Annotated in this window: 51 protein-coding genes; 22 read left to right on the top strand and 29 right to left on the bottom strand. The window is 75.0% G+C overall.

Annotation, left to right across the window (positions count from 1 at the left end):
• Positions 1 to 547: 547 nt before the first annotated feature.
• The gene (locus tag VM95_RS25055) at positions 548 to 2,494 is read right to left on the bottom strand and encodes a glycoside hydrolase family 5 protein (RefSeq protein WP_045700442.1); all 1,947 of its coding nucleotides are present in this window, start codon (positions 2,492 to 2,494) and stop codon (positions 548 to 550) included.
• 190 nt (positions 2,495 to 2,684) lie between these two features.
• Positions 2,685 to 3,443 carry a maleylpyruvate isomerase family mycothiol-dependent enzyme gene (locus VM95_RS25050; RefSeq protein ID WP_045700440.1) on the bottom strand — a complete coding sequence of 253 codons (759 nt, stop codon included), beginning with the start codon at positions 3,441 to 3,443 and terminating at the stop codon, positions 2,685 to 2,687.
• Between the two features lie 269 nt (positions 3,444 to 3,712).
• On the opposite strand from VM95_RS25050, the gene VM95_RS25045 reads away from it, so the two are divergent.
• Positions 3,713 to 5,254, top strand: coding sequence for a glycosyltransferase (locus tag VM95_RS25045; protein WP_157882196.1), 1,542 nt, complete (start codon positions 3,713 to 3,715; stop codon positions 5,252 to 5,254).
• A gap of 77 nt (positions 5,255 to 5,331) precedes the next feature.
• Here the strand turns inward: VM95_RS25045 and VM95_RS39065 are convergent, their stop codons facing one another.
• Positions 5,332 to 6,153, bottom strand: coding sequence for a trypsin-like serine protease (locus VM95_RS39065; RefSeq protein WP_052707556.1), 822 nt, complete (start codon positions 6,151 to 6,153; stop codon positions 5,332 to 5,334).
• 562 nt (positions 6,154 to 6,715) lie between these two features.
• On the opposite strand from VM95_RS39065, the gene VM95_RS25035 reads away from it, so the two are divergent.
• Entirely contained in the window at positions 6,716 to 7,381 is a 666-nt protein-coding gene (locus tag VM95_RS25035) for an Ig-like domain-containing protein (RefSeq protein ID WP_045700438.1), read from the top strand.
• Positions 7,382 to 7,514: 133 nt separating this feature from the next.
• Here the strand turns inward: VM95_RS25035 and VM95_RS25030 are convergent, their stop codons facing one another.
• Entirely contained in the window at positions 7,515 to 8,009 is a 495-nt protein-coding gene (locus VM95_RS25030; RefSeq protein WP_078860489.1) for a nitroreductase family deazaflavin-dependent oxidoreductase, read from the bottom strand.
• A 161-nt stretch (positions 8,010 to 8,170) separates the two neighbouring features.
• Here VM95_RS25030 and VM95_RS25025 point away from each other — a divergent pair, with 161 nt between their 5' ends.
• Positions 8,171 to 8,854 (top strand): TetR/AcrR family transcriptional regulator, encoded by a 684-nt coding sequence (locus tag VM95_RS25025; RefSeq protein WP_045700437.1) that lies wholly within the window; start codon positions 8,171 to 8,173, stop codon positions 8,852 to 8,854.
• Between the two features lie 90 nt (positions 8,855 to 8,944).
• Here VM95_RS25025 and VM95_RS25020 read toward each other — a convergent pair whose 3' ends face one another.
• The 3 genes from VM95_RS25020 to VM95_RS25010 form a co-directional block, all read right to left on the bottom strand.
• Positions 8,945 to 9,721 (bottom strand): VOC family protein, encoded by a 777-nt coding sequence (locus tag VM95_RS25020; protein WP_045700435.1) that lies wholly within the window; start codon positions 9,719 to 9,721, stop codon positions 8,945 to 8,947.
• A gap of 102 nt (positions 9,722 to 9,823) precedes the next feature.
• Positions 9,824 to 10,318, bottom strand: a complete 495-nt coding sequence (locus VM95_RS42750) for a hypothetical protein (protein WP_045700433.1) — start codon at positions 10,316 to 10,318, stop codon at positions 9,824 to 9,826.
• Positions 10,319 to 10,709: 391 nt separating this feature from the next.
• Complete coding sequence (locus VM95_RS25010) at positions 10,710 to 11,174, bottom strand: DoxX family protein (RefSeq protein WP_045700431.1); 465 nt, start codon at positions 11,172 to 11,174, stop codon at positions 10,710 to 10,712.
• A 264-nt stretch (positions 11,175 to 11,438) separates the two neighbouring features.
• Here VM95_RS25010 and VM95_RS25005 point away from each other — a divergent pair, with 264 nt between their 5' ends.
• The 3 genes from VM95_RS25005 to VM95_RS24995 all read left to right on the top strand — a co-directional run bounded on the left by VM95_RS25005 (position 11,439) and on the right by VM95_RS24995 (position 13,233).
• Positions 11,439 to 12,116 (top strand): TetR/AcrR family transcriptional regulator, encoded by a 678-nt coding sequence (locus VM95_RS25005; RefSeq protein ID WP_045700429.1) that lies wholly within the window; start codon positions 11,439 to 11,441, stop codon positions 12,114 to 12,116.
• 113 nt (positions 12,117 to 12,229) lie between these two features.
• The gene (locus VM95_RS25000; RefSeq protein WP_045700427.1) at positions 12,230 to 12,430 is read left to right on the top strand and encodes a DUF1918 domain-containing protein; all 201 of its coding nucleotides are present in this window, start codon (positions 12,230 to 12,232) and stop codon (positions 12,428 to 12,430) included.
• Positions 12,431 to 12,474: 44 nt separating this feature from the next.
• Positions 12,475 to 13,233, top strand: a complete 759-nt coding sequence (locus tag VM95_RS24995) for a DedA family protein (RefSeq protein WP_063773559.1) — start codon at positions 12,475 to 12,477, stop codon at positions 13,231 to 13,233.
• Between the two features lie 18 nt (positions 13,234 to 13,251).
• On the opposite strand, the gene VM95_RS24990 is transcribed toward VM95_RS24995, so the two are convergent.
• Positions 13,252 to 15,249: a translocation/assembly module TamB domain-containing protein gene (locus tag VM95_RS24990; protein ID WP_045700425.1), complete on the bottom strand. Its 1,998-nt coding sequence runs from the start codon at positions 15,247 to 15,249 to the stop codon at positions 13,252 to 13,254.
• A gap of 267 nt (positions 15,250 to 15,516) precedes the next feature.
• On the bottom strand, positions 15,517 to 16,266 hold the full coding sequence (locus VM95_RS24985; RefSeq protein WP_045700423.1) for a PIG-L deacetylase family protein: 750 nt from the start codon (positions 16,264 to 16,266) through the stop codon (positions 15,517 to 15,519).
• A 134-nt stretch (positions 16,267 to 16,400) separates the two neighbouring features.
• Between VM95_RS24985 and VM95_RS24980 the strand changes: the two genes are divergently transcribed.
• The 3 genes from VM95_RS24980 (at position 16,401) to VM95_RS24970 (ending at position 18,293) form a co-directional block, all read left to right on the top strand.
• Positions 16,401 to 16,763, top strand: a complete 363-nt coding sequence (locus tag VM95_RS24980; RefSeq protein WP_045700420.1) for a hypothetical protein — start codon at positions 16,401 to 16,403, stop codon at positions 16,761 to 16,763.
• A gap of 82 nt (positions 16,764 to 16,845) precedes the next feature.
• A complete protein-coding gene (locus VM95_RS24975; RefSeq protein ID WP_045700417.1) occupies positions 16,846 to 17,868 on the top strand; it encodes an MDR family NADP-dependent oxidoreductase in 1,023 nt (340 codons plus the stop codon).
• Between the two features lie 29 nt (positions 17,869 to 17,897).
• Complete coding sequence (locus VM95_RS24970; RefSeq protein ID WP_045700415.1) at positions 17,898 to 18,293, top strand: MerR family transcriptional regulator; 396 nt, start codon at positions 17,898 to 17,900, stop codon at positions 18,291 to 18,293.
• Positions 18,294 to 18,297: 4 nt separating this feature from the next.
• Here VM95_RS24970 and VM95_RS24965 read toward each other — a convergent pair whose 3' ends face one another.
• From VM95_RS24965 to VM95_RS24945, 5 genes are read right to left on the bottom strand one after another with little or no spacing between them, the layout of a single operon-like run.
• Positions 18,298 to 19,521, bottom strand: a complete 1,224-nt coding sequence (locus VM95_RS24965; protein WP_045700413.1) for an MFS transporter — start codon at positions 19,519 to 19,521, stop codon at positions 18,298 to 18,300.
• Between the two features lie 5 nt (positions 19,522 to 19,526).
• Positions 19,527 to 20,081 carry a GNAT family N-acetyltransferase gene (locus VM95_RS24960; protein ID WP_045700411.1) on the bottom strand — a complete coding sequence of 185 codons (555 nt, stop codon included), beginning with the start codon at positions 20,079 to 20,081 and terminating at the stop codon, positions 19,527 to 19,529.
• Positions 20,078 to 21,361: a type III PLP-dependent enzyme gene (locus tag VM95_RS24955; protein WP_244178935.1), complete on the bottom strand. Its 1,284-nt coding sequence runs from the start codon at positions 21,359 to 21,361 to the stop codon at positions 20,078 to 20,080. The genes VM95_RS24960 and VM95_RS24955 overlap by 4 nt, the downstream gene beginning before the upstream one ends.
• The gene (locus tag VM95_RS24950; protein WP_063773558.1) at positions 21,358 to 22,800 is read right to left on the bottom strand and encodes a DUF6271 family protein; all 1,443 of its coding nucleotides are present in this window, start codon (positions 22,798 to 22,800) and stop codon (positions 21,358 to 21,360) included. The genes VM95_RS24955 and VM95_RS24950 overlap by 4 nt, the downstream gene beginning before the upstream one ends.
• Positions 22,782 to 23,861, bottom strand: a complete 1,080-nt coding sequence (locus VM95_RS24945) for a phytanoyl-CoA dioxygenase family protein (RefSeq protein ID WP_045700409.1) — start codon at positions 23,859 to 23,861, stop codon at positions 22,782 to 22,784. Before VM95_RS24945 ends, VM95_RS24950 begins: the two co-directional genes overlap by 19 nt.
• A gap of 434 nt (positions 23,862 to 24,295) precedes the next feature.
• Between VM95_RS24945 and VM95_RS24940 the strand changes: the two genes are divergently transcribed.
• Positions 24,296 to 26,239 carry an FUSC family protein gene (locus VM95_RS24940; protein WP_045700406.1) on the top strand — a complete coding sequence of 648 codons (1,944 nt, stop codon included), beginning with the start codon at positions 24,296 to 24,298 and terminating at the stop codon, positions 26,237 to 26,239.
• A gap of 34 nt (positions 26,240 to 26,273) precedes the next feature.
• Here the strand turns inward: VM95_RS24940 and VM95_RS24935 are convergent, their stop codons facing one another.
• Positions 26,274 to 27,713 carry an amidase gene (locus VM95_RS24935; protein WP_045700403.1) on the bottom strand — a complete coding sequence of 480 codons (1,440 nt, stop codon included), beginning with the start codon at positions 27,711 to 27,713 and terminating at the stop codon, positions 26,274 to 26,276.
• Positions 27,714 to 27,933: 220 nt separating this feature from the next.
• Here VM95_RS24935 and VM95_RS24930 point away from each other — a divergent pair, with 220 nt between their 5' ends.
• Positions 27,934 to 29,286, top strand: coding sequence for a cytochrome P450 (locus VM95_RS24930; protein WP_045700401.1), 1,353 nt, complete (start codon positions 27,934 to 27,936; stop codon positions 29,284 to 29,286).
• Between the two features lie 71 nt (positions 29,287 to 29,357).
• Entirely contained in the window at positions 29,358 to 30,074 is a 717-nt protein-coding gene (locus VM95_RS24925; protein ID WP_157882194.1) for a rhomboid-like protein, read from the top strand.
• A gap of 7 nt (positions 30,075 to 30,081) precedes the next feature.
• On the opposite strand, the gene VM95_RS24920 is transcribed toward VM95_RS24925, so the two are convergent.
• Both VM95_RS24920 and VM95_RS24915 read right to left on the bottom strand, forming a co-directional pair.
• Positions 30,082 to 30,663, bottom strand: a complete 582-nt coding sequence (locus VM95_RS24920) for a DUF421 domain-containing protein (RefSeq protein WP_045700399.1) — start codon at positions 30,661 to 30,663, stop codon at positions 30,082 to 30,084.
• 55 nt (positions 30,664 to 30,718) lie between these two features.
• A complete protein-coding gene (locus VM95_RS24915) occupies positions 30,719 to 31,522 on the bottom strand; it encodes a LysR family substrate-binding domain-containing protein (protein WP_208615528.1) in 804 nt (267 codons plus the stop codon).
• A 67-nt stretch (positions 31,523 to 31,589) separates the two neighbouring features.
• Between VM95_RS24915 and VM95_RS24910 the strand changes: the two genes are divergently transcribed.
• From VM95_RS24910 to VM95_RS24900, 3 genes are all read left to right on the top strand, one after another.
• Positions 31,590 to 32,012 (top strand): DUF5997 family protein, encoded by a 423-nt coding sequence (locus VM95_RS24910; RefSeq protein WP_045700397.1) that lies wholly within the window; start codon positions 31,590 to 31,592, stop codon positions 32,010 to 32,012.
• A gap of 181 nt (positions 32,013 to 32,193) precedes the next feature.
• Positions 32,194 to 33,132: an SDR family oxidoreductase gene (locus VM95_RS24905; RefSeq protein ID WP_425265354.1), complete on the top strand. Its 939-nt coding sequence runs from the start codon at positions 32,194 to 32,196 to the stop codon at positions 33,130 to 33,132.
• A 321-nt stretch (positions 33,133 to 33,453) separates the two neighbouring features.
• The gene (locus VM95_RS24900; RefSeq protein ID WP_052706926.1) at positions 33,454 to 34,155 is read left to right on the top strand and encodes a hypothetical protein; all 702 of its coding nucleotides are present in this window, start codon (positions 33,454 to 33,456) and stop codon (positions 34,153 to 34,155) included.
• A gap of 102 nt (positions 34,156 to 34,257) precedes the next feature.
• Here the strand turns inward: VM95_RS24900 and VM95_RS44640 are convergent, their stop codons facing one another.
• On the bottom strand, positions 34,258 to 34,731 hold the full coding sequence (locus VM95_RS44640) for an SAM-dependent methyltransferase (protein WP_045700453.1): 474 nt from the start codon (positions 34,729 to 34,731) through the stop codon (positions 34,258 to 34,260).
• A 91-nt stretch (positions 34,732 to 34,822) separates the two neighbouring features.
• On the opposite strand from VM95_RS44640, the gene VM95_RS44635 reads away from it, so the two are divergent.
• Complete coding sequence (locus VM95_RS44635) at positions 34,823 to 35,161, top strand: hypothetical protein (RefSeq protein WP_045700393.1); 339 nt, start codon at positions 34,823 to 34,825, stop codon at positions 35,159 to 35,161.
• On the opposite strand, the gene VM95_RS24885 is transcribed toward VM95_RS44635, so the two are convergent.
• The 8 genes from VM95_RS24885 to VM95_RS24850 all read right to left on the bottom strand — a co-directional run bounded on the left by VM95_RS24885 (position 35,148) and on the right by VM95_RS24850 (position 43,234).
• Positions 35,148 to 36,086, bottom strand: coding sequence for an ADP-ribosylglycohydrolase family protein (locus tag VM95_RS24885; protein WP_045700391.1), 939 nt, complete (start codon positions 36,084 to 36,086; stop codon positions 35,148 to 35,150). The two genes, VM95_RS44635 and VM95_RS24885, sit on opposite strands and share 14 nt — an antisense overlap.
• A complete protein-coding gene (gene nadE / locus VM95_RS24880) occupies positions 36,083 to 36,922 on the bottom strand; it encodes an ammonia-dependent NAD(+) synthetase (protein WP_045700388.1) in 840 nt (279 codons plus the stop codon). Before nadE ends, VM95_RS24885 begins: the two co-directional genes overlap by 4 nt.
• A gap of 114 nt (positions 36,923 to 37,036) precedes the next feature.
• Positions 37,037 to 38,881 (bottom strand): ATP-dependent zinc metalloprotease FtsH, encoded by a 1,845-nt coding sequence (gene ftsH / locus VM95_RS24875; RefSeq protein WP_052707553.1) that lies wholly within the window; start codon positions 38,879 to 38,881, stop codon positions 37,037 to 37,039.
• A 135-nt stretch (positions 38,882 to 39,016) separates the two neighbouring features.
• On the bottom strand, positions 39,017 to 39,577 hold the full coding sequence (locus VM95_RS24870; RefSeq protein WP_045700386.1) for an NUDIX hydrolase: 561 nt from the start codon (positions 39,575 to 39,577) through the stop codon (positions 39,017 to 39,019).
• Positions 39,574 to 40,515, bottom strand: coding sequence for a hypothetical protein (locus VM95_RS24865; RefSeq protein ID WP_045700384.1), 942 nt, complete (start codon positions 40,513 to 40,515; stop codon positions 39,574 to 39,576). Before VM95_RS24865 ends, VM95_RS24870 begins: the two co-directional genes overlap by 4 nt.
• Positions 40,512 to 40,805 (bottom strand): hypothetical protein, encoded by a 294-nt coding sequence (locus VM95_RS24860; RefSeq protein WP_157882192.1) that lies wholly within the window; start codon positions 40,803 to 40,805, stop codon positions 40,512 to 40,514. Before VM95_RS24860 ends, VM95_RS24865 begins: the two co-directional genes overlap by 4 nt.
• Positions 40,806 to 40,969: 164 nt before the next feature.
• Positions 40,970 to 41,584: a mycothiol-dependent nitroreductase Rv2466c family protein gene (locus VM95_RS24855; RefSeq protein WP_045700380.1), complete on the bottom strand. Its 615-nt coding sequence runs from the start codon at positions 41,582 to 41,584 to the stop codon at positions 40,970 to 40,972.
• Positions 41,585 to 41,653: 69 nt separating this feature from the next.
• The gene (locus VM95_RS24850) at positions 41,654 to 43,234 is read right to left on the bottom strand and encodes an alpha/beta hydrolase (protein WP_052707552.1); all 1,581 of its coding nucleotides are present in this window, start codon (positions 43,232 to 43,234) and stop codon (positions 41,654 to 41,656) included.
• Positions 43,235 to 43,570: 336 nt separating this feature from the next.
• Between VM95_RS24850 and VM95_RS24845 the strand changes: the two genes are divergently transcribed.
• Positions 43,571 to 43,969: a PadR family transcriptional regulator gene (locus VM95_RS24845; RefSeq protein ID WP_045700377.1), complete on the top strand. Its 399-nt coding sequence runs from the start codon at positions 43,571 to 43,573 to the stop codon at positions 43,967 to 43,969.
• Positions 43,966 to 44,595, top strand: coding sequence for an HAAS signaling domain-containing protein (locus tag VM95_RS39060; protein ID WP_052707551.1), 630 nt, complete (start codon positions 43,966 to 43,968; stop codon positions 44,593 to 44,595). Before VM95_RS24845 ends, VM95_RS39060 begins: the two co-directional genes overlap by 4 nt.
• 89 nt (positions 44,596 to 44,684) lie before the next feature.
• On the opposite strand, the gene VM95_RS24835 is transcribed toward VM95_RS39060, so the two are convergent.
• The gene (locus VM95_RS24835) at positions 44,685 to 45,389 is read right to left on the bottom strand and encodes a DUF6461 domain-containing protein (protein ID WP_244178933.1); all 705 of its coding nucleotides are present in this window, start codon (positions 45,387 to 45,389) and stop codon (positions 44,685 to 44,687) included.
• Between the two features lie 282 nt (positions 45,390 to 45,671).
• On the opposite strand from VM95_RS24835, the gene VM95_RS24830 reads away from it, so the two are divergent.
• The 4 genes from VM95_RS24830 (at position 45,672) to VM95_RS24815 (ending at position 48,766) form a co-directional block, all read left to right on the top strand.
• The gene (locus tag VM95_RS24830) at positions 45,672 to 46,358 is read left to right on the top strand and encodes a polysaccharide deacetylase family protein (protein ID WP_045700375.1); all 687 of its coding nucleotides are present in this window, start codon (positions 45,672 to 45,674) and stop codon (positions 46,356 to 46,358) included.
• Positions 46,359 to 46,512: 154 nt separating this feature from the next.
• On the top strand, positions 46,513 to 47,439 hold the full coding sequence (locus VM95_RS24825; RefSeq protein WP_045700372.1) for an immunity 49 family protein: 927 nt from the start codon (positions 46,513 to 46,515) through the stop codon (positions 47,437 to 47,439).
• Positions 47,440 to 47,604: 165 nt separating this feature from the next.
• The gene (locus tag VM95_RS24820) at positions 47,605 to 48,096 is read left to right on the top strand and encodes an HPP family protein (protein ID WP_045700370.1); all 492 of its coding nucleotides are present in this window, start codon (positions 47,605 to 47,607) and stop codon (positions 48,094 to 48,096) included.
• 109 nt (positions 48,097 to 48,205) lie between these two features.
• Positions 48,206 to 48,766 carry a DinB family protein gene (locus VM95_RS24815; RefSeq protein ID WP_045700368.1) on the top strand — a complete coding sequence of 187 codons (561 nt, stop codon included), beginning with the start codon at positions 48,206 to 48,208 and terminating at the stop codon, positions 48,764 to 48,766.
• Positions 48,767 to 48,806: 40 nt separating this feature from the next.
• Here VM95_RS24815 and VM95_RS24810 read toward each other — a convergent pair whose 3' ends face one another.
• Both VM95_RS24810 and VM95_RS24805 read right to left on the bottom strand, forming a co-directional pair.
• Positions 48,807 to 49,568, bottom strand: a complete 762-nt coding sequence (locus VM95_RS24810; RefSeq protein ID WP_045700367.1) for a GNAT family N-acetyltransferase — start codon at positions 49,566 to 49,568, stop codon at positions 48,807 to 48,809.
• Between the two features lie 86 nt (positions 49,569 to 49,654).
• Positions 49,655 to 50,431, bottom strand: a complete 777-nt coding sequence (locus VM95_RS24805; protein ID WP_045700366.1) for a crotonase/enoyl-CoA hydratase family protein — start codon at positions 50,429 to 50,431, stop codon at positions 49,655 to 49,657.
• Between the last annotated feature and the right edge of the window lie 133 nt (positions 50,432 to 50,564).

Here is a 50,564-nt window from a genome sequence, read left to right as displayed (position 1 = left end):
TATCAGATGTTTTCCGCTCCGTTTTCCGGGGCTTCGTCATCCAACTCGCCGGTGTCTTCCGGGGCTTGACGCCCCGTCCGACGTTTCAAACTCTAGCCGGTCCCCGCTCCGAAAAGCGAATCCAGCAGAGTCCGACCGCAACCCGATAAAACGCGCACGCCGAATACGCACCCTGCCGTGCTGCGAAAACGCAAAACCGGCCCAGTGCGAACCGGGAAGTGGTGTTTCGAAGGATTGGCCGCCCCGGGACCGTCCGCGCCGATGCGTGTCCGGTGCTCCCTGCCGAGCGACTGGGAGACAGTACCCCCGCCCGGCGCCCGACACAAGTTGCCGGGTCAGTCAGGCCTCGGCGGCCAGTCGGCGGCCCTGTTCGAGGAACTGCGGCCCGGCGAGGACCAGCTCGGCCACCGCGTGCAGGGAGCGGCGGGTGCGTACCAACGTCTCGCTGTCCATGGAGGCATCGTCTCCCCCGGGGCGGGCCCGCGCACGGCCTCCCCCACGGAGGGGCGGTGGCCGGCCGACGAGTCGGCCGGCCACCGCCCGTCGCTCACGCCAGCGGGCGGCAGAGCAAGGCGTCCGGGACGCCGTAGTGCAGCCAGCGCCAGGTGTAGGCGACGCCGGCGACGTACTCGTCGTCCCCGCACTGGCCCTTGTAGTGGCCCGGCGCCCAGTCGCTCGCCGCCGATCCGCCGGCGGCGGGCCGGTTGTCGCCGTGGTCGAACCAGACGTCGCGGCCGGCGGTGGGCAGCCGGGTCGCCGCGGGGGCGCAGAGCAGGGCCGACATGGCGTCGCTGTGCACCGCGTACCCGACGGCGAAGGTGTTGTCGGGGCACTGGAGCTTGTTGTAGCCGGACGCCCAGTCTCCCCCGGTGACGTACCGCTCGTCGGTCACGGTCACCCAGGCGCCGGCGCCCGCCGCGGGCTCGCCGGCGTCGGTGCACAGGCCGCGGCTGTCGCCGCGGCCGAGGCCGGTGAGGCGCTGGCCGTCCGGGCAGTCGCCCTTGCGGTTGCCACCGCTCCAGTCCGGCAGGGCGAGCATCCGGCGGGAGACGTTCTGGTCGCCGTGGTCGAGGTCGAGCATGTTCCAGTGGTTGACCGGGGCGACCGGGCCGGTCAGCGAGGGGGCGTCGACGAGCTTGTTCCAGTCGGTGGCGCGCCAGTCCCCGGGGTCGTTCAGGCCGAGCCGCTTGCCGGTGGGGTCGTAGGAGAGCAGCGCCCAGGTGTCCAGCGGCCTGCCGTTGGCGTCGGCCCAGCCGACCAGGGGCCAGATGGCGAAGTCGGTGTCGTTCTTGGCCAGGAGGTCGGTGAAGGTGTGCAGCCAGGACTGTTCCTTGGCGTCGGTGGAGCCGCGGCCGCCCGCGCCGAACTCGCTGATCCACACCGGGGCGGTGAAGTGCTGGCCGGCCCGGGTGACGAACAGGGCCTCGTCGTCGACGACCTGGGCCAGCTGCTCCGGGGTGAAGTCCTCGTAGCGGGGGTCGCTCGTCGCGCCCGGCCCGCTGCCCGCGCCGGTGTTGGCCGGGCCGGTGTAGGCGTAGAAGTGGGCGGAGTAGACCAGCTTGCCGGAGTCGATCAGGGTGTGGGAGAGGGTGCGGACCGGGGTGAGCATCGGGCGGCCGTGGCTGAACACGGCGGCGGGGATGCCGTACCAGTTGATGCCCTCCATGATGACGAGCATGTCCGGGTCCGCCCCCAGGATCCGGTTTCCGGCCTCCTCGAAGGCGGCGTACTCGTCGTGGGCGTCGCCGAGGCCCCAGTTGGGGTCGTCCCAGGTATCGCGGCGGACCTCGTTGCGCAGATCGGCGCCGACCACCCGCTTGTTCGCCCGGTAGCGGTTGACCATGAACACCCAGTCGTCCTCCCACTGCTGGGTGCTCTGGCCGCTGTTCCAGCGCTCGTTGCCGTCCAGGCCGCAGCAGAAGCGGTAGCCGGTGGTGTGGTTGTTGAGGATGACCGCGAAGCCGTCCGCGCTGAGGGCTTCCACGACCGCGTCGTACACCTGCAGTGGAGTGCGGCCGCGCAGTTGGGGGTTGGCGGTGACGGCGGAGTCCGGCACGGGGGTGGTGTCGTGGATCATCGCGTCGGCGAACGGCAGCCGGATGCTGTTGAGGCCCAGTCCGTGGAAGTCGGCCAGGAGTTGGGCCATCGGCACCCGGTCCAGGCCGAGCGGGATGTTGTGCGAGACCTGTCCCGCCTGGTTGTTCGCGGGGTCGTCGGTGTCCCCGCTTCCCTGCCAGGTGCCCTGGGCGCCGGCCCAGTTGGCCGCCTTGAGCTTGAAGCGCTCGCCGTTCGCGTCGACGACGTACCGGCCCCGGGTGCTCAGCGGCCCGGTCCAGGACGGCGTCGTACGGGCGGCGGCCGGGGCCGACCGGTGTACGGCGGCGGTGTCGGCCGGTACGGCGGCACCGGGCGGCGCGGTGGTCAGGGCGAGCGCGGGCAGGCACACCGCCAGGGCGAGGGCGCGTAATCCACGTCCGTATCCAAGTCCGTTCATGGCAGTCCCAGGTGTGGTGAGGGTGTCGGGCCGCCGGTGGCGGCCGGGCGCTTGAATGCGCTCAGCCAAGATAGGGCGGGCCGCGTGCGCCCGGACACCCGCACCCCGGATTCGCCACGGTCGGGGGCAGCACGGCGGGCGGCCCCGCCGCCGAGCGGATCGTCGGCGCCGGGTCCGCCCAGCCGGGTTGTCAGAAGGCGGAGTTGGCGAACCAGTGCGCCAGCAGCTCCTCGTCCCCGGCCAGTTCGACGCCGTCGGCGGCGCGGTCGAGGCGCCCGTACAGGAGGAGCAGCAGGTCGGCGGCGGTGGCCCGGACGGTGGCGTCGGCGGTCGCGTCCGCGCCGTCCGGGACGAGGCCGAAGCTGTCGGGGTGCAGGTGCACCAACCAGTCGCCGTCGCCGTCGGTGCGGGTGAAGCGGATGGTGCGGTCGCCGCCGCGCAGTTCGGCCGTGTTGGGGGCGAAGAGGGTGGCGAAGGGCAGGTTGGCGAGGAACTCGTCCACGCCGTCGGCCGCCAGGGCCGGGTCGATGTCGGGCTCCAGGCCGAGCGCGGACTCGGCGTCGACGCGGTGGACGAGGGTCTCGAACAGCATCCGGCGCACCCAGAACCGGGCGTGCTGGTCGGCGCCCCAGGCCCACATCGGCGCGTCGAGGTCGCCGTGCGCGAACGTCGCGGCGGCCTCCTCGGCGGCCTCGGCCAGCCAGGCCGGGTACTGCTCCGGGGCCTCGGGCAGCCGCAGGTCGACGTCCCGGCTGCGCGGCGGCTCCTGGATGCGCTGCTGGAGCAGGACGGTGAACCAGCGCTGGGCGCTGCCGGTGTGGCGGACGAGGTCGGCGAGGTTCCAGTCCGGGCAGCCGGGCACCGGCAGGGTCGGGTCCGCGTGCTGCACGGCGGCGACGAAGCGGGCGGTCTCGGCGGCGACGGCGGCGCCGTGGTCGAGCGGGGTCATGGACGTGGTCTCCGGGGCGGGTCGCGGCGGTTCGGAATGGCGATGGTGATGGTGATGGTGCTGGTGATGGCTTGCGCGCTCAATGTTTCATCGCGTGAAGCAAGTGTCGGTGACGCTAGGCCTGAAAGGTTGAGCTTGTCAAGCATCTCTCCCCGCGCACCCGCCCCCCACCCGGGCCGGCCCGGTCGAATCCGGGGATCGGTGGATGGTCCCGGCCTCCGCCGTTGATCATGGAGTCGACAGGTGTGGGTACGCCGAAGGGGAACGGCATGGCGGGGGTCGTCGGCACGGATGTGGCCGGGGCGTTGGCGGGTGGCGGGGTGGCGGCGCAGGAGCGGATCCTGGCGGAACGGTCGGCGGAGGTGGCCGACGAGATGGCCAACGGGTTCACCCGTCGGCATCCCGAGTTCGCGGCGAAGTCGGGGTTCGCGCGCTGGCAGCTCGCGGCGGTGGCGGTGGCCGTCGCCGGTGTCGTGGCGGGGGTGGTGGTCGCGCCGCTGGTCGTCCTGGCGCTGCTGACCGCCGTGGCCACGGCCTACAGCCTGCTGCACGCGGTGGTCGCGCTGGCCGGGCTGCGGCGCGGGCGGCGCACGGGGACCGAGCCGGAGGCGGAGGCGGGCGCGGCGCCGGACGATCCGCCGGTACCGGACGCACAACTCCCGTTCTACACCGTGCTGGTGCCCGCCTACCGGGAGGCCGAGGTGATCGGCGGGCTGGTGCGCCACCTCGCCGGGCTGGACTACCCGCCGGACCGGTTGGAGGTGCTGGTCCTGGTGGAGCGGCACGACCCGGACACCCTGCGCGCGGTGCTGGCGGCGGACCCGCCGGATTTCCTGCGGGTCGTCCGGCTCCCGCCCGGTCCGCCGCAGACGAAACCCCGCTCGGTGAACCTCGGACTGATGCTGGCGCGCGGCGACCTACTGGTGATCTTCGACGCCGAGGACCGTCCCGACCCGGCCCAACTGCGGCGCGTCGCGGCCAGGTTCGCCGCCGGCGACGAGCAACTGGCCTGCGTCCAGGCGCGGTTGCTGTTCCACAACGCCGCCGTGAACCGACTGACCACGCAGTTCGCGATGGAGTACGCGCTGCGCTTCGGGCTCTCCCTGCCCGGGATGGTGCGGCTGCGGCTGCCGATCCCGCTCGGCGGCACCAGCAACCACTTCCGCACCGCCACCCTGCGCGCGCTCGGCGGCTGGGACGCCTGGAACGTCACCGAGGACGCCGACCTCGGGATGCGCTGCGCCGCGCTGGGCTACCGCACCGAGACCGTCGAGTCGGTCACCTGGGAGGAGGCGGTCGACGCCCTCGGCCCGTTCATCCGCCAGCGCACCCGCTGGTTCAAGGGGTTCCTGCTGACGGCGGTGGTGCACACCCGCCACCCGCTGCGGACGCTGCGCCGGTTCCGCGCCTCCGGCACGCTCGTCCTGCTGGGCGTCGTCGCGGGCGCCCCGCTGACGGCCCTGCTCCAGCCGGTGACGACCGCCCTCACCGTGCTCGCCGTCGGCGGCCGGCTGTGGTCGCCCATCGGTGCCGGACTGGTGGTGCCGGTGCTGGTGGCGCAGGCCGGGTCGATCGCGGCGCAGGTCGCCATCACCTTCGCCGCGGCCGGACGGGCCGGGCTGGCCGCGCCGTGGCGGGCGGTGTTCGCCCCGCTGTACTCGGTGCTGTGGTGGGTCGCGGCCTGGCGGGCGGTCTTCCAGCTGGCGTTCTCGCCGTTCAGCTGGGAGAAGACCCCGCACGGCGCCGCCGGGGGTGTTCGTGAACCGGACGCCGCCCCGGCGGGCGCCCGGGGGCGCGTCGGTACCGGCTGACACGCGCCGCCGGGCTCGCACCAGGGACGAACTCCACTGCCGCCTGGGCGACTTCGGGGCGGGCGGCGGACGACCGGTCAGCGCGCCGCGGCGGTCCGGATCCAGTCGCTGTAGGCGCCGGTGCCGAGGAAGGCCGCGGCCTCGCCGCCACCACGGGCGCGGTCGGTGCCGGAGGGGTGGTTCGGCGCGCCGGCGAGGCCGACGAGGGTCCCGCCGACCATCAGCGGGTTGCCGTCGTCGCCCCGGCGCAGGTGCGCGCCGTCCGGGACGGCGCACAGCAGCCACCGGTCGACGGCCCGGCCGGCACCGCCGCAGGCGCCGCGCACCGCCACGGTCACCCGGGCCGCGCGCAGCGTCGGGGAGCGGACGGCGGAGGGGCCGGCCGCGCCCCAGCCGGAGACCGTGCCCACCGTGCCGGGCGAGGGGTCGGTGCCCTGGCCGGGCAGGCCGACCGCCTTCAGGCCGGGGCCGAGGTCGAGCGGGGCGGCGAGGGTGAGGACGGCCAGGTCGGCGCGGCCGGTCGTCTGGTCGTAGTCGGGGTGCAGGGCCACCTTCGCGACGGCCCGCGCCCCGGGCCTCGACGGGGCCGGGCCCGGCTTCGTCCGGCCCTCGGCGGCGGCGGGCCGGACGGCCAGTTGGGAGTGCGCCATCACGTCGGCGCAGTGCGCGGGCACCAGCACGGTGGTCGCGCCGAGGACGCCGCCGGCGCAGATGTGCGTGCCGCGGTACTCCAGCGACACCTGGTACGGGTACCGGGCCGGATCGGCGTCCCAGCCACCCTCGATCGCCGCGGCCGGGGTCGGCGCCAGCGCGAGCGCCCACGCCGCCGTCGTCGCCAGACCGCCCCGCCCGAGGACGCCGCGCCCGGTGGCGCCCCGGCCAGCCTGCCCACCGAACATCCGATCATCCTCCTGGTCATCACCGCATCGGCACCGCTGCACCACGAGTGCCCATCACTGCCCGCTCGGCGGCACGGCCATGTCCGACCACCGCCCGCGTCCCCGCAACGGCCCCAAAAGGACGTGGACGATCCGACCGGCCGGAACCGGCCCGGCCCCCGGCCGCCCGTCAACTGCGCGCGGGGGCCGCGACGTTGGTGGCCGCGGCCGGAACGGACCCGCTCGGGCCGCGCGCCGGCGCGGGAACCTGCGAGCGAGTCGGCCGGCGAGTCGGCGAGCGAACCCGCAGTGCCATTCGGGTCATCCCGGCGCGGCGCCGGGCCGTCGGAGCCTGCCGCCGGATACCGTCCCGCTGGCTCCTTCGGACAGCAACGCCGCAGGTCAGCAGTGCCGCAGATCAGTAGTGCCAGATGTCGGCAGTGCCGTAGGTCGGCAGTGCCGCGCGTCAGCACTGTCGTAGCTCAGCAGTGCCGCAGGCCGGCTTCGCCGTCCGGAGCAACCGTCCACAGTCCTCGGCGTGCACACCCCCGCCGACCGGTCCCGAGTGTCAGGAAATCCAGCCTTGATCTCTCTTCGTCGCCTCGCGTCGCTGACCGTTCCCACCCTCGCCGCCTCGGCGCTCACCGTGGGCGTGTTCGCCGCCCCGGCCGCACACGCGTCGTCGCCCGGCGTCCGGCACTCCTGCTCGCACACGTGTCACCACGGCATCGGGCACGTCGCCAACGCCGCCACCACCGTCGGCGACCCGGTCACGGTGGACGTCTTCCGCGCGGACGGCTTCGCCGGCGGCACCATCCTCGACGTGGAAGCCCCCAAGCACGGCAGCGTCACGGTCAACCCGGACTCGACCCTCACCTACACCCCGGCCGCCGGCTTCGTCGGCAAGGACTGCTTCACCTACTGGGCCCGCACGGTGGACGGCGTGTGGTTCGAGCAGCGCGTCAAGGTCCGGGTCTTCGCCGACACCAGCGGCGCGGACTTCACCAACTCGACGATCACCAACCCCGACACCCCCGACATCGTCCCGCTGGTGGGCGGCGCCCCCGGCACCGTGCTGGTCGCCGTGGACAACCCGATGCACGGCACCGTCCACATGAACGGCGACAACACCGTCACCTACACCCCGGCCCCGGGCTTCGTCGGCTTCGACGACTTCCTGATCACCGGGCAGGCGCCGGACGGCACGGTCATCGTCGAGAACGTGGCCGTCCAGGTCGGCTGCCCCTAACCTCGCCCCACCGCCCGTCCCACCGCCCGCCCCAACGGCCGGCCCGGCGTCCGCACCCGCGGAGGCCGGGCCGGCCGCACTCCGTCTCCGCGCAGCCGTCCTGGACCCGCGGGCCCCCGGCGGACGGCGGACCTCACGCGGCATCGGCAGCGGCAACCCGGAACACCGGGTACCCGGGGGCGATGCGGAGCAGTTCCTCGGCCGGGGCGTCGGGGCCGACGCCGTCGAAGAACGTCGCGACCTGCCAGTTCCAGCGGCGCAGGTAGGCGCGCAGCACCTCGGGCTTGTCGGCGTCGGGGAGCTCGGTGGCGCGGAAGACCTCGACCCGGCGGCCGACGCGCAGTTCGCCGGTGCCGACGGCGCGCAGGTTGCGCACCCACTGGGTGTGGCCGCGCGGGGCGACCAGGTAGCGCTCGCCCTCGTGGATGAGCAGGTTGACGGGGGTGGTGCGCCACTCGCCGCTCTTGCGGCCGCGGACGGCGAGGATGCGGGAGCCGAAGAGGCTGATCCCGACCTTGGTGAGGCCGCCGACCAGGCCGTTGGACAGCTTCCCGGCGGTGGCGGCGAACTTGGTCTCGGGGACGATCTGGCGGGCGGCGGGGCGGGGCGACTGCTCGGGCTGCGACATCGGGACTCCTCGGCTCGGCTCTGCGACTCTGCGACTGGCGCTTCCGTTCGAGAGCACTGCTCTCGTTTCGACGTGATTCAGCTTGGCACGCGCCGACGCCGAAAGCAAGAGCAGTGCTCTCGCTTGTGTGCGGCGCTCCGACATGTGGCAGGCTGGTGCGCATGCCAGCGATCCGCACCGCCCGCGAACGGGCCCGCGAGGAACTCACCCGCGAGATCAAGCAGGAGGCCCGCCGCCAGCTCGCCGCCTCCGGCGCCCAGCAGCTCTCGCTGCGGGCCGTCGCCCGCGAGCTCGGCATGGCCTCCTCCGCCCTGTACCGCTACTTCGCCAGCCGCGACGAACTCCTCACCGCGCTGATCATCGACGCCTACACCGAGCTCGGCGACGCCGCCGACCAGGCCCTCGCCGCCACCGAGGACGGCACCCCCCGCGAACGCTGGCGGGCCGTGTGGCACGCCGCCCGCGACTGGGCCCGTGCCAACCCGCACGAGTACGGCCTGGTCTTCGGCACGCCCATCCCCGGCTACGCGGCACCCCAGGCCACCATCGAACCGGCCGGCAGGCTGCCGCTCGCCCTGCTCGGCATCGTCCGCGAGGCCCCCCTGCGCGCCACCCCGACCGCGCCCGCACCGCCGGGCGACCTGCCCGGACAGCTCACCGCCCTCGCCGCCGCCATGGCCCCCGGCCTGCCCCCGCTGGCCCTCGCCCGGGCGGTGTCGGCGTGGGTCCAGCTCATCGGCCTGATCGGCGTCGAACTCCACGGCCACCTGGTCGGCGGCTTCGAGCCGGCCGACGACCTGTTCGCCTGGACGGCCGAGCAGACCGCCGAGGCGATCGGCCTCTGACGCCGCCCCGCCCCCTGTCGGCCCCGCACGCGCGTCCGCCCGCCCGGGAGGTGCTCCCGGACGGGCGGACGCGGACGCCGCGGGCCGCCGCTACATCGGCTTGGGCCGGATCATCGCGAACGGCGCGCCCTGCGGGTCGGCGACCACCGTCATCCGGCCGGCCATCATGTCGAAGGGCGCCGCCAGGACCGTCCCGTTGCGCTTGACCACGGCGTCGACGCTGGAGTCCACGTCGTCGACCGCGAAGTAGGACAGCCAGTGCGCCGGAGTGCCGGGCGGGTCGTTGGCGAGCAGCGAGGCGCCGCCGACCGCGCGGCCGCCGACCATCAGCGACCAGTACTCGGCGCCCTCCATCTTCTCGATCTCGATGCCGAAGGCCTCGCCGTAGAACCCGGTGGCGCCCTCGATGTCGTCGGTGTGCAGCTCGTTCCAGGTCAGCGCGCCGGCCTCGTTGACCACCACGGCCCCGGAGAAGTCCACGGCCTGCCAGACGCCGAACACCGCGCCCTGCGGGTCGGCGGCGACCAGCATCCGGCCGAGCGTGCCCACGTCCAGCACCGGGACCAGCAGGGTGCCGCCGGCGCGGACGATCGCCTCCTGGGTGGCCTCCGCGTCGGTGGTGGCCAGGTACGTCGTCCAGACCGTGGGCGGCTCCGGCATCCCCTCGGGGGCCGTGGCCGGGCCGATGCCGGCGGCCGGCTTGCCGTCGAGGGTGCAGACCGCGTACCCGCCGAACTCCGGCGGACCGACCTGCCCCTGCCAGCCGAACAGGTCACGGTAGAAGTCCAGCGCGGCCTGCTGGTCCTGCGCCATCAGATCGATCCAGCACGGGGTGCCGGTCGGGTACGGGGTCGTGACGTCGGGCATGCTCGTCCCTTCCTGGGTGAGGTCCCCCGCCCGTCACCCTCCCGCCGCCGGGCCGCCTCCGCCACCCGAAACGCCGGGCCCGCGCGGACGGTCACCCGCCGTTCAGGCGCTCGCGGCCCCGGGTTCGCCCACGACGACCGCGCCGACCGCGCCGACCGCGCCGCCCGGGGCCCGGCCTGCGGTCGCGGCCCTGCCGAGGACCCTGCGGGCGCAGAGCGCGGCCAGCAGCGCGGCGACGACGGCGCCCACCACGGCCGAGGCGGTCCAGCCCTTGCCGTCCGTCGCGACGGCCACCGCGATGACCTGCGCGAAGTACGTCCCGCCCGCCGCCAGCGCCGCCCGGCCCCGGCCCACGGACCCCGGCGACCGCTCCAGCCCCCGGGCCAGCACCACGCCCACCGCCAGCCCCGGCAGGGCGGCGTTCACCATGCCGAACACCGCGAGCACCGGCCAGAACGACAGCACGAAGGGCGCGCCTTCCAGCCGCTCCGGAAGGGTCGTCGCGACCAGCGCCAGGACGATGACCGTCACCAGCCCGACCGCCGCCCCCACCCCGTACCCGAGACCACGCCACACCACGGCCGACTTCGCGCTCATGCCGAACCTCCTCCCCGCCCGGACCACGCCCGGCGCCGATCATGCTAGACCCACCCACCGACAGCCCCCCGGGGTGGTGGGTCCGGCGCGCGACCTGCGCCCTCGCACCGGAAAGCCGACGGCGGGCGGCCGCCCGGCAGCCGCCCGCCGAGCGGGTCTCGCCCGTACCGGGTTCATACAGAGTTCATCCGGCGCGGCGCCACATCTGCCGCTCCGGGGCCCGGCACGAATCATGCTGGCCCGCCCACCGGCCGACCCGCCGGAGTGGGTGGGCCCAGCGCGTGACCTGCGCGCCCGTACCCAAAAGGCGACGGCGGGCGGCTGCATCGCAGCCGCCCGCCGAGCGGGTCTCGCCTGTACTGGGTTCACACAGAGTTCATCTGACGGGGCGTCACACCCCGGCCGGCACCTTCGCGGCCGGCTCGGCGGCCGCGCCGCGACGGCCCGGCAGCAGCTGGTCGAGCGCCAGCGCGCCCGGCCCGGTGAAAATGATCAGGAAGAAGGCCCAGCAGAACATCGCGGCCGCCTCGCCGTGGTTCTGCAGCGGCAGCAGCGCGTCGCCCTGGTGCTCGACGAAGTAGGCGTAGGCCATCGAGCCGGAGGCGATCAGCGCGGCACTGCGGGTGAACAGCCCGCCGAGCACCAGGAGGCCCGCCGCGAACTGGATGAGCGCCGCCCACCAGTACGGCCAGACACCGAACTCGACGGTCTTGCCCTCCCCCATGCCCATCGAGCCGCCCCAGATGCCGAACAGGGACGAAGCTCCGTGGCCGAGGAACAGGAAGCCGGTCACGATCCTGAACAGGCCTATGACATAAGGCTTTGCGGTTTCGAGGTACTGATTGACGACAGGCATGACAGACCCTTTCGGGGACAACGAACAGGGGTGCATCTGACGGGGCAGCAGCTTAGAAAGTCTTTAGTTGATCGCGCAACCGTTCGGGAAGGTCCGTTACACGGCCGGTCACACCCGTCAGGGCCGCGCCAAACCTGAATCCGAGCGGGATTCGCGGCCGCGACGGCCGATGCGGCAGAGTTGCCGCATGAGGGAGCGAAGCGAGCGAATCATCGAGAGGTGCGCGTTGCGCGAAGCGCCCACCGAGCGCAGCGAGGCGGGCGCATGAGCGCGGACACCAGCAGTCGCAGCCCCGAGCGGGCCGCCCCGTCGAGCCGACGGCGGCCGGTCCAGCAGCGCAGCCAGGAGCGGTACGGCCGGATCCTGGACGCCTGCGCCGGGGTGCTCGACGAGGTCGGGGCGACCGCGCTCACCACCAAGGAGGTCGCCCAGCGCGCCCAGGTGCCGATCGGCACGCTCTACCAGTTCTTCGCGGGCAAGGAGGACCTGCTCGCCGCGCTCGCGTCCCGCAACCTCGACCACTACCTCCAGCGGCTGGACGACCGGCTGGCGGCGGCCGCGCCGGTCGGCCCGGCCGCCTTCACCGACCTCGCGGTGGAGGAGTTCGTCGCCATGAAGCGCACCGTGCCGGGCTTCGGGCAGGTCGACTTCGGCCTCGCCGGTCGGGCCGTACCGGTCGGCGTCCGGGACGACCAGCACCTGCTGGACGCGGGCGTCGACAACAACACGGCCGTCGCGCTGCGCCTCCAGGCCCTCGGCGGCGAGCTGTTCGCGACCGGCGACCCGGCCGCGCTCACCCTCGCCCTGCGGGTCGCGCTGGAGGCCGCGGACGCCGTCCTCAAGCTCGCCTTCCACAGCGACCCGGACGGCGATCCGGCGCTCATCGCCGAGTGCAAGCAGCTGGTCCGCGGCTACCTGGCGCAACGGCTGCCCACCCGCTGAGACCGCCCCGGCACCACCGGGCCCCAGCGTTGCGAGGGCGCCCCGGGCGCAGCACAGTGGATAGCGAACCGCCCGCGCGGGCGGCCGCCACGACGCGACGCGAGGAGCAGACCATGCACGCAGCGGTAGGCGACCAGCTCCACATCCACAGCAGCCGGGTCGGCATGGTGGACCAGAAGGGCATCATCACCGAGGTCCGCGGTCCGAACGGCGAGCCGCCCTACCTCGTCCGTTTCGAGGACGGCCACCGGGGCCTGGTCTACCCCGGGCCGGACTGCAACATCGAGCACACCGGCGAGAAGGCGAGCCGCTGACCGACGCCCGAGCCGCCCCGGCCCGCGCGGGGCGGTGAGGCGCGGTGTCCGCACCGTCGACCCCGCTGCCCGGGGCACTCGCCGGGCTCGCGCCACTGCTGGACCACTACGGGTACCTCGCGGTGGCGCTGCTCGTGCTGCTCGACAACTGCGGCGTCCCGGTGCCCGGGCAGACCATCCTGGTCCTCGCCTCGGTCTACGCGGGCACCGGGCACCTGGACTTCACCGCCGTGCTGCTGATCGCGGCCGGCGCCGCGGCGGTCGGCGACAGCCTCGGCTACCTGATCGGCCGCACCGGCGGGCGGGCCTTCGTCCACCGCTGGGGCCGCTACGTGCTGATCACCCCGGAGCGGCTGGCCCGCGCCGAGGGGTTCTTCGCCCGGCACGGCGGCAAGGTCGTCACCGTGGCCCGGTTCGTCGACGGGCTGCGCCAGACCAACGGCATCATCGCCGGCACCACCGGCATGGCCTGGCGCCGCTTCCTGCCGTTCAACCTGCTCGGCGCCGTGCTGTGGACAGGCGTGTGGGGAGGCTTCGGCTACCTCGCCGGGGCCCACATCGGCGGCGTGTACCGGACGGCGATCCGCTACCAGCTCTGGTTCGCGATCGGCCTCGGCGTGCTGGTCGCGGCCTTCCTGCTGCGCCAGGTGCTGCGCTACCGGCGGCGCCGCCGCGCGGACGGCGACGCCGGCGGGCCCGGCGAGAACGGGGAGCCGGACGAGAACGGGGAGCCGGACGAGAACGGGGAGCCCGGCGAGGCCGAGGGGCCCGAGGAGCCCGGCCGGCCCGGAGCGGCGGACTAGCTCCGGGCCGGCCGGGGCTCAGGCGAGCTTCTGGCAGAGCAGCGCGTACGGCCGCGCCGCCCAGAGCTGCCACCAGGGCTGGGTGTAGGCCAGGCCCGCGGCGACCTCGTCGTCGGCGCACTGGCCCTTCGCGAAGCCGTACGAGAAGTCACCGCCCGCCGCGCCGGCGGGGCGATTGTCGCCCTTGTCGAACCACAGCGTGCGGGTCGAAGTCCCCAGCGGGGCCGTGGACTTGGCGCACAGCGCGCCCATCGTCCGGCCGTTGCGGCTGTAGCCGGTCAGGACGGAACCGGCCGGGCACTGGGCCTTGGCGTAGCCGGGCGCCCAGTCGGTGGACACGTAGGTGCCGCCGTGGTCGACGACGTAGGTGTGGTCGGCGTCCCACGGGTTCGCCCGGGTGACGTCCGTGCACAGGCCGTTGTCGCCGCCGTGGCTGAGCCCGATCAGCCGGGTGCCGTCCGGGCAGGAGGCCTTGAGCGCCCTCGGGTCCCAGTCCGGCCGGGTCTTCAGGTAGGCGGAGCGGTTGTCGTCGAACAGGCCGGCGCTGAGCGCGGGCCAGTTCACCAGGGGCGCCGGCGGCTGACCGACGCTCACCGAGGTGAGCGGCCACTCGCGGTGGAAGGCGAGGAAGGGCAGGTCCGCCGACAGGATCGGGGTGCCGAGGATCGCGATCCGGGCCATCAGTGCCCCGTTGATGTCGAGCCCGCCGTAGAGGGCCGCCGTGCCGTTGACGGCCGGCCCGCTGCCGCTTCCGGCGCCGGTGCCGTCGAGGACGACGGAGCCGTTGACCGCGGCCCGCAGGTACGGCTCGATGGACGCCTTCACGCCGACCGTGTCGTACAGGGCGATCGAGCCCTCGGCGAGCAGGCCGGCCCGGGCCGAGGCGGAGCCCCTGAGGTCGAGGTGCAGCGGGGAGACGGTGGAGCTCCCGGGGTCGGTGGTGGTGGTCCAGCCGGGGCCCTTGACGTAGTCGGAGTGGACGCCCCACTGGCCGTCGTACGCCTGCTCGGCGTCGATGGTGACGGTGCCGTCCGCGCTGACGTCGGCGGAGAGGGTGAAGGCCAGGTTGATCACGACGGGCAGCGCCCCGACCATCACCACGGGGCTGGCGCTGTAGGTGGCCAGCGGGATCCGGATCGGCGTGGTGCTTCCGGTGAGGCCCGCGGAGACCCGCCAGTCCGCGTGCGCGCCCAGGGTGAAGCCGATCCTGGCCTGCTGGGGGTCGATCAGGCCGGCGCCGCCCTGGTAGGAGAAGTCGATGGCCGGGCGGAGCGACACCGAGCCGGAGAGCTTCAGCGAACTTCCGTCCGGCAGCGGGACGTTGGCGTCGGCGCTCAGCCCCAGACTGCCGGACACCGAGCCCTGGCCGGCGGTCGCGCCGAGGTCGGTGGTGACCTGGACGCCGCCGAGCTGCGGGTGGACCTCGAAGCTGCCCGGGCTGACGGCGCTGCGCAGGCTGGCGCTGGTGCCGCCGAGCAGTTCGGGGAGGGTGGCCGGGCGAGTGGTGACGGCCACCTTCCCGTCCGCGGTCGGCTGCACGCCGGTGACGGCGACCAGCGCGCCGTGCGGGGCCGCCGGGGTGGGCGGGCTGTCGATCAGCTGCCCGGGCTTGACGGCGGACGCGGCGTCGGCGGACGAGCCGTCAGCGGGCGCGGCCTGGGCCGACAGGGACCGCGGGCCGGTCGTGGCGGGTGCGAGCACGGCGGTGCCGGTGGCCGCGTCGTACGCGGCGAGCGCGAGGCCGGGGGCGTCGGCGGCGGTGGCCGGCGCGCTGCCCTGCGCCGGGGTCGCGACGGTGGCCGGGGTCGTGCCGGAGGCCGGGGGTGCGAGCGTCGCCGACGACGCGGAGGGGTCGCCGGACGGGTCGCCGGACGGGGCCGGGGCGGCGGTCGCGGTCGCCGTCGTGGGGGTGTCCGCAGCGGCCGGCGAGGCCGCCGCTCCGGTCAGGACGGCGCCGCAGAGGATGAGCACGCTGGTGGTGGCGGCGGCTGACAGCGTCAGCTTGCGCACGGTCACGTGGAGGGTCCCTTCGGGTCAACGGTGCTGGAGCAGTGCTGACTTGAGCTGAGGGAGCGTGGACCAGAGCGCGAGAAACAGCCCTGACCGGCGGGTAACATTACACTGACCGACCGCACGGTCGACAGGTCCGCGAACCTCCCGGTTCGCGAACACCGATATGCCATGACCCTGACACAAGGGCTTCCCCCGCCGTTCACACGACGGGCGGAATCCGCCGCCGGCGTCACAGTCGACGCCGGCGGCGATCCGACCGGACGGCGCCACCTAGCCCAGCGGGAACACCTCGAACGGCACCGCGAAGCGCGTCCCCAGCCGGCTGCCCGCGCCCCGGCCGAAGCCCTCCAGGAACTCGCGCGGGTCGGCCATCGCCCCGCCCGCCCCGCCCAGGCCGGCCAGGTACGCCTTGTGCTCCGCCAGCGAGGCGACGCCGAGCTCGAAGTGCTCGGTGGTGTCCACCGCGTGCCGCGACTCCGGGGAGGCGGCCGCCCAGATCTGCCGCACGCCGTTCCACGGCTCGTAGCCCTCGTCCACCAGCTCGCGGAAGACCCAGCGGTTGCCCGCGTCCCGCACGCCGTCCAGGGTGGCCCGGCCGACCGCGATGTGGTCGGCCTGGTTGAGGAACACCCCGCCGTAGGTGTCGCGGAAGTTGCTGGTGATCACGATGTCCGGGCGGTGCCGGCGCACCGCGCGGGCGATGTCGCGGCGCAGCGGCAGCCCGTACTCGACGACGCCGTCCCGGTGCCCGAGGAACTCGACGGTCTCGACGCCGACGACGCGGGCCGAGGCGATCTGCTCGGCCTCGCGCAACGGGCCGCACTCCGCGGGGTCCATCGAGTCGATGCCGGCCTCGCCGCTGGTGACCATCACGTAGACGACCTTCTTGCCCTGGGACGTCCAGCGGGCGACGGCCGCGGCGCCGCCGTACTCCATGTCGTCGGGGTGCGCGACGACGGCCAGTGCGGTCTGCCAGTCCTCGTCGACGGGCTCGTAGGGCTCGGGGGCCTGCTCGGTCATGGTGTTCCGTCCTCGTGATCGTTCGGGCGTGCGGTGGTGACTCTAGAGGGCGGCGGATGTCGATGCGCCGTCAGACGCCCCCGTGCGACGGCGGAGTCGGGAACTCCGGCCCTGCCGCCGAAGTCGAACCGGGCGTGAACCGAATCCTGGTGCCGTTCCTGTACGGCGCGTTGGCGCTGCTCATCCTGGAGACGGTCGCCGTGGTGGCGGTGGCCGTCGCCGTCGCCCCGTGGCTCGGCGACGGGCTCTCGTGGCTGCCCCTGGTGCTCACGGTCGGCGCGGTGGCGTGGCTCAACGTGCGGGCGATCAGGGCGGTTTCGCGCATGGGCACGGCCGGGGAGCGACTCCGGCGGCGACGGCTGGCGCTGGCCGGGGCGGCGCTCGTCCAGCTCGCGCTGATCGCGTTCGGCGTCCGGCACGGGAACACCCCGCTCACCGTGGGCCCGGTCCTGGTGCTCGTCGCGGTCGCGCCGCTGGCGAGCCGGGCTTGCCCCTGACCCGCGGGTCAGGGTTTAGCGTCCGGGCACCGCGCGGCCGACCGGCCGCCCGCCCGCTGCCCGATTCCCGAGGAGCGCCGCCATGGCCCTGCCCACCACCGCCCGCGTCGTCCGGCTGACCCGAAAGCCCCAAGGGCTGCCCGTCGCCACGGACTTCACCGTCGCCGAGGAACCGCTGGCCGCACCCGGGCCCGGCGACGCCGTGGTCCGCAACCGGGCGTTCCTGGTCTTCCCGGGGCTGCGCACCCTGCTCGGCGACGAGGGCGCGAACCTGCCGCTGCCCCGGCTCGCGCCCGGGGACGCGCTGTTCGGCCCGGCCCTCGGCGAGGTGCTGGCCGCGCCGGAGGACGGGCCGCTGCACCCGGGCGACCTGGTCGTCCACCTGCACGGCTGGCGGGACGCGGTGGTCGCGGACACCGGTCAGTTCACGGTGGTGGACCAGGAGTTCCCCGAGCCGCTGGCGCTGATCTCGGCCGCCTCGGCCGGCTACGGCGCGCTGACCCGCACCGCCGAGGTCCGCCCGGGCGACGTGGTGCTGGTGACCGCGGCCGCGGGCGCGGTCGGCTCGCTCGCCGGGCGGATCGCCCGGCTGCTGGGCGCCGGCCGGGTCATCGGCACCACCCGCTCGCCGGACAAGGCCGAGCGGCTGGTCGCCGAACTCGGCTACGACGCGGCGCTGGTGCCCGGCGCGGCGCGGCCGTTCACCGAGCAGCTGGCCGAGGCGGCGCCGGACGGCGTGGACGTGGTGCTGGACCTGGTCGGCGGCGAGCAGTTGACCGCCGCCGTGGACGCGGCCCGGCCGGGCGCCCGGTTCGCCCTGGTCGGGGCCGTCGCCGGGCAGCTCGACCCCCGGCGCGGGGGCGGCAGCGCGCCGGCCGTCGTCGACACCTTCCGGATCGTCACCCTCGGCCTGAGCCTGCGCGGCTTCACCCTGCTCGACCACCCCGATCTGGAGGCCGAGTGGCGCGAACGGCTGGCCGGCTGGCTGCGCGCCGGGGAGATCACCTTCCCGTGGACGCCCGTGGCGGGCATCGATCGGGCGCCCGAGGCGTTGTCCCGACTGTTCACCGGGGACGGCTTCGGGACGACCGTCGTGGAGCTCTGACACCCCGTCGACAGATCGAGGGAGCGGGCATGCGGATCGGGGATGCGGCGGCAGCGGCGGGCACCACGCCCAGGGCGCTGCGCTTCTACGAGCAGCGCGGGCTGCTGCCGCCGCCCGCCCGGTCCGCCTCCGGCCAGCGCGAGTACGGGCCGGGAGAGGTGGCCCGGGTCCAGGTGATCCGGCGGCTGCTGGCGGCCGGCCTGACGGTGGAGGACCTGGCCAGCCGGGCCCGGCGGTTGGACGGGCTGTTCGCGGATCCGCCGCTGCGCTGCTCCGGCGATCCCGGTCCGGAGACCTTCGCGCCCGTCATCACCGCCCGGCTGGCCGCGCTGGACGAGGAGATCGCCCGGCTGACCGCCCTGCGGGCGCGGCTCGCCCAGCACGTCGCGACGGGGGGCGCGGACGTGCTGGGCGAGGTCGGGTAGGCCGTCAGCCGGGCTCGGGCGCGAGCCTGCCCTCGACCGGCTCGGCCGGGCCCGCCACGGCGGGCCAGCGGATCCGGGTGGCGCAGAGCGCGACGACCGCGGCCGAGGCGGCGACGGCGGCCATGCCCCAGGCCAGCCCGGCGCCGCCCGCGATGAACCCGATGACGGCGGGCCCGGCCAGCAGCCCGGTGGTGCCCGTCGCCGCGACCACCGAGAGCGCGTCCGAGCCCTCCCGGGCGGCGGCGACGTAGACGCAGGGCGTCACCGCCGCGACGCCGAGGCCGACGCAGGCGAAACCGAGCAGGGTCGGCACCACGCCGCCCGCGAGCAGCGCGAGGGCGAGGCCGCCGCCGGCCAGCAGGCTGCCCAGGCGGACGATCCGGCCGTCGCCGAAGCGGGTGCGCCAGCCGTCCGCGAAGAGCCGGGCGAGCACCATCATCACCGAGACCACGGCGATGCCCAGCGGGGCGAGACCGGCGCCCGCGCCCACCACGTCCTTGAGGTAGAGCGCCGACCAGTCGTTCATGGCGCCCTCGGTGACGGTGCCGAACACCATCGCGAGGCCCATCCAGAGCGTCGCGACGGCGGGCAGCGCCAGGCCCCGGCGCTTCTTCACCGCTCGCTCCCCGGGGGCGGCGCCCTCCTGCGGCCCGTCCGCGAGCAGCCCCGGCCGGGCGGCGGCGACCAGGGCGAGCAGCACCAGGACGGCCAGGCCGAAGTGCACCGCGAGGGTGCCGGTGAAGGCGTTGACGCCGGAGGCGAGCAGCGCGGCCAGGAAGGAGCCGGCGCTGAAGGTGGCGTGCAGGCGGGACATGGTCGCCCGCTCGTACCGGGCCTCCAGCGCCGCGCCCTGCGCGTTCATCGCCACGTTCAGGCAGCCGACCGCGACGCCGTCGCAGAACAGCACCAGCAGGGTGACGGGGTAGTTCGGCACCACGGACAGCGCGAGCAGGATCCCGCCGAGGGCGAGCGCGGACAGCACCGACAGCAGGCGGGAGCCGAACCGCCGCATCAGCGCCGCGACCAGCGGGAACGACACCGCCGCGCCGATCCCGCAGGTCATCAGCAGCAGGCCGATCTGGGCCTCGCCCAGGCCCAGCCGGGCCTTGAGCGCGGGCACCCGGGAGACCCAGCTCGCGTACTGGAATCCGAGGACGAAGAACAGGGCGGCGATGGCCAGTTGGGACCGGCGGAAGTCGTCGCGTACGGGAGGCGTGTGCCGTGGCATGCGTATCAGCCCACTTCGGCTCTGGAGACGGGCCCGACGAACGGGTCGGTGGGGGGCGGGGAGGCTCGATGGAGCGGCATCGCCATGTAGACCGCCCGGGAGCCGTAGCTCTCCGGCAGCCCGATCCCGGGCCGGGCGCGGTAGCCCAGCGAGGCCCACAGCACCTCGGTGCCGCCCACGGCCACCAGCGCGACGGTCCGGTAGCCGGCCGCCCGGGCGGTGCCGTGGACGTGGTGCAGCAGCCGCCGGCCGAGGCCGCGGCCGCGCAACTCCTCGGCCACCACGACGTCGTGGACGTGCAGGTTGCTCGGGTGCGGCGCGCCGCGCTCGACGGCGGCGAGGTCCGGGCAGCGGTCCGGCGGGTACGGCAGGGCGAGCAGGTAGCCGCCGAGGCGGCCGGCGTGCTCCAGCGCGAAGCAGGTGTCGGGCGAGGCGCGGTGGCGGGACCGCAGCGCCTCGCGGCCCTCGGAGAGGCCGCGGGCGGCGTAGGCGCGCTCCTCCAGGGCGACCAGGGCGTCCCAGTCGCCGTCGCGCAGCGGGCGGATGCGGACGTCGCTCATGCGGGGCCGCCTCCCGCCGCTCCGTCCGCAGCGCCCGCTCCGCCCACGCAGAGGTACGGCAGCGGTTCGAAGCCGTTGAACCCCCGGGTGGTGTAGGCGGTGGCGTACGCGCCGCAGGAGTGGATCCACACCGGGTCGCCGGAGGCGAGCGCGCGCGGGACCCGCACCAGGCCGTCCTGGGCGTACGCGTCGTCGCTGTCGCAGGTCGGGCCGGCCACCACGGCGTTCACGAACTGGCCGCCGGGGTGGGTGGGGAACTCCAGCCGGTACTGCAACTGGTCCATCTCGTACAGGCCGTTGAACTTTCCGCAGCTCAGGTAGAGCCAGTCGGCGTCGGTGCCGTCGAGCTGGCGCCGGGAGGAGAGCCGGGCGACGTGGGCGCGGATGGCGCCGTGGTCGGCGACCAGGTGGCGGCCGGGTTCGACCAGGAACTCCAGCGGCACCTCGCTCGCCGCGCTCAGCCGGGCCATGCCCTCGCGGATCACCGCGAACATCTTGTCCAGCGGCGGCTCCAGCGGGTGGCCGTGCCGGTCGAGCACCCCGAGCGCGGGCAGGCCGCCGCCGAGGTTGATCCGGTCGATCCGGATGCCGCGCCAGGTGAGGGCCTCCAGCACCTCCTCCAGGGAGTCGACGGCGGCGGACCAGGCCTCGGCGGTGAGCTGCTGGGAGCCGACGTGCACGCTCAGGCCGGAGGGCACCAGGCCGGCGGCGCGGGCGGCCTCCAGGACGCGCAGCGCGTCCTCCGGCGAGCAGCCGAACTTGCGGCTCAGGCCCCACAGGGCGCCGTCGCCGGTGGTGGCGATGCGGCAGAACACCCGGGCGCCGGGCGCGTGTTCGGCGATCGCGGCGACGTCCTCCAGGCAGTCGGTGGCGAAGTCGCGCACGCCCAGCCGGTGCGCCTCGGCGATGTTGCGGTCCGACTTGACGGTGTTGCCGTAGTGGATCAGCTCGGGCGGCACGCCGGTGCGCAGCGCCTGGGCGATCTCCTGCGGGCTGGCGGCGTCGAAGCCGGAGCCGAGGGCGGCGAGGTGGGCGAGCACCTCGTCGAGCGGGCAGGCCTTCATGGCGAACCGGACGGCGACGCCGGGCAGTTCGGTGCGCAGGGCGGCGTACTGGCGGCCGATGCCGTCGAGGTCGTAGACGAGCCGGTCGTCGGTGGCGGCGGCGAGGGCGGCGCGCAGGGCCGTCCGGTCGTGCTGGTCGGGGCGCGGTGCGGCGGCGGTGTGCACGGCGGTGTGGGTGGTCGGGGCGCGGTGGGGGGTCATGGCCTGGCGTGTCATGCCGCTCCTCTCGCCGGTCCCGAGCCCGGCCCGGACAGCCCGGACAGCCCCTTCGGCCCGGACAGCCCGGATGGCCGGGACGGCCCGCACGCCCCGCTCGTCCAACCCGCTTCGGTTGCCCGACCCGCGCCGCTCGTCCAACTCGTGCCGCCGGCTCGGCTCGCCCGCACCAGCGGGCCCCAGGCGTCGACCAGCAGCGCGAAGTCCTCGATGTCCGCCTGCGCCTCGTCGAGCAGGCGTGCCCGCAGGGGTGCCAGGTGGTCGGCGAACTCGGCGTACTTGCCGCCGAGTTGCCGGTAGCAGCGGTCGAGTTCGGCGAGCCGCCGGTGGTTCTCCGCGCGGTCCGTCGCGGCGCTGCGGCGGGCGGAGTCGGCGACGGCCTCGGGGCGGAGGCGGTGGTGCTCGTCGAGCAGCGCGCCGCCGGCCGCCTCCAGGTCGGCGTAGACCGGGTACAGGTAGAGCATGGAGAGCAGGAACTTGGTCCAGCGCAGCTGGTAGGCGGTGAAGCCGGGGCCGGTGCGGCGTTCGGGCGTGTAGAAGTTGACGATGTGCCGGTTGTGGGTGACGCCGGGCAGGGTGGCGTCGCGGACGAGGTGGTGCAGGAAGTAGTCGCTGCCGATGGTGTCGGTGGCCGGGGGCAGCGGGACGCGTTCGTAGACCTGGTGGTCGAGGGCGATGTTGCACATGTCGATCCGCCAGATGTCCGGCAGGTCGAGCACGGCGCGGTCGACGGTGAAGGGCTCGGTGCCGCCGCCGGTGAAGGAGTCGGCGACGAGGGCGCGCCGGTCCGGCTCGCTCGCCCCGGTGGGTGCCCAGAGGCCGACCACCCGGTGGTGGAGGGCCGGGTCGAGCTCGCGGATCTCCCCGATGTCGACGGAGAGTTCACCGATGAAGGAGGCGCCGACCAGGGAGACCGGCTTGTCGGCGTGCGCCGGGTCGAGGGTGTGCTCGGTGACGGCGGCGGCCGCGTCGGCGGCCTTGCGGCCGATCGTGGCGAGCTCGTGGTCGATCGGGAACACCGGTGCGCCGTCGAGCAGTTGGTAGCGGCTGTCGGAGTCGCGGCGGTGCACCGAGGTGCAGCCGAGCGCGGCGGCGAGCAGGAACGCCCGGTTGGTGCAGGCGCCGTAGGAGACGGCGTCGGGCAGCATGAGGTCGAGCAGCCGGTCCGCCCCCGGGAGCCCGGACCGGCCGATCACCTGGCGCAGGAAGGCGCGTTGGGCGTCCTCGTCGAGGTGGTGGACGGTCACGCCGCCGGCGGGCGGCAGCGCGGCCAGGGCCTCGGCGTGCCGGGCCCGGGCGGCCGGGTCGGCGGAGTCCAGCACCAGCAGGTGCACTCGGACGCCGAACCGCCGGGCGGCGTGGGCGGCTTCGGCCCCGATGGCGGTGACGGCGGCGGCGCACTCGCGGTTGGTGGGCAGGGTCAGGCAGACGGCGCGCATACCCGTTCCTCCCTCTCGACGCCCTCGAAGGAACGGCCGCTCCAGGAGCGCAGGCCGAGCAGCCGCTCGCCCAACTCGGTGAGCTCGGCCGGCCCGTAGCGCAGCGCCTCCGGCCGTTCGGCGTCGCCGAGCAGGGTGCGGTTCCAGTCCGGGGTGGCCAGGGTGCGCCAGGACTCCACCCGGGAGCGGCGCAGCGCCTCGGCCTCCTCCAGCGCGGGCATCATGGACAGGTACTGCACCGCCCGCACGCCGCGCTCGGAGGTGTTGGGGGCGACGCCGTGGGCCAGCAGGCCGTTCCAGATGAGCAGGTCGCCGGCCTTCAACTCGGGTCGGACGACCGGGTATTCGGTGCGGTCGACGGCGGGGCGGATCGGGTCGCGGTCGGCCGGCTGGGCGGCCTGCCACTGGTTGAAGCGGCGGAACAGCTCCGGGTCGCACTGGAATCCGCCGTGGTCGGGGGCGGTGTCGTCGAGCGCGATGATGCCCTGGACGCGCTGCGGGAGCATGCCCCGGACGGTGTCGACGTCCCAGTGGAGTTCGATGTCGAAGCCCTCGTCGGTGGGCTCGATCAGCGCGCGGTCGCGGTTGCGGACGTTCGGGGGGTTGAGGTTGAGCCGGTCGAGGGTGACCCACAGCTCCTCGCAGTCCCAGACGTCCACGAAGGCGTCGTAGACCCGCCGGTTCTGCCGGCTGTCCCAGATCAGCTGGTGGTGGTAGGCCTCGACGAAGCCGTAGATGTGCAGCTGCCGGTCGAGGTCGTCGCGGTACGGGCGTTCGCGGTACCAGTCCTCGGGGCGGTCGGGCGACAGGCCCTGGAACTCCCAGGCGAAGTCCAGCAGGCGGCGGGCGTGTTCGGCCGGGACGGCTTGTTCCACGACGACGTAGCCGTAGGTCTGCCAGAACGCGAAGTCCTCCTCGGAGAGCACCCGTAGCGGGTGCTTCTTGCGGAGCTCGCGCAGCGCCGTCCCGGCGAGGTAGCTCTCGGTGTCCGCGCTGAAGTAGGGGCGCTCGGAGGCGGCCCGGTAGAGGTATCCGTCCGGGTGTTCCGCAGGGCTCGACATGAGCGGGTCCCTCCATGGTTCGTGGTCGGCGCGGCGTTTTTCCTCGGGGGCGCAGTCCGCGAACCGGTCCGCACACACTCCTTCTCGCCGCGGGCCCCGACCGTCGAGTGCCGACGCGTCGGATGGCCAACTCGCGCTCCCTGTACGGCCTCTCACCTCGGATCAGCCTCGACCGGAGCACGCCCTCCATACGTTGGACTAGACCAACTAATGGTGTCAACCCTTTCCGGCCGGTAGCCGATCGGGAAATCCGCGCAGTTCACGACGACTCCCGCCGGCCGTTTATGTTTCGGCGCCGGACATAAACCCGAATATGTTTCGGGAATCCACATAACCGCGGGAGAACTGAACGGTAGGCGTCCCGGAGCCCGTTGCCCGCGCCCGCGCCCGTTTCCCCGAAGGCCGCCGCCCGCCGTCCGCCGTAGCTTGGGACTGTGGCACGCCACCGAGGAACCGCCCGGCTCGCCCCGCCCGCCTGGCTGACCGAGAGCCTGCGGCCCCGCGCCGCGCCGGTCCCCTGGGCCGCGGTCGCCCGCGCCTCGGTGTCACTCGCCGCCCCGCTCGCCGTGGGCACCGCCACCGGCCGGCCCGGCTACGGCGCGCTGGTGTCGATGGGCGCGCTGTCCGGCGTCATCGGGGACACCGCCGACGCCTACCGGATGCGGGTGTTCAACATCGCCGTGCCCCAACTGTTCGGCGCCCTCGGACTGCTGCTCGGCGCCCGGGTGCACGGCGCCGGCTGGACGGCCGTCGCCGCGCTCACCGCGATCGCCCTGGTCTCCGGCATGATCTCCTCGATCGGCGCGGTCGCCTCCGTCTCCGGCCTGCTCCTGCTGCTCAACACGGTCGTCGGCGCCGGCCTGCCGCTGCCCTCCCCCTGGTGGCTGCCGCCCGCGCTCCTGCTGCTCGGCGGCGGCGTGGTGCTCGCCCTCACCCTGCTCGCCTGGCCGCTGCGCGGCGGCGTCCCCGAGCGGGCGGTGGTGGCCGGCAGCTACCGCGCCGTCGCCGACCTGCTGGAGGCCGCCGGCACCCCCGGGTACGAGGCCACCCGCCGGGCGCTCACCCAGTCGCTCGACCAGTCCTACGACCTGCTGCTCGCCCGCCGGGCCCGCCGGCACGGCCGCTCCCCCACCCTGGTGCGGCTGCTCGCCCAGCTCAACGCGCTGATCCCGGTGGTCGAGGGGGCGGCCGCCGCGCACGTGCGCCCGCCCGGCCTCGGCCCGCTGCCGCCCGCCTACCCGGCCGCCGTCCGCGCCCTGGCCGACGCCGTCGAGAACGGGCACCCCGGGCACCCGCCGCCCGAGCTGCCCACGCCCGCCGGCCCGTCCACCCGCGCCCTGGAGGAGGCGATCGGCCACGCCGCCGCCGTCGTGCGCGAACCCGAGCCCGACCCGTACGCCCACGACGACCGGCTCGGCCGCCCCGCCGGCCTCGGCCCGCGGGCCCGGCGGGCCGTCCGGGCACTGCTGCTGTCCGGCGCGTCCTGGCGGTACGGGCTGCGCCTGGCGCTGTGCATCGGCCTCGCCCAGGTGCTGGTGTCGGTGATCGCGGTGCCCCGCTCCTACTGGGTCTCGCTGACCGTCACCTTCGTGCTCAAGCCGGACTTCGGCTCGGTCTTCTCGCGGGCGGTGCTGCGCGCCCTCGGCACGGCGGCCGGGCTGCTGCTCGCCGTCCCCGTGCTGGCCGAGGTGCCGCACGGCTGGTGGGACGTGCCGGTGATGGCCGCGCTGGCCACGCTGATCCCGGCCCTGTCGGCGAAGGGCTACGCCTTCCAGACCGCGGCCATCACCCCGGTGATCCTGCTGCTCTCCGACCTGCTCAACCACCAGGGCTTCCACCTGGTGCTGCCCCGCCTGTACGACTCGCTGATCGGCTGCGGCATCGCCCTGCTGGCCGGTTACCTGCTGTGGCCCGAGTCCTGGCACACCCGGATCGGCGACCGGCTGGCCGACGCCGTCCAGGACACCGCCTCGTACGTCTCGCTGGCCTTCACCACCGCCCCCGGCCGCGACGAGCCGGCCCGCGCCCGCTACCGGCGGCGGCTCTACCGGGACCTCTCGGCGGTGCGCGGCGAGTTCCAGCGGGCGCTCACCGAGCCGCCGCCGGTCGGCGCCCGGGCGCAGGCCTGGTGGCCGCTGGTGATCGCGGTCGAGCGGATCGTGGACACCACCACCGCCACCCGGGTCCGGGTCGAGCACGGCGCGCCGGCGCCGACCACCGCCGAGGTCGCCGCCGTCACCCGCGAACTGGCGGGCCTCGCCGAAGCCCTGCGCACCGGCGAGGCCCCCGAGCCCGCCCCGGACGTCCTCGGCCCGCACTGCGCCCTCGCCCGCCTCCACCACGAGGTCCACGCGGCCCGCTCGGTCGCCTTCGGCTGACCGGGCGGCCCGGTTGACGGCACCGGCGTACGGCTCAGTCCTCGATGCGCCGCCAGGGGCGGTCCGCCTCCAGGGCGAAGCCCAGCTCCAGCAGCACCCGCTCCTGCCCGTGCGCCGCCGACAGGTGCACTCCGACCGGCAGTCCGCCCGGCTCCGCGCCGGCCGGCAGGGCGAGGCCGGGGCCGCCGGTCACGTTGTTGACCGGGGTGAAGGCGACGTAGCGCAGCAGCCGCTCGATCAGTTCCTCGAAGGCCACGTTGGGGCTCAGGTGGCCGATCGGCGGGACGGTGTGGGCGAGCACCGGGGAGAGGATCACGTCGTGGTCGCGGAAGATGCCCGCGTACACCTCCTCGGCGCGGCGCAGCCGTCGCAGCACGCCCGGGGTGCGGCGGAACTCGGTCCGGAAGCGCCGGCGCAGGCCGGTGGTCAGGCCGTCCAGCCGCCCGGTGCGGAAGCTCGGGTCGAGCAGCACCGGGCCGGTGAGCGCGATCACCCAGGCGATGTAGCCCCAGTAGGAGAGGAAGTCGCGGGAGAACTCCTCGCCGAACGGCAGGGTGGCGGGTTCGACCCGGTGGCCCATGGCCTCCAGCCGGGCGGCGGTCTCCTCGACGACGCGGCGGGTCGGCTCGTCGGTCTTGGCGATCGGCGAGTCCACCACCAGGCCGATCCGCAGGGGCCGCGCGGGCGGCCCCTCGACCAGGCCGAGCGGCGGCAGCTTCGGGTTGCGGTGGTGGAGTTCGGCGGCGGCGAAGAACGCGGCGGTGTCCCGGACGGTGCGGGTGAGCACGCCGTCGGTGACCAGGTCGATCGGCAGTTTGCCGCCCTGGGCGTTGCCGACCAGCCGCCCCCGGGTGGGCTTGAGGCCGACCAGCCCGCAGCAGGCGGCCGGGATGCGGATGGACCCGCCGCCGTCGTTGGCGTGCGCGATCGGCACCACGCCGGCGGCGACCAGGGCGGCCGCGCCGCCGGAGGAGGCGCCGGCCGAGTGGGAGGGCCGCCAGGGGTTGCGCACGGGCGGGGCGGCGGCGAACTCGGTGGAGGCGTTCAGGCCGAACTCGGGCAGCCGGGTCTTGCCGAGCACGGCGAGGCCGGAGGCGAGGAGTTGGTCGGCGAAGGGGGCGTTGCGCCGGGCCGGCCGGGCGCGGAAGGCCTCGCTGCCCATGGCGGTGGGCAGGCCGCGCAGGTCGACGTTGTCCTTGAGGTAGGTCGGCACGCCCCAGAGCGGGCCGCCGACGCCCGCGCGGCTGATCCGCGGCCGGTCGTACGAGGCGTACGCGACGGGCGCGAGCGCGCCGTCGATCCGGGCGGCACGGGCGGCGGCGGCCGCGACCAGCTCCCGGGGGTTGACCTCTCCGTCGCGCACCAGGGCGGCCAGCGCCACCGCGTCGTGGGTGCCGAGCGCGTCGTCCGTGAAGGCGTGGACCCGCTCGCCCGCCTGCCCAGCAGACCCCTCGCCGATCCGCTCGTCGGTCATCCGAACTCCCCTTCCCTGCCAGTTACTGACGGGTAGTCTCACGAGTTCCGCAGTCTACGGGCTCCGCCCGCGCCACGAAGGGCGCACGGGCGTTCGTCGTGCGCCCCCGCGTTCACTCCTCCCGCCGGTCGGGCACCGTTTCGGGACCGGTCGGCGGGAAATGCCCCGGAACAGGATCACGAACGATCCCGATCCTCCCACCCATCCCGAGGTGCCGCCCGTGACCGCCCCGTACACCCCGACCGCCCCGCGCTACACCGCCGTCACCGCTCCCGGCGCGCTCCCGCTCCTCGGCCACGCCCCCGCCTTCGTCCGCAGCCCGCTCACCTTCACGGCCGGCCTCGCCGCGCACGGCGACCTGGTCCGGCTGCGGCTCGGCCCACTCGACGCGTACGTCGTCTGCCACCCCGAGCTGGTGCGCAAACTGCTCACCGAGGACCGCACCTTCGACAAGGGCGGGATCATCCTCGACAAGGCCCGCGAGGCCTTCGGCGACGGCCTGGCCACCTGCCCCGCCTCCGCCCACCGCCGCCAGCGCCGCCTGCTGCAGCCCGCCTTCCACCGCGACCGGCTGCCCGGCTACGCCGCGATGATGGCCGAGGAGATCGCCGGCACCACCGCCCCCTGGAGCGACGGCGACGTGATCGACGTGCCCGCCGCGATGTACCGGCTCACCACCGCCGTCACCGCCCGCTGCCTGTTCGCCGCGCACGAGCGGGCCGGCTCGCTGCCCGTGCACGCCTGCATGGACGAGGTCACCCGCGGCGTCGCCCGCCGGATCATGCTGCCGCTGCCCGGCGTCGACCGGCTCCCCACCCCCGGCAACCGCCGCTTCCGGCGCGCCCGGCAGGACCTGCTGGAGATCACCCGCCGGCTGATCGCCGAGTACCGCGCCGCCGGCACCGACCGCAACGACCTGCTCTCCACGCTGCTCGGCGCCCTCGACGAGGAGGGGCGGGGCCTGTCCGACGCCGAGATCCACGACCAGGTGGTCACCTTCCTGCTCGCCGGGATGGAGACCACCGCCGCCACGCTCTCCTGGGCCTGGACGCTGCTCGCCGCCAACCCGTCCGTCCGCGACCGGCTGCACGGCGAGCTCGACACCGTCCTGGACGGCCGCCCGGCCCGGCACGACGACCTGCCCAAGCTGCCGCTGACCGCCCGGATCGTCCAGGAGACGCTGCGGCTCTACCCGGTCGCCTGGCTGCTCAGCCGCACCGTCACCACCGCCACCGAACTCGCCGGCCGCTCCCTGCCGGCCGGCGCCACCGTCCTGTTCAGCCCGTACCTGCTGCACCGCCGGGCCGACCTCTACCCCTGCCCGGACCGCTTCGACCCGGACCGCTGGCTCACCACCACCCGGCCCGCCCCCGGCACCTACATCCCGTTCGGTCTCGGCGCCCGCCGCTGCATCGGCGACGCCTTCGGCACCGCCGAGGCCTGCCTGGCCCTCGCCACCATCGCCTCCCGCTGGACGGTCACCCCCACCCCCGGCCGGCGGATCCGCCCGGCCCGCAGCTCCGCGCTCACGCCCCGCCCGTTCACCGCCACCCTCGCCCACCGGGTCCGCTGACCGCTGACCGCTCCGCCACATCAACGGCGCACCGGGCCGCGGGACGATCCCCACCCGGTAGCGTGCCGGGCATGAACCCACCCGCCCCAGCACGCCCCCGGCACGGGGTGCTGCGCACCCTCCGGGCGTACCCGCGCCGTTCGCCGCTGACCCTCGCGTACGTGGGGCTGCTCCTGCTCGGGCACGTCTGGGTCGAGGACTGGCTCCCGGCCGACCGGGCCGACGCCCTCCGGCAGTACATCAGCACCAACCTGGACAACCTCGACGACCACCCGCTCACCGCCCTGTTCGGCAGCGCCCTGCTCTACGACGGCACCCTGACCGACGTGCTGTCCACCGCCTTCGGCGGCACCCTGATCACCTTCGGCCTCGGCATCTGCGTCAGCCTGGCCTGGGCCGAGCGCCGCTTCGGGACGCGCCGCGCCGCCCTGCTGCTGCTCGTCGGCCACGTCGGCGCGACGCTCGTCACGGCGCTGGTCATCCTGTTCGCCCTGCGGCAGGGCTGGTACCCGGAGAGCGTCCGGCACGCGTCCGACTACGGCATCAGCTACGGCGCCCAGACCGCCCTCGGGTTCGCCGTCCTGGCGCTGCCGCGTTGGGCCCGACTCCCGTGGGCGGTCTTCGTGTTCGGCTGGCCGCTCAGCGGCGACGCCGAATGGCCGGGCCCGCTGCCGGACTTCACCACCATCGGTCACCTGGTCGCGGCCGCGCTCGGCGTCGGCCTGGCCGCCGCCCCGGCCCTCACCGCCCGCCGCGACGCCATGGCCCGTACAATGAACGGCAGTTGACGTACCGTCAGTGCGGCGGGCGCCGGTCGGCGACGACCTGGGCGAGCAGCCGCTCGATCGACTCCAGCCGCTGCCGCAGCTCCTCGACGTCGGCCCGGGTGGCGCCCTGCTCGCCCGCCTTCAGGGTGACCAGCAGCTGCCCGTCCGGCTCCAGCCGGGCCCGCGCCACGTCGCTCACGTTGTCGCCGTTCTGCATCCGGATCGCGTGCTCCAGCTCGGACGGGCGCAGCGCCAGCTCCCGCAGCGCGCCGGGCACCAGCTTGCCGTCCCGCACCACGGTGGTCGCCGTGCCCTCCAGGATCCGGGCGGCCCGCGGATCACGGGCCAGCCAGCGGGTGACGGCGGAGTTCACCGCGATCAGCGTGACCGCCCCGATCGCGCCGCCGAACAGGCTGTTGTCGTTCCCGATGATCGCGTTCTGCACCACGTTGGAGAGCAGGAACACGACCACCATGTCGAAGGTGTTCAGCCCGGCCAGCCCGCGTTTCCCGGCCAGCCGGAACAGGATCACGATCAGCGCGTAGACCGCGATCGTGCGGACGATCTTCTCCACGATCGGAATCTGGACGATCACCAGGTCGTGCCACATGGCCCCGCTCCTCCCGAAGGTCGGCAGAGTGGTCAGAACGGGGCACGAGGCTACGCTACGGGCGGCGCTTGGGCTTGCCGCGACGGGCGGCGGCGCCGGCGCCCCGGGCCTTCGGGGCGCCGCCCTTCGCCGATCCGCCCTTCTGCGGCTGGGACTTCCTCGGCTGCCCGGGCTTCTGCTGCGGCGACTTCTGCTGCTGGGGCTTGCGCTGCGGCTCGGCCTTCTTCGCCGGGGCCGCCGGGGCCTGGGCGCCGCGCCCGCGGGAGCTGTTGACCGTGCGGCCGCGGACGATCCCGATGAACTCCTCCACCAGGTCGGTGGTCTGCTCCTGCGGCCAGGACAGCGCCACCTGCGACTGCGGCGCCTCGACGACCGGCCGGAAGGTGAGGTCCCGGCGGTGGTGCAGCCGGGCCAGCGACTGCGGCACCAGCAGCACGCCGACGTTGGCCGCCACCAGTTCGATCGCGTCCTCGGTGGTCGCCGGGCGCTCGATCGCCGGGCGCCCGGGCAGGGTCTCTGCGGTGAACCCGAGGGTGTCGTCCAGCGGGTGGAAGACCACGTCGTCGGCGAGGTCGCCGAGCGCGACCTCCTCGGCGGCGGCCAGCCAGTGGTCCTTGGGGAACACCACGACGGTGGTCTCGGTGTACAGCGGGATCGCGCTGAGCACGTCCTTGTCGACCGGCAGCCGGACCAGCCCGGCGTCCGCGCCGCCCTCGCGCACCGTCCGCTCGCCCTCCGGCGACGGGACGGCGATCAGCTCCAGCGGCACGTCCGGGAGGCGTTCGCCCCAGACCCGGGCCCATTTGCCGGGCGTCACGCCCGGGACGTACGCGAGCCGGAACGACGGGTTCACCTGCATGTCTGTCACAGGGCAAGGCTACCGACCGTGACCGTGGGCGCCCGTCCGCTCCCTTACCCTTGTCGGTATGACATCGCTCAAGCAGAAGACCAGCCAGACCATGAAGCCGGCCACGGCGGCCAAGAAGCTGGGGATCTACCTCGCCGCGGCGCCGACCGACTTCCAGGAGGGCGTGGTCTCCCGCGAGGAGCTGAACGCGCTGCAGGCCGAGCCGCCGCAGTGGCTCCAGGAGCTGCGCCAGAACGGTCCGCACCCGCGCCCGGTGGTCGCCGCCAAGCTCGGCATCTCCATCTCCGGCCTCGCCCGTGGCGGCGTGACCGAGGCGCTCACCACCGAGCAGATCGAGGCGATCAAGGCCGAGAACCCGCTCTGGCTCCAGCACGAGCGCGCCAACCAGGTCGACGTCCGCAAGGAGGCCGTCCGGATCAAGGCCAAGCACGAGAAGGAGGCCGCCGAGAAGGCCGCCAAGGAGGCGAAGGCCGCGCACTGACGCCGCCGGGGGCCCGGCCCGTCAGCCGCTCAGCCGCTGAGCCGCTGAGCCGCTGAGCGGCTGAGCGGCTGATCCGCCGGTCGAGCCCCGTTGTCAGACCCCTGTGCTTCGCTGGTGCCGACGTCCGTTCCACGGGCGTCGGCACAGTCGTACCCGGACGTCGAGGATCAGGGAGGCCGCAGTGGCAGGGGCACCGAGCGATGGGGTGAACGGCGCGCTGGAGGGCAGGGTCGCGCTGGTCGCGGGCGGGACGAGAGGTGCCGGGCGGGGCATCGCGGTCGAGCTCGGCGCGGCCGGGGCGACGGTCTACGTGACCGGGCGCAGCACCCGGCTCCGGCGCTCGGAGTACGACCGCCCGGAGACCATCGAGGACACCGCCGACCTGGTCACCGCCGCCGGCGGCCGGGGCGTCGCCGTCCCCACCGACCACCTGGTACCGGAACAGGTGGCGGCCCTGGTCGCCCGGATCGAGGCCGAGCAGGGCCAGCTGGACGTCCTGGTGAACGACATCTGGGGCGGCGAGAAGCTGTTCGGCTGGGACGTCCCGGTGTGGGAGCACGACCTCGACGACGGCCTGCGGCTGCTGCGCCTGGCCGTTGAGACGCACGCGATCACCAACCACCACGCCCTCCCGCTGCTGCTCAAGCACCCGGGCGGGCTGGTGGTGGAGATGACCGACGGCACCGAGGAGTACAACCGCGGCACCTACCGCAACTCCTTCTTCTACGACCTGGCGAAGAGCTCGGTGCTGCGGATGGCCTTCTCGCTCGGCCACGAGCTGGGCTCGCGCGGCGCCACCGCGGTGGCGCTCACGCCCGGGTGGATGCGCTCCGAGATGATGCTGGAGCACTTCGGCGTCGCGGAGGGGAACTGGCGCGACGCGCTGGCCGCGGAGCCGGCGTTCGGCATCTCGGAGTCGCCGTTCTACGTCGGCCGGGCGGTCGCGGCGCTGGCCGCCGACCCGGAGGTGGCCCGGTGGAACGGCACCTCGCTGTCCAGCGGGCAGCTGGCCCGGGAGTACGGCTTCACCGACCGGGACGGCAGCCGGCCGGACTGCTGGCGCTACCTGGTCGACGCGCAGGGCGCGGACGGGCCGCTCGACCCGGCGCCGTACCGCTGAGCCGGCGGGGGCGCCGATCGGGCCCGCCCTGGTCCCGTTGACGGCCCGTCCGACACGCCGGTGCCGCGCCCCTCGGGCGGGTGTGGCGCCGGTCACGGCGCCGGCACGGGGGCCCGCGGGCGAGAACGGGGGTTCGTGCCGAAACGATTCCGCGCGCCGGTCGGGCCCTTCCCGCGCCGGACGCGGCGTCACTCCTTCGGCCCTGTCCGCACGGTAGTGTCCGCTGGCGCGGCCACCGACAAATCCACCAGGCGGCCGCCCGTCCCACCGCAACGACCTGGAGGAACTCCCGTGCAGGCTCCCGCCCGAGGTGCCCTGGCCATGGCCGCGGCCGTGCTGCTCGCCGCCGCCGCAGGCTGCTCGTCCGGCGGAGGCCACACCGCCAAGCCGGCCGACGGCAAGGAGAGCAACCACAGCGCGGCGGCCGCGCCCGCCGGGGACGCCGCCGCCCCGGCGAACATCGCGACCGGTCCCGGCCCGAAGAGCTCGTACGACGCCCAGCCGCAGCCCGCGGCCGGCAGCTGCCACTACCGCTACACGGCCGACAAGCAGCCGCTGCCCGACCCGAAGTGCACCCCGGGCGCGATCAGCCCGGCCGTCACCCAGGCCAACCTCAAGGACACCATCTGCAAGCAGGGCGGCTACACCTCGACCGTCCGGCCGCCGGCGAACATCACCGGCAAGGAGAAGGCCGAGAACGCCAAGTCGTACGGCTACAGCGGGCCGATGGGCGACTCCGAGTACGACCACCTGATCAGCCTGCAGCTCGGCGGCGACCCGAACGACCCGCGCAACCTGTGGGTCCAGCCGCCGTCCCCCGACCACGTGCCGGGCAAGGGGCCCAACAACCCCAAGGACTCGGTGGAGACCCACCTGCACACCGCGCTCTGCAAGGGGCAGGTGACCCTGGCCCAGGTCCAGAGCGCGATCGCCACGGACTGGACCACGGCCGAGGCCAAGCTCAACATCAAGGGCGGCGGCGCGCCGAGCGCGGCCCCGGACGCGGACGGCGACGGGGAGTGACGAATCGTTCCCGCTGGGCCGGGTGACGGGCCACCGGGCGGCTGAGCCGCGCACGGGCCGCGCACGGGCCACGTACGGGCCGCGCACGGGCCGCCGCCCGGCTCAGCCGTCCGACTCGCGCTCGTAGTACGCGCGCATCAGCTCGACCGACCACTCCGGCTGGCGCACCTCGCCGCGCGGGCCGAACTCGGCCAGGTAGGGCTTGAGGTCCAGCACCGGCGTGCCGTCCACCGCGTCCAGGCCGGTGACGTGCACGTCCAGCCCGTCCACCCGGACCAGCGCGCAGCGGGAGACGCCGAGCCGGTTCGGGCGGTTCTTGCCGCGCTGGGCGAAGATGCCGACCAGCGGCCAGTCGGCGTTCCCGCGCGGGTGCCGGGCGCCGGTCTCGATCTTCTCCTCCGGGACGCGGTCGAAGTGGTAGACCACCTCCAGGTGCGAGAAGTCCGCCAGGCCGTACAGCGCCTCCTCGGTGAACCGCTCGCCGTCCAGCCGGATCACCGCCTCGACACCGCCCCAGTCGTCGTCCCGCACCTCCGTGCGCCCGCCGACCACCCGCGCCACCGGACGCGTCGTCACCTCGTCCACGCCTGCTCCCCCTTCGGAGTCGATACCGATCACGGGTACCGTAGCGAGCGGCAGGAAAGGTCGGACGGCGGGGGGCTGTGCGATGGCAGAGGCCGAAGCGGGGAGCAAGGGGCGGGGCCGGGAGTCCGGCGATGCCGCCGGTGGCGTGACCTTCGGCACGCTCGCGGCGATCGCCGGCGCCTTCCTGCTCAGCCGGATCTGGCGATGGGCGGGACAGCAGACCCCCGACGAACACCACGCGGCGATGAAGCAGACGTGCGCCCTCGTCGGCCTCGTGCTGTTCATGACCTTGGTCGGCCTGGCCGTCGCGGGCCGGGGTTCGACCGTCCAGCGCCGCTGGCGCTACGCGATGCTGGGTGCCTTCTTCGCCACCGTGGTGCTGCCCGCCGGGGTGGTCATCCCGGCGATCACGACTCTCTGATCCCGGCGGCCAACTCCTCGGCCATCGCCAGCAGTTCGGCCACCCGCAGGACCCGACCGCCGAAGCCCGGCAGCGGTACGTGCAGCGGCTCCAGCCAGCTCTCCGGGATCGCCGCCAGGCCGTACCGGGCACCGGCCAGGCCTCCGGTGACGGCGGCCACCGTGTCGGTGTCGCCGCCGAGGTCGATCGCGGCGTGGACGGCCGAGCGGTAGTCGCCGGTGGTGCGCAGCGCCCAGACGGCGGAGCCGAGGCACGGCCAGACGGCCCCGTTGGCCTCGGTGGCCCGGTCGGGGTGCCAGTCGGGGGCGAGGACGGTCGCGTAGCGCTCGCGGTGGTCGGGGTGGATCTCGGCGAGGGTGGCGGGGATCGCGGCGAGCGGGTCGGCGCCGTCGAGGGCGAGGCGGACCAGCTCGTGGAAGATCGCCGTGCCCTCCCAGGCGGCCCGGTCGCCGTGGGTGAGGGCGGCGATCCGGCGGGCGGCGTCCATGGTGGCCCGCCGTCCGGCCCCGGCGAAGGCGACGGCGGAGGTGGCGGCGCGCATCAGGGCGCCGTTGCCGGCGGCGCGCAGCGTGGTGTTGAAGTGGACAGCGGCCGCGAGGTCCCAGGGCATGCCGTTGGTGAGGACGTCCTCGGTCTGGATGCCGATGTCCTTGGGGTCGGCGGCGGCCCACCGGCGGAACCGGTCGAAGATGTCGGGAAGGTCCAACTCCCCTCGCTCCAGCAGCGATTCGGCGACCAGCACGGCCATCTGGGTGTCGTCGGTGGCCTCGCCGCGCTCCCAGCCGCCGCCCGCGACCGGCTCGCCGGGCCCGGCCGTGAAGGCACCGGCCGGGCCGAACTCGTAGGGCGCGCCGAGGGCGTCGCCCACCGCCGCGCCGAGGACGGCGCCGGCGGCGCGGCCCGCTCGGGCGTCCGGGTCGGTCACGCGAGGCCCGGGGTGACCGGCAGGGCCCGCTTGTGCTCGGTGCGGCGGTAGTGGCCGAGGACGGTCTCGAAGACCTGCTCGCTGACCGGGCGGCCCTCCAGGAAGTCGTCCAGGTCGTTGTACTCGACGCCGAGGGCGTCCTCGTCGGGCTTCCCGGGGGCGAGGTTCTCCAGGTCCGCGGTGGGGACCTTGCCGACCAGCTCCTCGGGCGCCCCCAAGTGAGCGGCCACCGCGCGGACCTGACGCTTCGTCAGGCCGGAGAGCGGCATCACGTCGGCCGCGCCGTCGCCGAACTTGGTGAAGAAGCCGACGGCCGCCTCGGCCGCGTGGTCGGTGCCGACGACCAGGCCGCCGGCGGCGCCGGCGGCCGCGTACTGGACCACCATCCGCTGGCGGGCCTTGACGTTGCCGCGCACGAAGTCCTCGTGGGCGTGGTCGCGGAAGGTGAGCCCGGCGGCCAGCAGGGCGTCGAAGGCCGCGTCGGTCGCCGGCTTGACGTCGACGGTCAGCAGCTCGTCGGCCCGGATGAACTCGAGGGCGCGCTGGGCGTCCGCCTCGTCCGCCTGGACGCCGTAGGGCAGCCGCATCGCGGTGAAGGACGCCTGGTACCCCTCGGCGCGCAGCCGCTCGACGGCGAGCTGGCACAGCCGCCCGGTGGTGGTGGAGTCCACCCCGCCGCTGATGCCCAGCACCAGGGTGCGCGAGCCCGAGGCCCGCAGCTGGTCGGCGAGGAAGGCGACCCGGCGTTCGGCCTCCTTCGCGGGGTCGGCGACGGGCGCCACCCCGAGGACCAGGGCGATCTCGCGCTGGACGTCCGCGGGCAGGGTTTCGGTCATGGTCGGCTCCTTCGGGTCGGGACCGTGCCATCATCCACCCGGGCCCCGGCCGGGCCTGCGGCGGCCCCGCCCCGGTAGCTCCGGCAGTTCCCGGCAGCTCCGCCAGCCCCGGCGTCAGGACCCCGGCCCCGGAGCCGCCTGGTCCGCGGCCGGGTGCCGCAGGATCTCCAGCACCACGGCGCCGTCCACGGTCTCCCGGGCGACCAGCAGGGCCGCCAACTCGTCCAGGTGGTGGCGGTGTTCGCGCAGCAGCTCGACGGCCCGCCGCTCGGCGCGGCGCAGCAGCCGGGCGACGGCCTCGTCCACGGTGCGCTGGGTCTGCTCGGAGTAGGGGCGGCGCAGCAGGTCCTCCAGGCCCTCGCCGAGGTGCTGCGGCGAGCCGCTGGAGTAGCCGACCGGTCCGAGCTCCGGGGAGAGGCCGAACTCCCGGACCATCCGGGTGGCGACCGAGGTGGCGTTGGCGAGGTCGTTGGCGGCGCCGGTCGAGCCTTCCCCGAAGACCACCAGCTCGGCCGCCCGCCCGCCGAGTTGGACGGTGAGCAGGTCGTTGAGGTAGCTCTCGCCGTACAGGTGCCGTTCGGCTTCGGGCAGTTGCTCGGTGGCGCCGAGGGCGACGCCGGCGGGCAGGATGGTGACCTTGGCGACCGGGTCGGCGTGTTCGCACAGCGCGGCCGTCAGGGCGTGCCCGGACTCGTGCACGGCGACGGCGTGCCGCTCCTCGGGCAGCAGCGCGTTGGAGGACTCGCGGCGGCCGAGCAGCACGCGGTCGCGGGCGGCGTCGAGGTCGTCGGCGGTGAGGGTGGCGCGCTCGGCGCGGACGGCGTTGATGGCGGCCTCGTTGACCAGGTTGGCGAGGTCGGCGCCGGAGAAGCCGGGGGTGCCGCGGGCGATCCGGTCGAGGTCGGCGTCGGGGGCGAGGGTCTTGCCGCGGGTGTGCACGGCGAGGATGGCGGCGCGTTCGGCCTGGTTGGGCAGCGGTACGGTGACCTGCCGGTCGAAGCGGCCGGGGCGCAGCAGGGCCGGGTCGAGGGCGTCGGGCCGGTTGGTGGCGGCGATGACGACGATGCCGGTGCCCTGGTCGAAGCCGTCCATCTCGGCGAGCAGCTGGTTCAGGGTCTGCTCGCGTTCGTCGTTGCCGCCGATCCGGGTGCCGCCCGCCCGGCGGCCGCCCACGGCGTCGATCTCGTCGATGAAGATGATCGACGGCGCGCGCTTGCGGGCGTCGTCGAAGAGGTCGCGGACCCGGGAGGCGCCGACGCCGACGAACATCTCGACGAAGCCGGAGCCGGTGACGGACAGGAACGGCACCTCGGCCTCGCCGGCGACCGCCCGGGCGAGCAGGGTCTTGCCGGTGCCGGGCGGGCCGACCATGATCACCCCGCGCGGTCCCTTGGCTCCGGCGGCGGCGTAGCGGTCGGGGCTGCGCAGGAAGTCGACCACCTCGCTGACCTCCTGCTTCACGCCGTCGTACCCGGCGACGTCGGCGAAGCGGGTGGCGGGCCGCTCGGCCTCGATGATCTTGGCGCGGGAGCGGCCGATGGCGCTCAGCCCGCCGCTGAGCGAGCGCGCGGCCATCCGGCCGGACCACAGGAACAGCCCGCCGAAGATCAGCAGCGGCAGGAGCAGCAGCAGGGTGGACCAGAGCGAGCTGCCGCCGCTGCTGCGGCTGGCGGTGATGCCGACGTGCTGGTCGGCGAGGGCGCGGCTGAGCGGGGAGTTGTCCAGGGCGGTGGGGATCTGGCTGGTGAAGCGGGTGCCGTCCTTGAGCGTGCCGGAGACGCCGCCGGTGTCGGTGATGTTCACCGTCCGCACCTGCCCGGCGTCGACCCGGTTCAGGAAGTCGGTGTAGCCGTAGCTGGTGCCGCCGCTGCGGCCGGGGTGGGAGAACAGCACCAGCAGGAGCAGGGTGACCAGCACGGCGACGGGCAGCAGCCACCGGCGCCACCCGGGCACGGGCACTTGCGGCGGCTTCGCCCCGCCGGGCTTCCCGGGGCCCTGCCCCCAGCCCGTCCCGCTCCCCGGCCGCCCCGCCCCCGGCGGGGTCGCGGAGTGCCGGGCGGCCGCCCGCAGCCGACCTCGTACGATCATCCGCACTCACCGCCTCTCGCCCACCACCGGGCCTTCCCCTCCATGGTCGGACGGCCGGGCCCCGGACGGGAGTCCTCGCAGGTACCGGCCGAACGCCACCTGCCCGTCCGGCACGAACGGCCACCGCCGCACGGCCCGCGCCAGCTCGGACAGGCCCAGCCAGCCGTACCAGGCGATCGCCTCCGGATCGACCGCGAGGCGGCCCGCAGGCAGCACCGCCTCATGGACGGCCAGCCAGTACGGGGCGATCGCGCCGCGGCACTGGAAGGTGAAGCGGTGCCGCACGGCCACGGCCACGCCCAGTTCCTCGCCCACCTCCCGCTCCGCCGCCGCGGCGTACGACTCCCCCACCCGTACGGCGCCGCCGACCATCAGGTCGTACTGCCCTGCGAAGCGGCTCGCGCCGTCCGGGCGGCGGTGGACCAGCACCCGACCGGTCGCGTCCCGGCAGACGGTGGTGGCGACCCGGTGCAGCCAGCCGCGGCGGATCGCCTCGGCGCGCTCGACCACGCCGAGCACGCGGTCCTGCCCGTCCACCCGTTCCACCGGTTCCACCGGTTCGGTCACGGCAGGTGCCGGGCGCGGGCGGCGGTCAGGGTGGCGGTGGCGGCGAGGAGGGCGCAGCCGGCCATCAGGGCGAGCAGGCGGCCCGGTGAGTCGGCCGTGCCCGGGAGGCCGGCCAGGTGCCAGAGGGCGGAGCGCAGGCTGCCGCTGACCGGGACGGCCAGGGCGGCGGCGAAGGCGGCGGCGCGGGCGGGGCTCCACGGCGAACCGGTGGCGGCGATCCGCAGCACCGCGTCGCCGAGCAGGCAGAACGCGAAGAACCCGCAGGTGAACACGGAGAGTTCGACCAGCGCGACGAGCGGCCCAGGCCGGCCCTCGCCGATCGCCTGCCCGGCGACCAGGCCGGCCGCGGCGAGCAGGCTGAGCCCGGCCGCGGCCGCGACGAGGTGGCGGCGCAACAGGGCGGCGGCGGTCGTGAGGTCGGCGATCGGGGCGGCGAGCAGCACTAGGTCGTCCAGCCAGTCGCCGCCGGGCCGGCGCCGTTCTTCCGGCGGCGGGGCCGGGGCCGGTTCGCGGGTGGCGCGCCGGAGCAGCCGCAGGCACCGGGCCGCGCCGGCGGTCAGCGGCACCAGGGCGGCGATCAGCCACACCGTGGGCGCGCCCCAGCGCTCGCGTTCCGCCCGCAGCGCGACCGCCGCCCAGTCGGTGGCGGCGGTGGCCGCGACCAGCAGCACGCCCAGCCGGGCGGCGCGCAGGAGTTGGTCCACCCGGTGGCCGGGCTGCGGGGCCGCGCCCCGGCAGAGCCAGGAGCGGGCCGTCGCCGCCGCGGCCAGCGCGGGGACGAGGAACAGGGTGAACGAGACGACCGCGTCGTACGGGTCCGCCTGCCAGGGGCTGGCGGCGCGGAGCCCCTTGGCCTGGGTGGTGACGTACGCGAAGACGGTGAAGGCGACGGCGAGCAGGAGCGACGCCGTGAGCGCCCGCCGCTGTGCGCGGCTCACCGCCGGGCTCCGGCGGGCCCGCCCGTACGGTCCGCGGCCGCGGGGCCGGCGGGCCGGTCGCCGTGCAGCAGCACGTCGGGCAGCCAGGGCACGCCGGGGGCGACGTGGTCCGCCAGCGGCCGTTCGGCCTGGACGGCGTCGGCCAGGGCGTGCGCCAGGCCGGGTGGCGCCTGGGCGGCCAGCAGGGCGGCTCCGAGCAGGGCGGCGGCGGCCTTCGGCCAGTCCGCACGCACCGTCAAGTGGCGTTCCCGGGGCGGTGCTTCGGTGGTGCTCGACGTGTGCTCGACCATGGCGGCATGCTACACGGCGCGTAGTACTTGCCGCGTAGTAATCAACGCACTGGCCCGGAAAACGCGGACGGGCGGCCCGGCGCTGCTCACCGGGCCGCCCGTAGGTGCCGCCAACCGCCTTCCGTCGAGGGCGGGTTGACGCCCCGCAGGGCGTCCACCGTGGATCAGGAGAAGTCCAGCGAACCCGTCCTGGTCCGCTTCAGCTCGAAGAACTTCGGGTACCCGGCGAGCAGTCGCACGCCCTCGAAGACGTTGAGGGCGTCCTCGCCGCGCGGGATCGCGCTCAGCACCGGGCCGAAGAAGGCGACGCCGTCGATGTGGATGGTCGGCGTGCCGACCTCCTCGCCGACCGGGTCCATGCCCTCGTGGTGGCTCTTGCGCAGCGCGGTGTCGTACGCGGTGCTGTGGGCCGCCTCGGCGAGCTCCTCCGGCAGGCCGGCGGCGACCAGGGCCTCGCGGATGACGTCCTCGTCCGCCGGGCGGTCCTGGTCGTGGAACCGGGTGCCGAGCTCGGTGTACAGGTCGCGCAGCACGTGCTGGCCGTGCTGCTCGGCGGCGGCGATGCAGACCCGGACGGGGCCCCAGCCGGTGGTCATCAGGCGCTGGTAGCGCTCGGGCAGGTCGGTGCGGCCCTCGTTGAGGACGGACAGGCTCATCACCCGGAAGGTGAGGTCGAGTTCGCGCTGGCGCGCGACCTCCAGGATCCAGCGGGAGGTGATCCAGGCGAAGGGGCAGACGGGGTCGAAGTAGAAGTCGACCTTGGGGATCTCGTTGTTCACGTCGGTGAGCCTAGTGGGACGAGTGGCCCGCTTTCCAGAGCCAATTCGTACGTCCTGGTTTGGGCCACTTCAGCTGCAGACCGTCCCGTCCGCCGGCGCCCGGCCGTCCAGGAGGTAGCCGTCGACGGCCTGCTTCAGGCACGGGTTGCCGGTGTTGTAGCCGCCGTGGCCCTCGCCCTGGAGGGTGACGGTGACACCGACGCCCGCGCCGAGCTGCTGCGCCATCGCCCGGGCACCCTCCACCGGGGTGGCCGGGTCGCCGGTGGTGCCGACCACCAGGATCGGGGCGGCCCCCGGGGCGGCGACCTCCGGGTGGTCGGTCTTGCCCGCGACCGGCCAGCCGGTGCAGCCGGTCAGGCCCCAGGCGGTGAACTCGCCGAAGACCGGGGACGCGGCGCGGAAGTTCGGCAGCTGCTGCTGGACGTCCTGGTCGGAGTAGCGCTGCCGGGCGTCCGCGCAGCCGATCGCCCGGTTCGCGGCGCCGAGGTTGCTGTAGTGCCCCTGCGCGTCGCGCCCGCGCAGCGAGTCGGCGAGCTTGAGCAGGGTGTCGCCGCTGCCCTGCTCCATCGCCTCGGTGAGGCCGGTGGCCAGCGCGGGCCAGGTCTCCTGGCTGTACAGGGCGCCGGCGATGCCGGTGACGGCGAGGCTCCCGGTGAGCTTGCGGCCGTCGGCGGTGGGCAGTGGGGACTGCTCGGCCTTCCGCAGCAGCTCGGAGACCTTCGCGGTGCCGTCGGCGCCGCCGGCGCCGGTCGGGCAGGCGGCCGCGGCCTGGGCGGCGCAGGCCTTCATGAAGTCCTCCAGGGCGAGTTGGAAGCCCTGGGCCTGGCCGAGCGCGGACTGCTGCGGGTCCTTGGTCGGGTCGACCACCGAGTCCAGCACCATCCGGCCCACCTGCTCCGGGAACAGGTGGGCGTAGACGCCGCCGAGCTGGGTGCCGTAGCTGATGCCGAAGTAGGAGAGTTTCTGGTCGCCGAGTGCCTGGCGCAGCAGGTCGATGTCGCGGGCGGCGCTCTCGGTGTCCACGTACGGCAGCACCCGGCCGGAGTTGCGCTCGCAGGCGGCGGTGAACCGGGCGTTGCTCTCGTCCAGCGCCTTGACCGCGGCCGGGTCGCCCGGGGTGTCGTCGACGGCCGCGTCGGCGTCCGTCGCCGCGTCGTCCAGGCACCTCACCCCGGCGCTGTCGCCGACCCCGCGCGGGTCGAAACTCACCAGGTCGTAGCGGGAGTTGAGGGAGGCGTAGCTGCCGGCCAGGGCGGGCAGGGTGGCGACGCCGGAGGCGCCGGGGCCGCCGAAGTTGAACAGCAGCGAGCCGATCCGGTGCGGCTCGTCCTTGGCCGGGCTGCGGATGAGCGCGAGGTCGATGGTGCCGGCGTCCGGCTTGGCGTGGTCCAGCGGCACCTTGAGGGTGGCGCACTGCCAGTCCCCGGCGGGCGCGGTGCCGCTGCCGCCCTGCGCGGCGCTGGGCGGCGGGCAGCCGTGCCAGTCCAGCGGCTGCTGCCCGGCGAGGGTGCCGCCGCCGGACGGGCCGGTGGCCGGGGAGCTCGGCGCGGGCTCGGCGGCGGACGGGTGGTCGCCCTGGCAGCCGGTGGCGGTGGCGAGCAGCAGCACGGCCAGGCCGAGCGCGCCGGCTCCACGGACGACGGTGTGCATGGGGCGGGTCCACCTCTCGGGCTGCGGCGCGGGATCGCCGGGGCTGGGGGGGCTCGGGTTGAGGGCTCGGCCGGCGCACGAACGACCCTAGGGGCGGAGGCCCGGCCGCGCCCGCCGGTGGCGCCCGACCGGGGGCGTGCGGCGCGTGCCGTACCACCGGCCGAGCGGGTGAGGGATGCCGCGGTGAACCGCGACGCGGCCCAGCCACGTTGTCCGATGTGTCCGGCCCGGCACGGCCCGGCACGGTCCGGCACGGTCCCACGCGGTCCCACGCGTACGGGCGCCTACGGAAGGAGCCCCTGGCAGTAGCTTGCTTCGCCTGCTACCTTGCATTGCATGGTACCTGGCACCGCCAACCACGAACCCGGCGACGACCCCGATCGCGCGCCGACCGCCCCGGACGGCCCGGTGGCGACCCAGCTGCGCAAGGGCGTGCTGGAGTACTGCGTCCTCGCGCTGCTGCGCGACGGCCCGCGCTACGGCGTCGAACTGCTCCAGGAGCTCGGCCGCTTCCCGATGCTCGCGACCAGCCAGGGCACCATCTACCCGCTGCTGTCCCGGCTGCGCCGCGCCGGGCTCGCCGACACCTTCCTCCGGGACTCGGCCACCGGCCCGTCCCGCCGCTACTACGCCCTCACCGACGCCGGGCGCGCCGCACTGGACGAGTTCAGCGCCCTGTGGCCGGCCTTCCGCATCACCGTCGACCAGATCCTCACCCCGGGAGAGAAGCCGTGAGCAACCCCACCGACCACCCGCTGGTCCGCGCCCACCTCGACGCCGTCGCCCGGCTCACCGAGCCGCTGCCCGCCGACCAGCGCCGCGAACTGCTCGCCGACCTGCGCGAGCACGTCGAGGTCGCCCTGGCCGAGGCGGGCCCGACCGGCCCCGCCGACGAGGCCACCGTCCGGCACGTCCTCGACCAGCTGGGCAGCCCCCGGCAGATCGCCGACGCCGCGCTCGCCGAGGCCGGCCCCGCGCGGCCCGAGGCCGGCGGCCGCCCCGAACCGGAGAGCAGCGGCCGCACCACCGTGACCCTGGCCCTGGCCGTGCTCCCGCTGCCGCTGCTGCTCGTCCCGGGCGTCGGACCGGTGCTCGGGCTCGTGACCGCCGTCGCCGCCGCGATCCGGGTCGGGCGCTCCGCGCAGTGGAGCCGGCGGGAGAAGAAGCAGGCGGCCCTGCTCCTGCTCGCGCCCCTGCTCGCCGTGCCGCTGGCGGCCGTCCTCGTCGCCGCCCTGTCCGGGAGCCTGAGCCCGGTCGGCGTGCTCGCCGCCTGCGCGGTGGGCTTCAGCCCGACCCTGCTCGCGGCCGCACGCCTGGCCCGGTCCGCCGCCCGGCTGCGCGCCGCCACCGTCACGGCCTGACCGCCCTCGACCGTACGGCTGGACCGCCACCGCCCGTACGGCCTGCCCCCCCGGCGGGGCCCGACCGCCCTCGACCGTTCGTCAGCCGCTCAGCGCGACATCCCCGGCGTGCCGCGCACCGCGTAGGCCGGCAGGCGCAGCTCACCGAGGGCGGCCCGCGGCAGGCCGAGGCCGAACCGCCGCTCCACCACGCCGAGGGTGCGCTCACGGACGGCCGCGTACCCCTCCTCCGGGCCGCCCCGGTCCGCGGGCGCCGTGCCGCCCGGCGCCAGCACCTCGGCGGCGACCAGCTCGGGCAGCAGCAGGTCCGGCTCGCGGCCCCAGCGCCAGCGCTCCTCCCCGAGGCCGAAACCGCACAGCACCGCGCCGTCGCGGGCGTAGTCGAGCAGCGCCGGCGGGTGCTCGGGCATCGGGCGGAAGTGCACCACCTCGACACCGCCGGCCGCTATCTCGGTGAGCCGCTCGCCGCCGGTCGAATCGCCGTACTCGATCGCGAAGGACCAGCCGCCGCACTCGCCGACCCGGACCACGCCGTCCCCGTCGTCGCCGGGGCGGTACGACTCGATGTCGAGGTCCCACACCTCGGTGCCGCTGATCGGCTCGGTGCCGGCAGCCGGGTCCGCGCCCATCCGGCGGGCGAGTTCGTGCGGCGCTATGCCCCGGGCGAACAGCACGCCGTCCAACTCCCCGCGGAGCCCGGCGAGCCAGCGGATGCCGTCGCTGGCGCCGACCCCGGCCCCGACCCCGCTCCCCTGCCCACGTCCGGTCCCGATCGCGCGCGTGCCCTCGCCCATGCCGCCGCCCTCCCCTGGCGCCGGCCCGCGATGGCAGCGGTCGCCGGTCCGCACCCTAACGGAGAGCACCGACAGCCGGAGGGCGTACGGACCGGCGCACCGGGCCGCCGCACGCCACGGGGAGCGGCGGTCCGGGCGGACGTGCACCGCGCGGTGGCCGGGCGGAGGATGGTTGGGGGGGACGAATTCCCCCGGGGCGCCGTGCCGTTCACCCGGTGTCACCGCCGGCCGGGTGCGCGACCGTCCACGCTCACACCCGGTAGCACCACCCCGGAGCCCCTCATGTCCCCCGCTTCCCCCACCCGCCCGCTGCGCCTGGCGGCCGGCGCGGTGACCGGCCTGCTGGCCGCCCTGCTCGGCCTCGGCGCCCCGGCCGTCGCCTCCGCCGCCACCACCTCCCCCGCCCCGGCCGGCCCGGTCGTCTACCTCACCTTCGACGACGGCCCCGGGCCGAACACCGCCCAGGTGCTCGCCGTGCTCGCACGGTATGGCGTGCCCGCCACCTTCTTCGAGCTCGGCCAGAACGTCGCCGCGCACCCCGAGCTCACCGGGCAGGTCGCCCACCAGGGCGAGAGCGTGCAGAACCACACCTGGTCCCACCCCGACCTGCGGACCCTCTCCGCCGCCGACTTCAAGGCCCAGATCCTCGACACCGACCACGCCATCAAGGCCCGGACCGGCACCACCCCCGGCTGCCTGCGGCCGCCGTTCGGCTTCGTCAACGACACCGTCCGGGCCCGCGCCGCCGCCCTGGGCAAGACCATCGTGCTGTGGTCCGTCGACCCGCAGGACTGGTCCCGGCCCGGCGCCACCGCGATCGAACAGCGCGTCCTCGGCTCCGTCCAGCCCGGCTCGGTGGTCCTGCTGCACGACGGCGGCGGCGACCGCAGCCAGACCGTCGCCGCGCTGCCGACCATCATCAACACCCTCCAGCAGCACGGGTACACCTTCCGCACCCTGTGCCGCTGACGCCCGGCCGAGCCACCGCCCGCGCCGCCCGACCAGGGGAGTTGTCAGTCCTGCCTGCTAGCGTCCGTCTCGGACAGCAGGACAGCAGGACAGCAGGAGATCACGGGCGCGCGGCCGCACACCGCCGCCCGTACCAACCGAACGGGGGCAGCACATGGTGGGCGTCACGCGTCACGAAGTGGACCAGGAGCGGATCGCCGACGCGCTGGCGCGCACCCGCGTACGGGCCAACGCCCACTGGCTGACCATCAGTTGCCACGAGCTGAGCGTCGAGCCGATCCGCGCGATGGCCGCCGTCCTGCTGGACCACCTCGGCGCGCTCTCCGCGACGGGCGGGGCGCTGGACGGCCCGGAGGCCCGGGAGCTGCTGCGGACGGCCTCCGAGTGCGCGACGGGCGTGCTGCACCTCGGCAACTTCCCGCGCGGGGACTTTTCGATCCCGTTCCCGTACCTCGGCAGGACGCTGGACAGCGAGGAGCACCGGTTCGGCGACGTGCTCGACTTCGGTGCCACCGCGGCGACCTGGGTCGAGGCCTTCGCGCTGGCCGTGGTCAGCGGGCACGTCGACGAGCCGCGCCGGATGATCGGCCCGCTGTTCAAGGACGACTTCGCCCCGTCGATCCACCAGGGCCTGCCGTGGTCGGACCTCACCTCGGTCTCCGAACCGGCGGACCTCGCCGAAATGGACGCGCTGGGCGCCTACTTCGCCCTGGTGAAGACCGCACGCTCGCCGTGGATGGCCCCCGCGCCCGACCCGCTGCAGAAGCCCCCGGCCGAGGAACGCGCCGCAGCCGTCCGGGCGCTGGACGCCGCGGGCGAACTGAACCCCGACCAGCGGCTGCTGCGGGTGCTGCTGACGGACGACCAGCCGGCCTTCGAGCAGGCGCTCGCCGCCCGACTGGCCGAGCACCGCGACAGCGCGCCGGCGGACGCGCCGCCCCGCAGCCTGCTCCCGCTCGGCACCATCGCCCTCGCGGCGCTGGCCGTCCGGGCGCACGGCTGGCAGCTGGGTGTCAGCTCCGACTACCTGCCGGCGGTGCTGCTGCGGCCGTCCGTGCCGGTCGAGGGGGTCGCGCACTGACCGAGCCGGGGGCCGTCAGCCGGGGGCCGTCAGCCGGTGAGCCGACCCGTCGCGGGGATGCCGGGTGACCACACGGTTTGCCCAGCAGGCAAACCATTCGACTCTTTGCTCAACAGTTTGTTTATCATCTCCGGATCCCCGTCACCCACCCGGAGCCGCCCAGTCATGCCCAGCCCTCCCCCGGCCGCCACCAGCCGACCCCACCCCCTGCACGCGCTGCGCGCCGCCGCCTTCGCCATCGGCGCCCTGCTGCTGCTCGTCGGGGTCGGCGTCCTGCTCCACCAGCCCCTGCTGATCCCACCGCTGGCGGCCAGCGCGGCCCTGGTGCACGGCGCGCCCGGGCTGCCGATCTCCCAGCCGCGCAACCTGGTGGGCGGCCAGCTGCTGTCGGCGCTCGTCGGCTACGCCACCCTCGCCGTGACGGGCAGCACCACCTGGGGCGCGGCCGTCGCCGCCGGGCTCGCGCTGGGCGCCATGATGCTCACCCACCTGCCGCACTCCCCGGCCGCGGCGACCGCCGTCATCGTGGTCCTGCAGGCGCCGCATCCCGTGCCCTTCCTCCCGCTGCTCGTGCTCTCGACCGGCCTGCTGGTCGTGATCGGCCTGCTGCCCGGCCGGGTCGGCGCACACCCGGTCCGCTACCCGCTCTCCTGGTGACGCCGAACTCCCGGTGACGCCGAACTCCCGCACGTACCAGGCCAGCTGGCGCCCCGTCGAACGGAAAACCGGTGGCGCGGCCGAGCGTGCGTGGACGACCATTCCCCGCATGAGCGATCAACCCACCCGCTGGACGCAGGCGACCGTGTACCCCGACATGTGGGCCGACCCGGCCGACGACCCGCGCGACAGCGACAGCCCCTCGCCGGAGGGCGAACTCGGCACCCTCCGGGAGTACCTGCGGAACTACCGGCTCACCCTGCGGATGAAGTGCGAGGGCCTGGACGCGGAGCAGCTGGCCCGCCGCTCGGTGCCGCCGTCCTCGATGTCCCTGCTCGGCCTGGTCCGCCACCTCGCCGAGGTCGAGCGGGACTGGCGGAACTGGATCACCCACACCGAGCCGCTGCCGAAGCTGTACGGCGCCCGGGACGCGGACTTCGACGGCGCCGTCGCCGAACCGGCCGTGGTGGACGGCGCGTTCGCCGACCTGGAGCGCGAGCAGGCCGCGACCGACGCCGCGCTCGCCGCGCACCCGGACCTCGGCGAGCGCATCGGCCGCGAGCGGATCGCGGTCCGGGACCTGCTGGTGCACCGGATCGAGGAGTACGCCCGCCACTGCGGTCACGCCGACCTGCTGCGCGAGTGCGTCGACGGGCGCGTCGGCCAGTAGCGAACACCCCGGACTCGACGCACCCGTCACTCGGCCGGGCTCAGCCGCCGTGGAAGAGGTGGCTGCGGCCGATCTCCGTGAAGCCGCGCCGGGCGTACCACTCGCGCGGCCAGTCCTCGGCGTCCGCGATCAGGAACAGGCGGGGGATCCCGGCCGCGGCGGCCAGCGCGAGCGCGGTGCCGAGCAGGGTGTCGCCGTGGCCCCGGCCGCGGTGCGCCTCGGCGGTGACCAGGTCCTCCACCTGGGCGAGCCCGGCGCGCCGGTCGAGGTAGAGGTCGGCCCAGGCGGCGACCCGCCCGTCCGGCTCCCGGGCTGCCAGGAACCGCACCTCCTCGGCGCCGCGCAGCCGGACCGCCCGGCGGTGGGTGAGCTGCCGGGCCGAGTCCTCGTCCGGGAACCAGACCAGGTTCTGCCGGAGCAGCGCGTCCCGCAGCTCGGCCAACTCGGCTGCCACGGCGGCCTGTTCGGGCAGCACGCAGCCGGCCGTGTCCCGGGCCATCAGCACCAGGTCCTCCCGCTGGTAGCCGGCGGCCGCCAGCGCCGGGGTGGCCCGCTCGCCGATCTCCTCGTCCAGCGTGGCGATCGCGTAGCGGCGGCGCTCCCCGAGGTGCCGGGCAGCGAGGCCGGGCAGCGCCGCCGGATCGGCCTGCGGGCCGTCCACGATCAGGCAGTTGTGCTCCTCCGAGAACGGGTACTCCCGGTCCCGGACGACGACGGCCCCGGGCAGCTCGACCGTCTCGGCGGCCTGGCGGCGGGCGAAGGCGGCGCGGAAGGCGTTCACGTGGTGGATCAGATCGGCCATGCCGCCATCGTCGCCACCGGCCGCCGCCCGCCGCAACCGAGTTCCGATGCCCGCCCGGCAGCACCGGACGCGCCGGAGCCCTCCGCTCAGCGGGAGCCGCGCGAGCGCTCCAGGAAGCGCCCCACCCCGTCCCGTACGCCCTCGGTCGGCACCGTGGCCGCGAAGGCGGCCGCCTCCACCGCGAGGCCCTCGTCGATCGGCAGGTTGATGCCCCGGGTGACGGCCCGCAGGCAGGCGGCCACCGCCGTGGGCGCGTGCTGGATGATCCGGTCCGCCAGGTCCCGTGCCGTGTCCAGGAGTTCGACCACCGGGACGACCGAGTTGACCAGGCCGATCTCGGCGGCGCGGGCGGCCGGGATCGGCTCACCGGTGAGGATCATCTCCAGCGCGCGCTTGCGGCCCACGTGGCGCGGCAGCCGCTGCGAGCCGCCGAACGGCGGCGCGAAGCCGAGCGAGATCTCCGGCTTCGCGAAGCGCGCGTGCTCGGCGGCGACGGCCAGCGGCGCCGCCTCGGTGAGCTCGCAACCGCCGCCGTACGCCAGGCCGTTGACGGCGACGATGATCGGCTTGGGGAACTCCTCGATCCGCCGGGTCAGCGTGTGCCCGCGCCGGACGAACTCGCGCAGGGCCCGCTCCGGCCCGCCGGCGATGCTGTCGGCCAGCGAGGGGATGTCGGCGCCCGCGCTGAACGCCCGCTCCCCGGCGCCGGTCAGGATCACCGCGCGGACGCTGTCCTCGGCCTCGATCCGGTCCAGCTCGGCGAGCAGCGCGTCGATCGTCGGATAGTCGAGGGCGTTGAGCTTCTTCTCCCGGTCGATGGTGAGGGTGACGACCTGCTGGTCCCGCTCGCTGCGGACGGTCATGCGCGGCACTCCGATCTCGCCGTACTGAAGGATTTCGCCGTACTTCCGGACGCCGCCGAGCCTAGGAACCGACCACCAGGACAATCCACTCATTGTCCTGGATACACTCGCCCCGCCCCGCCCTCCCCCGCTC

This window comes from Streptomyces rubellomurinus (assembly GCF_000961885.1).
In the GTDB taxonomy this organism is placed as follows: domain Bacteria; phylum Actinomycetota; class Actinomycetes; order Streptomycetales; family Streptomycetaceae; genus Kitasatospora; species Kitasatospora rubellomurina.
This window is presented reverse-complemented; position numbering and strand designations above follow the sequence as displayed.

Bases quoted from the DNA above. Each gene is read 5' to 3' on its own strand.
- VM95_RS24805 (WP_045700366.1), bottom strand. From the start codon at position 50,431: ATGACCGTCCGCAGCGAGCGGGACCAGCAGGTCGTCACCCTCACCATC.
- VM95_RS24810 (WP_045700367.1), bottom strand. From the start codon at position 49,568: ATGGCCGATCTGATCCACCACGTGAACGCCTTCCGCGCCGCCTTCGCC.
- VM95_RS24820 (WP_045700370.1), top strand. From the start codon at position 47,605: ATGCCCAGCCCTCCCCCGGCCGCCACCAGCCGACCCCACCCCCTGCAC.
- VM95_RS24900 (WP_052706926.1), top strand. From the start codon at position 33,454: ATGGCCGCGGCCGTGCTGCTCGCCGCCGCCGCAGGCTGCTCGTCCGGC.
- VM95_RS25050 (WP_045700440.1), bottom strand. From the start codon at position 3,443: ATGACCCCGCTCGACCACGGCGCCGCCGTCGCCGCCGAGACCGCCCGC.
- VM95_RS24860 (WP_157882192.1), bottom strand. From the start codon at position 40,805: ATGGTCGAGCACACGTCGAGCACCACCGAAGCACCGCCCCGGGAACGC.
- VM95_RS25030 (WP_078860489.1), bottom strand. From the start codon at position 8,009: ATGTCGCAGCCCGAGCAGTCGCCCCGCCCCGCCGCCCGCCAGATCGTC.
- VM95_RS24970 (WP_045700415.1), top strand. From the start codon at position 17,898: ATGCGGATCGGGGATGCGGCGGCAGCGGCGGGCACCACGCCCAGGGCG.
- VM95_RS25000 (WP_045700427.1), top strand. From the start codon at position 12,230: ATGCACGCAGCGGTAGGCGACCAGCTCCACATCCACAGCAGCCGGGTC.
- VM95_RS24975 (WP_045700417.1), top strand. From the start codon at position 16,846: ATGGCCCTGCCCACCACCGCCCGCGTCGTCCGGCTGACCCGAAAGCCC.
- VM95_RS24835 (WP_244178933.1), bottom strand. From the start codon at position 45,389: ATGGGCGAGGGCACGCGCGCGATCGGGACCGGACGTGGGCAGGGGAGC.
- VM95_RS25005 (WP_045700429.1), top strand. From the start codon at position 11,439: ATGAGCGCGGACACCAGCAGTCGCAGCCCCGAGCGGGCCGCCCCGTCG.
- VM95_RS25010 (WP_045700431.1), bottom strand. From the start codon at position 11,174: ATGCCTGTCGTCAATCAGTACCTCGAAACCGCAAAGCCTTATGTCATA.
- nadE (WP_045700388.1), bottom strand. From the start codon at position 36,922: ATGACCGAAACCCTGCCCGCGGACGTCCAGCGCGAGATCGCCCTGGTC.
- VM95_RS25025 (WP_045700437.1), top strand. From the start codon at position 8,171: ATGCCAGCGATCCGCACCGCCCGCGAACGGGCCCGCGAGGAACTCACC.
- VM95_RS24815 (WP_045700368.1), top strand. From the start codon at position 48,206: ATGAGCGATCAACCCACCCGCTGGACGCAGGCGACCGTGTACCCCGAC.
- VM95_RS24830 (WP_045700375.1), top strand. From the start codon at position 45,672: ATGTCCCCCGCTTCCCCCACCCGCCCGCTGCGCCTGGCGGCCGGCGCG.
- VM95_RS39065 (WP_052707556.1), bottom strand. From the start codon at position 6,153: ATGTTCGGTGGGCAGGCTGGCCGGGGCGCCACCGGGCGCGGCGTCCTC.
- VM95_RS24925 (WP_157882194.1), top strand. From the start codon at position 29,358: ATGAACCCACCCGCCCCAGCACGCCCCCGGCACGGGGTGCTGCGCACC.
- VM95_RS25045 (WP_157882196.1), top strand. From the start codon at position 3,713: ATGGCGGGGGTCGTCGGCACGGATGTGGCCGGGGCGTTGGCGGGTGGC.
- VM95_RS24955 (WP_244178935.1), bottom strand. From the start codon at position 21,361: ATGACACGCCAGGCCATGACCCCCCACCGCGCCCCGACCACCCACACC.
- VM95_RS24985 (WP_045700423.1), bottom strand. From the start codon at position 16,266: ATGACCGAGCAGGCCCCCGAGCCCTACGAGCCCGTCGACGAGGACTGG.
- VM95_RS44635 (WP_045700393.1), top strand. From the start codon at position 34,823: ATGGCAGAGGCCGAAGCGGGGAGCAAGGGGCGGGGCCGGGAGTCCGGC.
- VM95_RS25020 (WP_045700435.1), bottom strand. From the start codon at position 9,721: ATGCCCGACGTCACGACCCCGTACCCGACCGGCACCCCGTGCTGGATC.
- VM95_RS24825 (WP_045700372.1), top strand. From the start codon at position 46,513: ATGGTGGGCGTCACGCGTCACGAAGTGGACCAGGAGCGGATCGCCGAC.
- VM95_RS24850 (WP_052707552.1), bottom strand. From the start codon at position 43,234: ATGCACACCGTCGTCCGTGGAGCCGGCGCGCTCGGCCTGGCCGTGCTG.
- VM95_RS24845 (WP_045700377.1), top strand. From the start codon at position 43,571: ATGGTACCTGGCACCGCCAACCACGAACCCGGCGACGACCCCGATCGC.
- VM95_RS24945 (WP_045700409.1), bottom strand. From the start codon at position 23,861: ATGTCGAGCCCTGCGGAACACCCGGACGGATACCTCTACCGGGCCGCC.
- VM95_RS24920 (WP_045700399.1), bottom strand. From the start codon at position 30,663: ATGTGGCACGACCTGGTGATCGTCCAGATTCCGATCGTGGAGAAGATC.
- VM95_RS24950 (WP_063773558.1), bottom strand. From the start codon at position 22,800: ATGCGCGCCGTCTGCCTGACCCTGCCCACCAACCGCGAGTGCGCCGCC.
- VM95_RS25055 (WP_045700442.1), bottom strand. From the start codon at position 2,494: ATGAACGGACTTGGATACGGACGTGGATTACGCGCCCTCGCCCTGGCG.
- VM95_RS24960 (WP_045700411.1), bottom strand. From the start codon at position 20,081: ATGAGCGACGTCCGCATCCGCCCGCTGCGCGACGGCGACTGGGACGCC.
- VM95_RS24915 (WP_208615528.1), bottom strand. From the start codon at position 31,522: ATGCAGGTGAACCCGTCGTTCCGGCTCGCGTACGTCCCGGGCGTGACG.
- VM95_RS24935 (WP_045700403.1), bottom strand. From the start codon at position 27,713: ATGACCGACGAGCGGATCGGCGAGGGGTCTGCTGGGCAGGCGGGCGAG.
- VM95_RS24910 (WP_045700397.1), top strand. From the start codon at position 31,590: ATGACATCGCTCAAGCAGAAGACCAGCCAGACCATGAAGCCGGCCACG.
- VM95_RS24965 (WP_045700413.1), bottom strand. From the start codon at position 19,521: ATGCCACGGCACACGCCTCCCGTACGCGACGACTTCCGCCGGTCCCAA.
- VM95_RS42750 (WP_045700433.1), bottom strand. From the start codon at position 10,318: ATGAGCGCGAAGTCGGCCGTGGTGTGGCGTGGTCTCGGGTACGGGGTG.